This window comes from Saccharibacillus endophyticus (assembly GCF_013185185.1).
Lineage (GTDB): Bacteria > Bacillota > Bacilli > Paenibacillales > Paenibacillaceae > Saccharibacillus > Saccharibacillus endophyticus.
On record NZ_JAAZWE010000004.1, the window covers coordinates 57672 to 115342 of the forward strand.

A 57671-nucleotide genomic window follows, 5' to 3' on the forward strand; every position below is an offset into this window, starting at 1 on the left:
GCTGCTTCCGCTGTTGGATCCGCCGCCCATAAGCTTGAACGTCATACCTCTACAGCCGCTTTCGAATCTTTCGATTCGCTCTTTTTCGCAAAGTCGATCCGTACTTCCGTGCCTTCGCCCACCGTCGATTCAATGGACAAACTGCCTCCGTGCCGCTCTGCTATGCCTGAACAAAGCACCAATCCAAGCCCGGTTCCGGTTTTTTTCGTAGTGAAAAAGGGTTGTTTGATGCGTTCGAGCGTCTCTTCCGGAATGCCTGGGCCGTTGTCTTTTACCCGCAGCCGCAAACGGTCTTCCAATTCCTCGATCGCGATCACGAGTTCTCCCTTGTCGTCCATCGCTTCCAGCCCGTTGCGGGCCAGGTTCAATACGAGCTGCTTGATTTCTCCGGGGTGCATCGAAATTTCTTCGCCGTCCGCTCCCTCCTCGAGCCGGATCGTCTGACCGCGAAGATTGGCATCCGCCTGAAGCAGCGGCCACAAATCTTCCACGACCGAACGCAGCCTGCGTTTTTCGGTCATCTGCTGCTTGGTTCGGGCCAACGCCAGAAAGTCGTCGATGATTCCTCCGGCCCGGTCAAGCTCTTCCAGCACGATTTTATAATAATGATCGTATTCGTCCGGCGTTTTCTTCTGCAAAATTTGCAAATATCCGCGCACGACGGCCATCGGGTTGCGTACCTCGTGCGTGACTCCCGCCGCCATTTGCCCAATCAGATTCAAACGGTTCATGTCTTCCAGCTCGGCTCTCATCCGTTCGACTTCCGTGACGTCGTAGATGCTGCATACCGCCCCGAACACTTCGCCTTGATCCGTATGCGCCGGGGACAAATAAATGCTGAACTTCCGGCCGCCGAACTCCATCGTCCGCTCGGCCGTCCGGTTCTCGCGAATGCTCATGTCCAGCGCCTGCAAGAACACGGGATCCGCTTGCATGCCGATCGAGTTCATCAGCTCCGCAAAGCTTTTGCCGGCAACCATATCGCGCGTAGCCGTCGGAACGCGGCTGCTGATAGCGCCGAACGCCCGATCGTTCACGCCCGTTACGCGGCCCAGACGGTCCACCGTCAGCGCGAAGCCGGGCAGCGTCCGCATGAAGGCCTGAAGCTTCGTTTCTTCTTCGATAACCCGTTCGCGCATCGCGCCCGCTTGTTCGTTCAAAAGATGCCGATCCTGCGCGTCCCTGCGCGAATAGAGCAGCAGCAGACCGGCGGCAAGGCCCCCCAGCAGCTCGATCACTACTCTCGGAACGGCCGCCCAGGCATTGCCTTCGGCTACAGACTCTTGAATATGAAAAACGGCATGAGGAAAATACGCGACGAGCAGCCAACAGGTAAGAACGACTCTGCGCCGCCACGTTTGCATCCGAAGCATCCGCGAACGGCTCAACGCAAGCAGCAAAAGCGCCGCCGCTTCGATCCAGACATAAGGCAATTCCCTCGATTCGGCAAACAAGCTGCCCACCAACGCGTACAGGCCGACAAGCGGAAATACGCCTTTCGGCACGCCGTACAAAATCCCCATTCCGGTCGGAAGCAGCGCCAAATGTCCGTCGATTCTCGTGCTTCCGGCATCCAGAAACCAACACATCAACAGCGACACCGAGCTCGCGCACGTGAAAGCGATGCCGACGGAGTCCCCTCCGTGCCTGGCGAGCAGCCGATTCGCGCGCGTGCGGACAAAGCTTTCGAACGAAGGTACCAGCAAAACGGGAAGCGAAGCGAATAACACCTGGATGATAAATACTTTGAGCAGCTCCACTTTTACCGTACCTCCTTTTGGCATAGGCGAAATCCAAAATATATAACTGGTAACTATATTTATTTTTCCATATTAAAGAAAATACCTTCTCTTTGATTAAAACATACCCGTTCTTCCGATACAATATACTTAGTAGCTTGAACGCATTCAATCTAAGGTTTGCGTCTATCGGAAACACGCACGGTTCAAGCGTATTTCCGATGGACGTAACCTAACATCTTAAGCGGTCATGGTACCAGTAGCTTGTTCGGAATAAAATGCAGGATTACGTTTTGGGCGGACGAAACCGAAGACCCATGCACTGAACAATCCGTACGAAAACGACAGGCTTCGCGAAGCATTCGCCGCGGTTTGTGCTATGATATATGGAAGAAATCGATCAATGTGAAAAGGAAGATGCATCTTGGATTATGACGTAATCGTCGTGGGCGGCGGTTCGGCAGGATTGATGGCAGCGGTGGCGGCCGGCGAAGGCGGCGCGCGCGTGCTGCTTGTCGACAAGGGAGACAAGTTGGGGCGCAAGCTCGGCATTTCTGGCGGCGGACGCTGCAATGTCACCAACAACAAGGAATTCGACGACCTCATCAAGTGGATTCCCGGCAACGGCCGGTTTTTGTACAGCGCGCTGTCGCAGTTCGGCAGTCGCGATATTATCGCCTTTTTCGAAGGCTTGGGCATTGCGCTCAAGGAAGAAGACAACGGGCGCATGTTCCCGGTCAGCGATCGGGCCAAGACGGTAGTCGATGCGCTGGTCGGACGGGTGCGCTCGCTCGGCGTCGAAGTGCGGATCAATACGCCGGTGGAGCGCATTTTATATACGGGCGGGCAAGTCGCGGGCGTTCGGCTAAAAGGAGGGAAAGAAGTTTCCGCCTCCTGCGTGATCGCGGCGGTCGGCGGCAAATCCGTACCCAAAACCGGATCGACCGGAGACGGTTATCCTTGGGCGGAAGCTGCGGGACACACGATCACGAAGCTTTTTCCGACCGAAGTTCCGATCACGTCCGGCGCGGCTTTTATCCAAAGCAAAGAATTGCAGGGCTTGTCGCTGCGCGATATCGAGCTGACCGTCTGGAACGCCAAAGGCAAAAAGCTCGTGACGCATGCGGGCGACATGCTGTTTACGCACTTCGGACTGTCAGGCCCGGCGGCGCTGCGCTGCAGCCAGTACGTGGTCAAAGAACTGGATAAACAGGCCGGCGGCGGCACGGTGCGCGTGACGGTTGACCTGATGCCAGACCGCAGCGCCGACGACGTGTACCGTGAGACGCTCAACCTGACGGCGGCCGATCCGAAAAAAGCGATCAAGAACGTGCTGAAAACGGCCGTGCCGGAAAAGCTGATCCCGCTGCTTCTGGTGCGCGCGGAGCTGGACGAGATGCTGACCCACGACAATATTCCCAAAGCCAAATGGACGGAGCTGGCGAAGCTGATCAAAGCGTTCCCGATTCCGGTCAACGGCACGCTTTCGATCGAGGATGCTTTCGTCACCGGCGGCGGCGTGCATCTGAAAGAAGTCGACCCGCATTCGATGGAATCGAAGTTCACGGCCGGACTGTACTTCTGCGGGGAACTGCTGGATATTCACGGCTATACCGGCGGATATAATATCACGGCGGCGTTTTCGACCGGACATGCGGCGGGAAGCAGCGCGGCGGCGAGGGCGGCGGAGCTGCGGGCTTAAACGGACATACGGTTCGAAGACCGGAGCTTGACCGCATCAAAAAACGAACAAATTAAAAGCCGTACCCGTCGTCATGACCGGGTACGGCTTTTCGGCGAAGACGGACGGCTTCGAAAGCGAAGTCTCGTACGCGGCGGCGCGATTGCCGCAAGCGCAGAACGCAATCGCCGCCGTTCGTGCCCGACGCTTCAGCGGAGCACGGCCGTTCGCCTCATTACTCTTTCTTCTGCCAAAATGCGGCCAGCATATAAGCCAGCAGCATGCCGACGGCGGCTCCCGGCAGTCCCAGCGCGAAAGCGCCCCACCATGCCGCGAATACTTTGACGCCCAGGCAGGCGTTCAAAGCAAAAGCCAGAGGCAGCATCTGGACGCCGACCGCGGGTCCGCAAGCGGAGTCCAGAAGTCCGCGGTCGATCGACGCGACCGGCGGAAACGCATGGTCGGCGAATTGAATCCACAGCCCGCGCAGCCACATCGAGAACAGCAGCAGCATCAGCGGCATGACGATCCAGCCGACCCAAGCCGGCCCGAACGCGATCACCGCCAAGCTGATACCGGAAAATTGCACGTACATGCCCGCGTATCCCCGCTCGCGCAGCGCGCTTTTGAGCGCGGCATCCGCGATTTGCCGAATCTGCCAGCTTCCCGCGAAGCTCGGAAGCAAAGGACCGGAACGGCGCAGCAGCCGGACTTTGCGCTTTGGCGGCTGCGGCTTCTCGACCGCGCGCGACAGCAGCAGCGCGGCGAACCGAAAGCGCGCGGCCCCGTCGGCCGCCGCGCTTTCTTCGAAATGATGCGCAAGCGCCGTTCGCTTGCGCATCAAGAAGACGGCTGCCGCGCCGAGCAGCGCGGCGCATGCCGAGCTTGCGGCAGCGCCCCAAGCGGCAGACGCAAGGAAAACGACCGAAACGATCAGCAAACCGGCCAATGCCGCATTTGCTTTCCGCTTTTCGCGACGAAAAACGACCGAAAAATGTCCCAGCAGGCCCGCCGACAGATGCAGCGTCCAAATCGACAGATACAAGGCGCCGACCGCCGTCCAGGAAAGCTGATACAGCTCCCTCAGAAAAGGCAGAAGCAATGCGGCAAGCGCCAAGGCTTTGAGTGCCTGGAAGACGGCAAACAGCACGATCGCTCGGCTTGTCACGCCTTGAAGCCAACCGGGCCGCTGCCGCAAAAAGACGACGTCCGCCTGCTCCAAAAACAACAAAGGCTTCGACGCCAGAGCCGTCAGCAGCGGTACAAGCAAAAGAACCGCAAGCGGCAGCCCGTGCATCGCCGAAGGAATCTCCCCGTTCCAAAATCCGTAATAATAACGGGCGCCGAGCAGCCCGAACGGAATGATGATATACAAAGCCACGACCCAATCGACGACCAATCTCAAATTTTTTCTTTCCCACTCCACATGGTCGCGCAAACGCCGCCAAAACAAAGCTTCAGGCTGCGCGAAACCCGTAAAACCGGTCGTGCCCTTCTTTGTGCCGCTCATACGGTAAGCGCCTCGAAGCAATCGAACAAGTCGCCCCGAGGCAGGTCGCAGGCCCGGCGGATGTCTTCGATATTGCCCTGAGCGGCCGTCTTGCCGTCGGAAAGCAGAACGAAATAATCGCAAATTTTCTCGGCCGTGTCCAACACGTGGGTGCACATCAGCACGCCGGCTCCGCGCTGACGTTCTTCTTCCAGCAGCCGCAGGAAATCTTTGGTCGCGCGCGGGTCCAAGCCGATAAACGGCTCGTCGACGATATAAATATCCGGCTTCAGCAAAAAACCGATCATGAGCATCATTTTCTGCTTCATGCCTTTCGACATGCCGCCCGGCAGCTTGTCTCGGGCGTCTTTCATGCGAAACCGCTCCAGCAGCTCGTTCGCGTTTTTTTCGAAATCCCGCTCTTCCATTCCGTAAGCGGCTCCGGCCAACGACAGATGCTCCCACAGCGTCAGCGTATCATAATAAAGGGGCTGCTCGGGAACATAGGCGTAAGTCCCGGAACCGCCCAGCAAAATCTCGCCTTTCACATGGGGAATCAATTTCAGGATCGCTTTGATCGTCGTGCTTTTTCCCGCTCCGTTCGGTCCGATCAGCCCTACCAGCTCTCCGCTGCCCACTTTGAACGACACGCTGCGCACGCAGGCATCGCCCGGCGAGTAACCTGCTTCGTCGAGAGCGACCTCCAGCGCGTATTCCGTTTTCTTTTGCTCAGACTCCGTCGGCACTTCCATCCACCCTTTCCTCGCGCTCGTTTGCCGGAACCGCTCAGGCGCGTTCTCGATGTTCGTGCCGGGTAAAACGAGCTTCTATCGTCCTCTTTACGCGTCATTCGCCGTTTTGTTTCTTTTCTCGCCAAATATCTCCTGTGCGCGCCGTCACTTCAAATTTGAAGCTTCCGTGAAAAAGAAAAAATTTAAATTATTAAAAATGAAAAACTGTGACAAATGACATGTCGTTAAACATTAGCTCTGAACTAAGATAAACATAATTCATCTACCAAAATTTGAAAGGCGGAGGCGCAATGATTCATGCTCAGGCACGCGATACCGAACTGTCGCTGCATCTGTACCGGGTGTTCGCCAAATCGTTCAAAAGCGTTAACGAACATGCCGTAAGCGGCAGCAAAATTCAAGGATTCAATCCTACGGCGTTTGCCGTTCTCGAAGTTCTCTATTTCAAAGGCCAACAGCCTATTCAACAAATCGGAGCCAAGCTTCTGCTGCAAAGCGGCAACGTCACTTACGTGATCGACAAGCTGGAGCGTCACGGCATGCTGGTTCGTCACCCTTGCCCGACCGACCGTCGCGTGATTTATGCCGATCTGACGGAAAAAGGACGTGCCTTGATGGACGAAGCTTATCCGAACTATGCCGAACGTCTCACGAACGCGCTCAGCGGCCTGGAAGAAGAAGAAAAGCTTCAACTGATCTCGCTGCTTAAAAAAATGGGCATGGAAGCGGAAAGATTGTCTCCGTCGGCACGCAAGTAACGCGGCGTCCCGGCGGCGGGAATTTTTCAACGTTCGTTATGATCTGATAAGTGAAATTTTTCTCAATGTTTTCGAGCGATAAAAAGACGATTTTCCGTGTCCGAGTCGCAGCCTCAACTCTGTTTCTTTCAGGATTGAGACTACGCATCGGACCGAAAAATCGTCTTTTCATGCCGTTATTTTCTATTCGCGCGGTGCAGGAGGACGCTTGCTCAGCGGAATTACGGCCAGCAGGCCCAGAGCCGTCAAGACCAGCATCACGATGAACAGTTGATGCAGTCCGCCTTCCAGCACGCCGGACAAGCTGGCCAGTTTGTCGGCAGGCAGTTCGGCGCGTCCATGCTCGGACAACAATTGATTGATGTCCGCTTCCGTAGCTCCCGAGGCTCCCCGATCCGACAGAAGCGAAGCGTTCAGGAAAGTCCCGAAGAAGGCTACGCCGAGCGTCTGCCCCAACGTACGCAGGAACGTATTCAGCGCCGTCGAAGCCCCGCGCAGCGAGTGCCCGACCGAGGATTGGGCGATGATCGTGAATACGGTCAGCGACATGCCGAAGCCCAAGCCGAGTACGAGCATCAGCAGCGGAAGAACGTAAGCCGGCGCGCTGCCGCCGAGCAACGCTACTCCGCCGCTTCCCAGTACCAATGCGGACAAGCCGATGACGGCCGCGCCGCGCGCGCCGCTTTTGGCGATCATTTTACCGCCTATGAACGATCCGGCGATCCAAGTGAACGACATCGGAGCCAACAGCATGCCGGACAATACCGCGCTCCCCAGCTGTACGCCTTGAACCCATAACGGGATATACGTGGTCAGACCGATCAATAAGGTACTCACGAAGATCGCCGCGATACTGGAAAAGGTGATATCCCGAATAAGGAACAGCTTCAGCGGTACCATCGGTTCGGCGGCGCGGCTTTCGATCCATACGAATGCGACCAGCATCAGCACCGCTCCGGCCAATAGTCCGATCATGAGCGGCGAATTCCAGGATGCGGACTGTCCGCCGGAAGTCAGCGCAAGCAGCAGGGCCGTCATCCCGATGGTGAACGTCGCGGCTCCGGCCCAGTCGATCTGCGCTTTTTTCCGCGTGCGCTCTTCTTTCAAGAACAGCATAATGAACAGTACGGCCAACAACCCGAACGGAACGTTAATCCCGAAGATCCAGCGCCAGGAGAACGTATCGACGAGGTATCCGCCGAGCAGAGGGCCGACCAGCGATGCGATGCCCCAGACTGAACTAATCATTCCCTGGACTTTGCCGCGTTCCTCCATCTTGTACAGATCGCCGACGATCGTGTAAGTCACCGGAATTACGGCGCCTGCCCCGATCCCTTGCAGGGCGCGGAAAGCGATTAACTGTTCCATGCCTCCGGCAAATCCGCACAACGCCGAGCCGACGATAAAGAGCAAACAGCCCAACAGGAAAATCGGTTTTCGTCCGAATAAATCGCTGAGTTTGCCGAAGATCGGCGTGGTGACAGCCATCGTCAGCAGATAAGCGGCAAATACCCAGCTCATCAGCGAAGCGGCCTCGAATTCGCCCACGATCGACGGCGTGGCCGGACTGATCACCGTACCTTCTACCGCCGCCAAAAAAGTGGAGAGCATCAGCCCCGCCAGCACGTATTTGCGTTTGTCTTGCAGTTGTTCCACAGCTTCAAAAGCCTCCCGTTCAAAAGTCTTCGTCTTCACGCGATCCCGATCCTATCCCTACCGAAAGCGCCATGACGCGTCCTTCCATTCTACCACGTAATCCATCATAAAAATCCCCGAATTCGCTCCTTGGAGACGAACTCGGGGATTCGACCGCTTCAAAAGCATAGGCTCTGAGCGGCTTGCTTCATCGCGTATAGAGCAGATCGTTCGCTCCGATTCAGGCTCCTGCCGCTTTGGCGGTCGGACGTTCGGTCAGCACTTCCGAACACATGCTGCCGAGCGAATTGCGAACTTTGCGAAGCTCGGTAATCCCGGCTCCGGTCAGCGTGTATTCCTCGCCGTGGGCGGTAAGCAGATTCTCCGTCGCCAGATTCTCCAGCTCCTGCTTAACCTCCCGGTCTGCGACCCGGTAACCGGCACGCTCCAGTTTGGGCAGCGCTTCGCGGATGGAGATATCCTGCTCTTCCGCATAATGCAGCAGATGAATCCTTATGAATAAATTCTGAGTTGCAGCCTGCATATCGCCTTTCCTCCATTCTGTGAACGACTGTCGCATCCTTTAATGTTCGATTGCAGCGGCATATCCGGTTGATCTACCTGCATTCGGCAAAATACGCAGCGTTTGAGTTACCCACTACTTACCCGCCCGTTTCCTATAGGAAACACCCGGCTTTGCAACTTTCTCCGTCGTAAAACAACTCCGCATTCCATGGACCGATTCGGCTGCATCGTCGAATCCGCCGAGAAAATCGGGCCTCTGCCGAGGATTTCATTCCTGCCTTATCCATTGACATTTATACCGGAAAAGGCCTTAATTAAGAATACTGGATACGTCGTATTCGGCCTGATCGCTTGTTTGAAGCAGGTAGAATCCGCCCGGTCGACATTTTTCGAAATTGTATGCGAATAAGGAGGCTCACGCCCATGTTTGAAACGAAAATTTACGCCGGTTCGCGTGAAGAAAACTACGCGACCGCGCTGTCCCAATTGAAAGCCCTGATCGACGGCGAGCCCGATCGCATCGCGAATCTCGCGAATGCTTCGGCCCTGCTTGCCCAGTGCCTGCCCGATACCAACTGGTCCGGCTTCTATCTGTATGACGGAAAAGAACTCGTACTCGGCCCGTTCCAGGGTCTGCCGGCTTGCATCCGTATCCCGATGGGCAAAGGCGTCTGCGGAACCGCCGCACAGACGCGCCAGACGCAGCTCGTCGAGGACGTGCACGCATTCCCGGGACATATCGCCTGCGATTCGGCCACGAACAGCGAGATCGTCGTGCCGTTGATTGCGGAGAATGGCGATCTGATCGGCGTGTTGGACATCGACAGTCCGGAACATGCGCGGTTTGACGAGACGGATAAGGAATTCGTCGAAACATTCGCGAAGATTCTCGTCGCGCAGCTGTAACTTCTATTCGCCGGAGGAAGCTTGGGTCGGCCAAGGAAGAAATTCATTCAAGACGCTGTCTCGCCTAATAAAGCCTTCGGCTTTATTGGCTCAAAGGCGTCTTTCATTGAATTTCTTCCTTGGCCTCTTGCTTCGGTTTTTATAAAAAAGACAACGTTCTCTCTGGGGAGAATGTTGTCCTTTTTTTGAATCAAGGCAAGAAAATAGCTTGAATGCTTATCGTTTGATGACTCTAAAAGGCTTCGCCTACGACAATATTCCGTCGCCGCGCATGTTTTCTTGTCGTTCGGCTTCGCTGCGGCCGCCGAGGCGGCGCTGCTTGCGGTGGCGCCAGTATTCGAACACGCCGATGGTCAGGGCCAGCCAAGCGCCGCTGGCGACGTAGCCGCCGATAACGTCGCTCGGGTAATGCACGCCGAGGTAGATGCGGCTGAGACCGATGGTCAAGGTCAGCAGAATGCACAGAACGAGCGCGACGATGCGCATCGTACGCGGACGAATCATGCGCCAGAGAAGATAAGCGAGAATGCCGTAAAGCGCGAACGCGCCCATGGAATGGCCGCTGGGAAAGCTGAACGAATATTCTTGAGCCAGACGGTTGATGTCCGGACGTTCGCGTTGGAACAGGTTTTTGAGCAAAATATTGATCAGCGCGCTTCCTCCGGTGGCGACCAGCACCAGCAGCGGTTCCCAGCGAAGCCGGGGCACGACCAGCAGGAACAACAGCAGGATCAGCTCCAACACGATAACCACTTTGGTCGACCCGATCCAGGACAGCGTCTCCGCCGTAGCCGTCCATCCCGGAGATTCCTGCGCCTGAATCCGCCCGATCCATTTATGGTCGAAATCCATGACGCTTTGATGCCCCGAAGCAACCAACATCGCGATCAGCACAAAAGTCACCGCCAACACGCCGAAGCCTACAAAACAAAGAGCCGTATGCCTCATCGAGGCTTTTGTTTTCCATCTTTCCATTCCTATTCCTCCGAGTTCATCTTGAAGTAAGCGTGCCTTAAAAAGTCAAACGGAGTCTCTTCCGCATCGCTTGACGGCATCGAATCCCCATCATACCATCGCGCCGACTTTACATTCAATTTACGTTCTTCTCGACATATCTAAACACTTCCCGCCGAATCAATCCCTAAATCCCTTATCCAGAACTCCTTGCATCCCCTTGACTAGCCCTTCCCCACACACAAAAAAACCTCCCCAGCCGAAGCGAAAAAGGTTTCATGCATCGCCGTATGGATTAAACGAACAACATCCCAGATCGCCTATAATGCGAAGTTCAGACTTTCCAAGTCCCTACCCAAGCTTCTCTACCAAGCGAAGCAAGCCTTTCCCTTACAGCTATCCCAAAGCTGAAGCTCTTTTTGAAAATCCTACCCGGGAAGCCCCAGCGGAGGGAGAAATTCAGTGAAGGACGCCTTTGAGCTCGTAAAGTCGGAGACTTTACGAGCGAGACAGCGTCCTGAACGAATTTCTCCCGCAGCGCCCTGGCTTCCCCGAACAGGACTTTCAACCCCAGGTTCAGAAACTCTCCACCACCAAAAACACGTTCAGCGCAATCACCAGCGCCGCGATCGCCCAGCCCAGAATCTTCGTGATCGGACGATTCACGAGCCCGCCCATCAGCTTGCGGTCGCCCGTGAACATCATCAGCGGAACAAGCGCGAACGCGATCCCGAACGATAGAATCACCTGACTCGTAACGAGCGCCTGCGTCGCATTGATTCCCGAAATGATCAGTACGAGCGGCGGCGTCATCGTGATCGCCCGGCGCAGATACAAGTTGATCCGTTTATTGATAAAGCCCTGCATCACCACGTCCCCCGACATCGTACCCACCGAGGAACTCGACAGACCGGCAATCAGCAGCCCCAGACCGAACGAGATCGCAGTCGCGGGACCGGCCAATTCCCTGAAGTGAATAAAAGCCTGATCCAATTCTTCGACGACAAGACCGTTTTTGAAAAACAGCGCAGCGGCAATAATGAGCATCGCCATATTCACCGCTCCGGCTACGACCATCGCGAACACGATGTCGAAAAACTCAAGCCGGAAAATCTTTTTCTTCTCTTCCTCGTTACGGCCGACGATCCGATTTTGCGTCAGCGACGAGTGCAGGTAGATGGCGTGCGGCATCACCGTCGCGCCCAGAATGCCCGCTGCGAGCATGATGCTCTCCGTACCCTGGAACTGCGGCGTGAAGATGCCCATCGCTACGGCGCCCATATCCGGCTTCGCCATGAATACCTGAAAAGCGAAAGCCAATACGACAGCGACGACCATGCCCGCGATCCCCGTCTCAAGCGCTCGGTAGCCTCGGCGTTGAAGCTCCAAAATAGCGAACGACGCGACGGCCGTGATCAACGCGGCAGGCAGCATCGGAATCCCGAAGATCAGGTACAGACCGAGTGCCGCCCCGATAAATTCGGCCAAATCCGTCGCGATAATGACCAATTCACTCTGAATCCACAGGAAGATCGAGACGCCTTTCGGGAAACGATCGCGCGCGACCTCCGGCAAGTTGCGTCCCGTCGCGATCCCGAGCTTCGCCGATAAGGCTTGAATCAACACGGCCATCAGGTTCGAGCCGAAGATTACCCACAGCAGCATATAGCCGTACTGCGATCCCGCCGTAATATTGGTAGCAAAGTTGCCCGGATCGATATATGCAACAGCGGCGATAAAGGCCGGGCCGAGAAACGGCAGCAGCCGCTTGATTCCTTTGGTTTCTCCGTTCAATACCGCCTGTGCGGCCAACTCGGTACGGGTTCTCGCTTCAGCCTGCCCGCCGGCCGGCTCGTTGATTGCTTTTTCTCTCTGGCGCTCGGCTTTTCTTTCGATGTCTCTCTCCATGAATCCTCACCTCTTCGTCTCTATCTCTATCGATTTGTCTCAACTTATTGTTTGATTTTGTATTTGTATTTCCTTGATCCGCATTTGTTCCCCTGGCGCACGATTGTTTCCCATGCGCAACTTTTGAGTTGATTATAGTCCTTTTCTTTCTATATGTAAACACTGCAATAAACAATTGTTTCATAAAAGCGAAATTTTTTTTCATCTTTTTTCATTCCGCATAACGGAAAGCATAAAAAAACGACGAAGCCTCAGGCTTGCGTCGCTTCATTACATAATCAATCGGACACTAAGAGTGCTTCTGCTTCGACGTACTGGCTGCAATCCGCGCGATTTCGTCTGCCAAACTCCCGTCAAAAGGAAATACGTTCTGCCGTATCCGCTCCTGCAAATCGCTCAAAGCTTGCCGCGCATACGCCGCCAAATCGTTCGGGTAGTTCAGCCTGATCCGATTCTCCTCGAATTCTTCTTCGTCCACCACATGCCAGCCTAACTCCTTATTCCACAACAAGTCCAGGTCCAAATCAATAAACGAGACATCCGCTCCATCGCGTACGCAAGGCTCCGAAACATTGCAATAGACCGAGATCACTTCACCGTCCAAAATATCAAAGCTGACCGTGAATCCCTCTTGCAGCGCGTACACCTCCAGAGAAGCATGAGGAATAATAAAAGTCTGTCCTTTCGTATGATGCTTAAGCGATCGACCCGCTTTTCCCTCCGCGATCAGAAAACCTTCCCGTTCTTCAAGCAACGTCATTTCCCAATCGTAATGCGCAATATTCCCGTATTTCATCGAATGCAGAAACAGATTCATGTTACGACTCCTTTTCAAAAACGAAATAACGCCTAATACTCGCGCGTTCCGCCGTTTTTCACCTTTTCCCAATCCGGTTCGACGTTGGCCCGCACCTTTTGCAGCAGCCGAAGCAGCGTTTCTTCTTCCTCGGCACTCAGTCCTTTGACCGCGGCGGCGTTGGAGTAATCGTCCTCTTTGCGCAGAAACGCGTACATCTCTTTCCCTTTTTCCGTCGGGTACAACGCTTTGTTCTTCCGGTTGTCGGATTCCTGTTCTTTCTGAATAAAACCGTCGCGCTCCAGCTTCTCGATCGCGCGCGAGGCCGTCGAACGGTCCACTTTCACCATATAGACGATCTCTTCCTGAATGATTCCCGGGTTTTCGCAGATGCGCACCAGATAGATATATTGATTTTTGGAAAGGCCGTATGGCTTGAATTCGATGTTGGAAATCGATTCGAAGCATCTCGCGATTGCCCCGACCTCCCGTAAAATGTTGCCCATGACGCCCTCCTTTTGTTGCAAACGCAATAAAATTATTGTATGCTTCCTTCAGCGTATTTACACTAAATTATACACAGGGGGCGGCGGACATGCAGTGGCATTTGAAATCTTTTGAACAACTTAGCGGAGACGAGCTTTACCGGATTCTTCGGGAACGGGTAGGCGTCTTTATGCTGGAACAGAACTGCTTATACCCCGAGATCGACGGCAAAGACCCGCAGTGCCATCATCTTTTTGCGGAAAAAGACGGACAAATCGCGGCCTATTGCCGATTGCTTCCTCCGGGCGTGGCGTACACGCAGTGTTCGATCGGCCGCGTGCTGGTGAACGACGCCTTCCGCGGTCAGGGACTGGCTCAAGAGATGATGTCGCGCGCGATCGCTTTCCTCAAGGAAGAATCGGGCGAAAAGGAAATCAAGATTCAAGCCCAGCATTACCTTGAAAAATTCTACGGCTCGTTCGGCTTCCGTCCGATTTCAGAAGTATATCCGGAGGACGGAATTCCGCACGTAGACATGTTGAGAGGGGGAAACGTGTAACTCGTTTCGGGAATCCTGTTCGTTGGGGAGGCGCGGGGCGCTGCGGGAGAAATTCGTTCAAGACGCTGTCTCGCCCAATAAAGCCTTCGGCTTTATTGGCTCAAAGGCGTCTTTCACTGAATTTCTCCCTTCGCTCTCGCTTCCCAAATGAACGGGGATTGCCCGATGTGCTACGCTGTCGGGAAGAGAGAAGAAAAAAGAATTCAAAAAAATTCAAAGTCAAAATCGGAGTCAGGACCAGATCAAGTTCGGATCAGAAGCGAATCAAGATCATGTACAGGATCGTGCCTGCGGCGATGGATAAGAACATGTTCTTTTTCCACAAATGAAGCCATACGACCACGGCTACCGAAACCAGCTCGGGCAAGCCGTGGGTCGAAGACAGCAGATTGATGTCTTTCAGGCTGTAAATGACCAATAGGCCGATGGCGGCGGCAGGCAGGACGCGGCCGAGATATTTCACGTATCGAGGCGTCGGGCGGCCGGGCGGGAAGATCAAGAACGGCAGGAACCGCGTCGCCATCGTGCCGAGCACGACGACGGCGATCATTACTATTTGTTGGCTGACGGTCATCATTATGCGGTACCTCCTTCTTCGGCTTCCGCCGTTTTGCGTTCCAATGCTTTGCGCGTCAAGGTCAGTACGGCTAAGATCGCGATCATCGAAGGAATGATAAAGCGGTCCGGACCGAACAGGATCAGGCCCAGTACCGAGATCGCGATGCCGATCACGGCGCTGTCGTGGATTTTTTGCTTCATCCACTGTTCCACGAAGATCACGACGAACAGCGCGGTCATGACGAACTCCAGACCTTTCAGATCAAAGTTCACGAACGAACCGAGCATGCCTCCGATCGTCGCTCCGGCTACCCAGTACGCATGATTGAGCAGCGTCACGAAGAACATGAACCAGCCCCGATCCACGCCTTCCGGAATTTTGGCCGAGTAGTTGATCGAGAACGATTCGTCGCACATGCCGAAGATCAGATACGGCTTTTTCCAACCCGTTCCTTTATATTTTTCCAACATCGAGATTCCGTAAAATAAATGCCGCGCGTTGACCATCAACGTCAGCAGCAGCGCTCCAAACGGATTGAAGGCTCCGAGCAGCAACCCGACCGCCACGAATTCCATCGAACCGGCAAAGATCAGAAGGCTCATCAAGAACGTCCAACCCGCGCCGAAGCCGGATACGTTCATGAATACGCCGTAGGCGACTCCGAGGAACATGAATCCGGCCAGGATCGGCAGCGTCACGGGAAATGCGGCGCGGAATGCTTTCGAGATTGTTGCGTTTTCGTTCATATCGTACATTCCTCTCTTCGCGTGTAAACTTATAATGTTCATATTAGGCTCGTAAATCCATACAATCAATCATATAATTGTATGGATTACAATTTTGCGAGGAGTGAACGGCCGATGCCTATCAATTCGTTTGTCGATTATCACATGTCTTGGCGTCCCGAGCGGCGCGAGCTGACCCGTCCGATCTACCTGTCGCTGGCCCGGATGCTGGAGCGCGATATTACGGAGGGCTTTCTGCCGCCGGGAACCAAGCTTCCGCCGCAGCGGGAATTGGCCGATTTTCTGGATATCAACTTCACGACCGTCACCCGCGCCTACAAGACCTGCGAGTTGAAAGGACTGCTGCACGCCGTGACCGGAAGCGGAACGTTCGTCTCGGCCAACGCCGTTCGTTCCGTTACCATCTCGCGGGACCGCGTGCCGGTGGAATGCATCGATTTCGGCTTGGTGGCCTCGTTCGAGCAAAGCAACTTCATGATTGCCGAAGCGGTGAAAAAGGTAGCGGAAAAAGCAGGCGTCGAGCGCTTGCTCAACTACGACGACCCCGCCGGCATTCCTCATCAAAAAGAAGCCGCCCTCCGTTGGATGCGGCCGCTGGGCATAGAGGCCGCAACCGATCAGGTCGCCATCGTATCGGGTGCGCAAAATGCGTTGACCATAACGCTGCTGGCGCTGTTCGAACCCGGCAGCCGAATCGCCGTGGACGAATATACGTATTCCAACTTTATCGAACTGGCGAGATCGCTGCGCATCAAGCTGATTCCGATTCCCGGCGATGACTCCGGCATGCTCCCGGAAGAGCTGGATAACAGCTGTCGTAATGCGGAGCTGCAAGGCGTTTTCCTCATGCCGTCTTGCTGCAATCCCACCGCGATCTTCATCCCCAACCCACGCCGGAAAGCGCTGGCCGAGGTGATCGAAAAACACGGCCTTATCGTCATCGAAGACGATATTCACGCAGCCCTGCTGCATGGGACAATGCCGGAAAACGGCATTCCTCTCCGTCAGATGCTGCCCGAACAGACCGTCTATATTTGCAGTACCAGCAAATCGATCTGCTCCGGCCTGCGCGTCGCTTATATCGTCTTCAGCGACGCCATGCGAGAGCGAATGCTGCGGGCCATCTACCATGTCAACGTCAAAACCTCTTCGCTCGACGCCGAGATCATCACCGAAATTATCACGTCCGGGCGCGGAACCGACATTGTCGCATACAAAAAATCGCTGGCGAAATCCGCCAACGATTTATTTGCCGACTATTTTCCCCAACCGGACGATCCCGGTCATCCGCTTAGCTTTTTCCGCTGGCTGCGTCTGCCGAATCCGGTCCATGCTTCGCGTTTCGAGAGCGATCTGCTGGCAAAAGGCGTGCGCGTTTTCCACTCGGAGCGCTTTCTGGCGGGAACGGCGTCTCGCGACCATCATGTGCGCGTCGCCTTATCGTCGACCGAGTCGCGCGAGGAACTGCGGAAAGGACTTGAAATTTTACGCAGCCATCTTTAGCGTAATCCGTTCATTCACTCAACGTTTTCGATTCGTTCCACCTGCGAGCCTTTGGGCACTTTGCCGTTTTGAAGTTGGCGCAGCGTATAGCCGAAATCCATTTGGAAATGCGGGTAATCGGGAAAACGATCCCAGTCCCCGCCCCAGTCAAAGCCCAACGCTTTCGCCAATTCGACGACTTCCATCCAATCGGAGCGGCCGTTGCCGTTGCGATCGACTTCCATGTCCCAGACTACGCCGCCGTTTCCGTCGCGCAGGGCAAAGTCGATGGCTAAGCCATAGTTATGGTAAGACTGGCCGCCGCGGGCGTTGGTGACAATATTGCCGGAGTCTTCGCGTCCTTGGTGGAACAAACGGTCCTGCTCCTCGCTGCTGCGGAAATCCGACGTGATCGCGATCTCGATCCCCCGGTCGGCGGCTCGGGCGATTAGCGTATCGGTTTTGGCCCGAACCTCCGGATGAATGCCGATAATACGGCCTTCTTCTTCGCGCGGAACGTCCGGCACATAGCCGAAATACGCCAGCCCTTTCCAAGCCGCGACCAGAAGGATCAGCAAAAAGACGATGGAAATCAATGTCGTCTTTCCTCTTTTCTTTTTGCGTGCCGCTCTACGAACCTTCGGCTTTGGCGCTGCCCCCGACATCGGTATGCCCCTTTCTTTTTTCCCGCTTGTTTATCTTGAATTTATAACATTGCGGCAGGATAGAGGGCAAGTCGCGCTGTTGCCTCCGAGGAGCGAGCCGGACATGAAGCCTGCCTCATACCTTTCAATTTCCGCAAAAAAAACGCCGATCGATTCTCTGATGCTGCATCAGGAGTTCGATCGGCGTTTTTTTTGTTTTGATTGATTTCTTTTACTTGCGAGAAATCGTATAACCTTTGTCCTCAAGCAGCTTGAGCACGCCTTCGTTGCCCAGATAATGCGCCGCGCCTACGACGATGAAATACTCTTCGGCTTTGCCGCTTTTCAGGTAGCCGTCGATCTTGTCCGCCATGCCGACGTTGCGATCAACCAGCAGGGCTTTGTAGTATTCCGGATCCGCCGCGATGGCCGTGGTCATCTCGAGCAGAGCCTTTTCGTCGCCGCTTTTCCACATTTCGGCCATCTCGTCCGTGCTGTCCACGACGGTATCGAAGCCTTCGATCGCCGCTTTCAGATTACGTTCCTGAAGTTCGTCCGACAACCCGTTGAACATGCCGAGCTGGGATTCGTAAGTTTCCAGTTCCAGCACCGGAATTTTGTTTTTGACCGCTTGTTGGATGAAGTGCAGATCGATGCCCGCTTCGGCTTCGTAACCGGCTTCGCTCGTTTGCAGGCTGCCGATCGTCGTTTCGACGACCCATGGCTTGAATTGATCGAAAGCGTCGGCTTTGAGCCCGTTGGCTTTCAGCAGTTCGCCTAGTTCTTTGTACGTTTGTGCCGAGATATGGTCTTTCAACGTTGTTCCGTCCGTGTACGATCCCATCTCGAGCACCATTTTTTGCTGCGCTTCGTCGGCCGCTTTGCTCACGTCGATCTCGACGCCCAAATAATCGGCTTCAGCAAACGCTTTTTCAAACTCGTCGCGCAGCGGATAGAAGCTATCGTCCGCAATATGCATCGAGCCGACCAAGTATACGGTTGTCGGTCCGTTTTTCACTTCCCATAGGAAACCGCGCGCCGCCTCGCCCGTCGCTTTCGAGACCAGCAGAACGGTGTGGGTCTGACGGTCCCAACGAACGTCGTAGCCCGCCGTTTCGGCCAGGGAACGTACCGGGATAAACGAGACGCCGCCGATCAGCTGCGCTTTTTCTTTGAGCGTAACGGTCTTGCCGTTCACGACGATGCGCACCGTTCCGTTTTTGACGTCTTGCAGCTTGCCGCCCAGCGCTTCGACCGTCAGACGGACAGGCACGAGCGTGGTTCCTTTTTTGACGATCGCTTCGCCGTGCGAATAATCGATCGCTTTGCCGTTCACTTGGATACTCGTATCCGGAGCGGACGCCGCAGGCGTAGCCGCCAAGGCAGGAACCGAAGACGCGAACAAGCCGACGGAGACGGTCAGGGACAAGAGCATGTTTTTCCATGGTTTCATGTAGGTAGGTTCTCCTTAAAAGTGGGATATGAACAAACAGTTGTATTGCCTACTCTTTACCTTTTACCCAGATTCGCACAAAAAGTCGCATGCTTTTTCATGCAAGAAGGTGCGAGCATTTACAAAAAAGCCTTCGACCGCGTAGACTGATTCAAAAGCACTTGCTTCACCGAACGAAACGCTTCACTCTATTCGACGGATAACGGAGGTCATACGAGTATGAGCACGGATGAACAATTCATGAAAAAAGCGATCGAGGTCGCGCTGCAAGCCCGTCAAGAAGGCAACGAACCTTTCGGAGCGGTACTGGTCAAAAACGGCGAGATCTTGATGATCGGGGAAAATCGAATCCATACCTTTAACGATCCGACGCATCATGCGGAACTCGGGCTGATCCGGCAGTATTGCACGGAGCAGCAGATTTTCGATCTGAGCGAATACACGTTGTACACCAGCTGCGAACCGTGCGTGATGTGCTCGGGCGCCATGGTCTGGTCGAATCTGGGACGAATGGTCTACAGCGTCTCCCACGACCAACTTGCGGAGATCGCGGGCGGCAATATCATGATCGCATCCCAAGAAGTGTTCGAGAAAAGCCCGCAGCGACCGGAACTGACGGAGAAAATATTGAACGAAGAAGGCTTGAAGGTGTTCGAAGGGTACAGCTTTTCGCCTTGAGCTTTGCAATGCGACTTGATATAATCTTCCCAAATCGATCAACGCGACAAATTGCATACATGTATAACTCCGTAGATCAGGTACGGGGGTCTCTACCGGAAACCGTAAAGTTCCGATTACAAACAAATGCACGCCGGGCAGGCGTGTTTCGAGCGGTTTAAATCCGTTCGCATTTGCTTTGTAATCGGATTTTTTTATTTTTCAACCTATACCGGATCATGCCAAAAAGGAGCCTGTCCATGTCAACGAACTTTTCAGCTTTAAGCAAACGAATCGAGGTCGCGGCCAAACGTGCTCCTGCTGACCTTGTAGTCAAAAACGGAACCATCGTCAATGTATTTACCGGCGAAATGATGCAGGGCGATATTGCCATTGTCGACGGAATCATTGCGGGCATCGGCTCGTACGAAGGACGCGAATCGATCGACGCGAACGGCCGCATTGTCGTGCCGGGCTTTATCGACGGTCACGTCCATATCGAGAGCACGATGCTGCTGCCTTCGGAATTCGCCAAAGTCTCGCTGCGCCACGGCGTGACGGCCGTCGTCACCGATCCGCACGAGATCGCCAACGTCGCGGGCACGGACGGCATTCAATATCTGCTCGACGACGCCGAAGAGGTTCCGTTGGACCTGTTCGTCATGCTTCCTTCCTGCGTACCCGCAACCCCGACCGAAAACAACGGCGCGGTGCTGGATGCGGATAAGCTCGCGCCTTTCCTGTCGGACCCTCGCGTGCTGGGACTGGCCGAAGTGATGGACTTCCCCTCGGTCGCAAACGGCAGTCCGGGCATGCTAGCCAAACTGGACGCGATCCGCTCGGGCGGAGGGCTGATCGACGGCCATGCCGCAGGAATCGGGCGCGAGGATTTGAACATTTATAGGGCTGCGGATATCCGTACCGATCACGAAGCGGTGAATGTCGAGGAAGCGCGGGATCGTCTGGAACTGGGCATGTATCTCATGATCCGCGAAGGCACCGTGGCAAAAGACTTGAAGGCGCTGCTGCCTGCGATCACGCCTCGCAATTCGCGCCGCTGTCTGTTCGTGACCGACGACGTGCTGCTGGATGATCTAATCGAGATCGGCAGCATCGACCATTGCGTTCGGTTGGCGATCGCGGAAGGACTCGATCCGGTCACGGCCGTGCAGATGGCGACATTGAACGCTGCCGAATGCTTCGGTCTGCGTCATCTCGGGGCAGTCGCTCCGGGGTATCAGGCGGATTTCCTGCTGCTTGACGATCTGAACGACGTGAAAATTCATCAAGTGTATAAAAAAGGCCTTTGCGTGTTCGATCAAAAAAGAGATCCGAAGTTGGTTCCCGAACTGGACGAGAATGGCGAAGATACGACGGTTCCTTGGTGGCTTCAGTCGCGGCAGCCTATCGCTGCCCCCGATCCCGAACCGCGCATCGAGCTTCCTTCTCTGAATGCCAAATCGGTTACGCTCGAAGATATCGCGATTGCGCTGCCTTCTGGATCTCCGCAATGTCATGTTATCGAAGTCGTGCCGGGCAGCTTGATCACGGAGCGGAGCATTCAGGTTGTGGATGAGCAGGATGGGCTTTTCCAACCTTCCATCGAACAGGATCTGCTTAAAATGGTAGTCGTCGAGCGGCATCGGGCGACCGGAAATGTCGGGGCTGCGATCGTGCGCGGCTTCGGGTTGAAACGCGGGGCAATTGCGACGACCGTAGCGCATGATTCGCATAATATCGTGGCAGTCGGGGCGTCGGATGCGGATATCGTTGCGGCGATCGAGCATGTTGTCGCGTTAAACGGCGGGCTGGCGGTTGTGGAAGACGGGAAGTTAATCGCTTCGCTGGCGCTGCCCGTGGGTGGGTTAATGTCGGACAAGCCTTATGAAGATGTGTATGCGACGATGCGAGAAGTGAATCGTGCATTGCCTCGGTTGGGTGCTTCGGAGGAATTTAATTTGTTTTTGATGTTGTCGTTTTTGACGCTGACGGTGATTCCGGAGTTGAAAGTGACGGATCAGGGGTTGTATGAGTTTTCGTCAAACTCTTATATTAACGTAGTAGTGTAAAATGAGGCGCTGCGGGAGGGATTCGTTTCGATCGCGTGTTGACTTTGGGAAGCTGATTGAATTTTATAAGGAAGCTTCCCAAAGTCAAAGGCGAACGCTAACGCTTCTACACTGAATCCCTCCCTCCGCTGGGTTTGACGACAATGTGGTGGGTAGGAAAAGGCCGTTCCCGGTGTTTCGGGAACGGCCTTTTTGCGGTGCAAGTTCTACTTGCTCTACTTGCTCTACTTGCTCTACTTGCTCTACTTGCTCTACTTGCTCTACTTGCTCTACTTGCTCTACTTGNNNGCTCTACTTGCTCTACTTGCTCTACTTGCTCTACTTGCTCTACTTGCTCTACTTGCTCTACTTGCTCTACTTGCTCTACAAAAGTTTAAGCGAAATGCGCGTTTGCAACGCTGTTTTTAACTTTAGTGGATGTCTTTTTTCTTGAAATTGCCGCCTCGGACTTCGGCGACGTCGTAGACGACGACGAAGGCGTTGGGGTCGATTTCGTGGATGATTTCTTTGATTTTGCTTTCTTCCATCCGGTTGATGACGCAGGTGATTTCTTTGAATTGTTCGTTGCTGTAACCGCCGTAAGCGTCGGAGTACGTCGCGCCGCGGCCGAGGCGGTCGCGGATCGTTTCGACCATGATCTCCGGTTGGTTCGTGATGATCTTGAACGTTTTCGAGCCGCTGAGACCTTCTTCGACGATATGAATAACCTTGGAAGCGATAAAGTAAGCAAGAGCGGACAGGATCGCGCCTTGCAGGCCGAAGACGAAGGAGACGACGACGAACACGAACGTGTTCAAGAACAGGATCAGGTCGCTTGTGCCGAAAGGCAGCTTGCGGGACAGCAGCACGGCCAGCATGTCGATGCCGTCGAGCGCGCCGCCGTTACGCAGGGCCAGACCCATGCCGGTACCGATGATGATACCGCCGACGACCGTAACGAGCAGCGTATCGCCGTCGATGATCGTCGGGACATGGTGCATCAAGCTTGCGCTGATCGCGAGTGCCGCGATGCCGACGATGGAGTACAAAGCGAAGCTTTTACCGATCTGCTTGTAACCGAGCCACACGAACGGGATATTGATGATACCGATCAGAAGGCCGAGCGGCAGGCCGAACAACTGGGAACCCACGATGCTCAGGCCGGTCACGCCGCCATCCGACACTCGGTTGGGAATAAGTACGGCTTCAAGGCCATACGCGGTAATAACGGCACCGATCACGATCAACAACACTCTGGAAAAAATCTTCAACAGCTTGTTTTTCTTTGACGTTTTCTCTTGCCCCATGCTGGTTTCCCCCTTCGAAAAAAAACACTAACATCTAGTTTATACCAACAGCTGCCTTCCGGGCAAACCAAAACGGGACTTCCTGCCGATCCGACAAGCCGCCCCGCCTCCTTTTTCCCATTAATAAAAACGCTCCATGACCACGTACTGCTGGCCGCCTTTGTTGAACACGACCTGCGTCTGTTCCAGTCCGAATTTCTCGTAAAACGACACTTTATTGCTTCGGGCATTACAGCAGATATGCTTGACGCCTTTGCGCTTCGCTTCATTAAGGACATGGTTCAGCAGCTTGCTGCCGCAGCCCTCGCCCTGGCGGTCCGCCAGTGTGGCAAGTTTGCGGAACTGGGCGTCATTCCCCTGCACGAACAGCGATACGACCGAGATCACTTCTTTTCCGTCGAACAATCCGTAATGAATCCCTTCGTCGTCGTCCGGAAGCTTGATGTAATCGAACTCTTCCTGCGGCCACATGACCTGATGACGCAATTCCCATGCTTGTTCTTTGGTTATTACCTTGACTCCCACTTTCAATCAAACCTCGCATTCGAAATAATAGACTTGTTTAAAATAAAAAAGGACGCAACTTGCTTACCCTACTTTTACGGATAAGAAGGCGGCCGGTTTCGGTTTCATCCTGCATTGTACCATTTGTAAGGAAAATGTGAGAGGGGTGAAATGTAAAATTTTGAACGTTAGGCTTGGTATGAGCGACTATTTGAAAAAAAGAGACTGATCGGATAGTTTAACTCCACAGCCTCTTAAACGTTTTAAGTTGTTTTGTACGCTCTCGGAATGATTTCTTCTTTGCTGATTTTCCACCAAGACCTATTGGCGGAATACATTTCATACGCCCAAAATTCCGGAGTTTCGTGATAGATAAGACTCGTATCATCAGTCAGATCTTTACGGCTCCAAAAATCGTTGATTCGATCTACGGCTTCTTTTTCCGAAATCCCGAAATGTTTCTGCATTTCTTCAGCGATCTTACCCCTGCTCTCAATCAGCTATGATCTTCTCACTCCAACTCTTCCTCATGAGTGAATACCGTTTCCCCTTGCCCATTGACGCCGTAAGTGATTTGCCGCACCGCCTGCGAACGAATCACTGCCTGCCCCTGTTCGTCTACGTAGAATCGATATTGCTGTATAGGCGCACCCGATGCATCTGTCTCTTCGGTTACAATCTCGATTGCAACATCGTCCCAATCTCGTTCCTGCTGATGTTCTGCATCTTCCAAAGCCTGTACGGCATCGTCAACTCCTAGATAATCTCGGAATCGCTGCTGAATCGCTCTGGATGCTTTCTCTTCATAAGCGTCTCGATGCTCGAATAGCTGAATCCGAATCGCTCCTCCCGGCAGTTCCCGGATCTCGAACGCTTGATCGAAGGACACAAATCGTTCTTTGGGGATCATACGGAAGTAGTCCTTTCCATACCACATCATCCAGGTTGATCCGAACCAAATTTCGTTGAAGTAATTCGAGTAGCCTGGCAGGCTTTTTACATCAATTGTTGATAAATAAGCATTGTGATGGATAACTGTGACCCCTTCCAAAGAACGACCATGAAACTCATATTGGGCTGGATCCGGATTTTGCTGCCAAAACCCATCATTCTCAGGGTAGAGACAGGCGCAGATAGCGACCGAATCCTTTTCAAGAAGAGCGTCCGTAAACTGAATCCAATTCTCTAAATGCTCCTCAGCTTCTTTTACAATATCAATTGTGATAAATGAAGTCGTTTTTTGTTTATAGAAAAAAATTTCGTTGCCTAAATCATCATGCAAAGTAATAGCAAATGCATGTTTAAAAGCTTTCTCTTCTTTCTCTACATGCTTTGCGAAGTTGCTCTCACTAAACTGGGACTCTTTAAACTTATTAGCTCGATCTGTCTCATAACGTACCGTTTTAAAAAACGCTGCTTTTTTTAGGAAATCCAACATAAATGGAATCGTGAAGTTTTCGCTGCTGACATAGATTCTGATCTCTGCTGTTTTGGCTTTCATATTGTCATTGGTTCCTCCGATCTTTTCACTGAAGGGTTAATACAAAAAAAGGAACTGCTATGACTAGTAGTTACGAACAGTCCCTAATATTCATCCAATATTGATTAGAAGTAAAATAGTCTAACTCGATTGCTCAGACGCTATCAAAAAAGCATGTGCAAGTTGCAAGGGTTCTTGTTCATGGGGTGGGATAATGCAAGCTAGATGCTTTTGGTGAACAAAGCCTCGTCTTGGTATTTTTCGAGTCGGAGTAATTTCATATCCGTCTTCTGGAGTCCAACGGCAACTCACTAATTTTCTTCCTTTTACGGCTTGATTGTAGCTTTTGACCTTTAAATACTTTTCGATCGCCGATTGTTCAGGAAATTCCGCTTCAACCTTTTGAGAATAACAGCTACCGAATCCTTTTTTCAAACCTTCTTCAAGCTCTTCTTTCTTATAAGGAAACTTCAGCTCAAAAATGCTGTCAATATCAATCACTGCACCACGTGGTACCCAAATTCCGGTAGGTACAATAATCAAGTTTTCTTTTTTGTCTACATAGACACTTATTGTTTTGGACGTATAGTACAGATCGTTAAGCATAGTTTTCCCATCCTTGAAATAATGAAAGCATGGTCTTGTCGAAATTCCCTTCGATATAAGAACTGCACAGATTGAAGATCACCGTCGGAGGTTGCAGAGAACCGCCTTTGAACCCTGCGATCACAGCCTTATGAAAATAGACATCGGACTTCGGTTTGCTGACCAGAATCCAATGCAGATCGGGATATTTCGTCAGAAAGACTTCAGCAAAATACAAAGAGGCATCGACAATCAGAGTCAACGTGGCCGCCTCAAATTTCCACGTTTGCAGATCCGATCGTATCCATTCCGGTAATCCCTCTTTGGCGCGTTCCAATTCTTCATCTGATTTACGAATCGTTTGCAGCCGCGGTTTAATCCATTCCCATAGAACAACCAAAGATTGCGGCGTCTTGTCGAACAGCTCCAGCTTCGCAGTCTCGGAATATTCGATCGCTCTCAGCAATAATCGAATTCGATTCGGAACTTCCCCAACGAACCAATCAAAGTGTTGTTTAGCCTCCTTAGGAGTCATGATCGAATAATCCTTGACTTCAAAAGGCGGGACCATCATCGGGTAATCGTATCTCAACACTCCGCCTCCTGTTGTTCATCTTTTATTTCTTACGATCGAACAGCTTTTTTTGAAGTTCTTCAAGCCCAATCACAAATCTTGTATGCCATTCGTTGCCGGGACTCACAGTAGAATGTTTCAACATATATCTGACTTTTAACTTTCTGATGTCGCTTTGCAGCAGAGAATCGCTCTCGGTAGCATACTTGCTATCATCAAATCTATGTATAATCTTTCTCTCATGATCTTGGTAGATTAGACACTCCGAGAATATCTTACGATAAATATTCAGCACGAACCTTTTCCGAATAGTCTTTATGCATTTTCACACCTGCCTTCTTAACGAACTTTCTATGCAGAAAAGAGACCGTCGTGACCGATGACCACCAACAGTCTCCTGCTTTTTGTTTACGTAGTTTCGTGCTTTTATAGAAGGCTTTCTGACTTTAACTTAGTCTCATATGAATAAACTTCTTCTCTGGAATCTCAAGAATTTAATCATCAAATTCCTTTATCAAATCATCAAGAAAGTCAGCTCTTAAAACTTCCTTTTCCGCCCTAAGTTTGTTTAGAAGCAGATGTGCCGACACTGCATTTGTATTTACTTTCAAGTAACACATTACATTGTCAGTATTAAATGCGGTCCCTTTTTCACAACTCTTTATTTCTGCTTGGATTGACTGACTGAGTCAGTTCTCGCGCTTCCGCCATCGTAATATTTTCTTTATACCATATGTTTATTTCGTATCCTCGAAAATCCCCTTGGAAAAACCAACAAAATAATACCAACAAACATATTAACGTTGCGAAGAATAAGTTTTTTTGTTTTCTAAAGTCCATCTACTCCCTATTTTTCAGTGTAATAATATTACGACTTATTTACTTTTATTTCGAAACAAAAGTCCATTAATCGTCTGATGGTTTTTTCAACATGCAATGAACCATCGTAAACGATTTGCACATCAAACTCTATCACCGTCCGGCAACGTAAAAATAACATCCAGCGGATCTTTTCCTTCGAAAAGAGTTTCATACAACCTCAAGACTTGGTCAGATAGCAAATCTATACTTTCGTCATGAATTAACCTGGCTAACTCTTCGAAAATATGTCCTTCTCGATCATTGATGATGCCTCTTTCTATCCAAAGCAATGAACTACCTTCTTCAGCAAATGGCCAATCAATATGTGCACCTTCATAATCAAACACGAAATCAATTGAACTTACTTTTTCATATTTTGCGATAAGGGGGCTTAAAATCAATAGAAATTGAGCAAATATATATGTACGCTCCCTGATTTCTCTAGCTGCTTTCACTTCGGATTGAAGGTCTTCCGGTAAAATTCCCCACGAAGCAGCATTTAAATAGGCTAACAAAGCAATTGCGTATTTTGGGTCTTTCAACTTGCCAACGTTAATGGATATTTCAGAAACATCAATCCCAGATGCAATAAATCCGTTTAAACATCTCGCAGCATTATCCAAGACTGTAGCGTACTGATCGATCAAAAGAACGTATTCATCAAAAAGCTCGTGTAGCATTTCTTTATTCGCATTTCCATAAGTCGCTTCGACCAGTGTTTCGATAATAGCAGCTTTATTATGTGGGTCATTTGTTTTCGGTAGAACTTCTTCCCAAAGCAATTCAATGAAATCTTCTCCGTAATGATCCAATAAGCTCGAATAGTCTTTCAACCCACGCAGTAAAGCCATGAATGTTTCGAATTCTGGAGAACCTTCGTCACTCTGGACCAAATACTGAAAGACAACATTTATGTTTTGCTCGTTATTTGTCACGCGATTCTCCTTTTAATTGATCTGAGTTAAGTCATAATATTTAAGTTCGTACTTCTCTATTAACTTAAAAATAAGATCTGCGGTTTCAGGTTTTTCGGAATTCATAAACAGTCTCAAGTTATAGTCCTCCGCGGTTTCGTAACAATCAAATGCGCAAACAAAACTGGCGAACTCATACTTCTTGGATAGAACCACTCCTTTAAATAGCGGGTCTTCTTTTAAAGCAAGTTCCGTTTCATTGCGATTCTCCGACGAGTACCACCAAGTTGTAAAACGTTCATCTTCCGACAGCCATTAAGCTTCAGTGATCTGGACGGACAAAAAGTTTGTGCAAATGGTATTTTCAACAATAAAATCCGGTGCAGACTCTGCTAATTCGCTGACCACGGCGTCATAAATGCAATGTTTGATAGAATCGATCAATGCTGCCTCGAACACCTCAGGAGCATTCAGAAACCTTTGGTATAACTGTTCGGTATCCTCCATCGTCTGTTTGACTGTGTGTTCCGACAATAACTTCTTTATATTCGCTTCTGTTTCTGCATGTTTATAGGATTCTTTAAAACCCAAGTAACCTTCTATAAAAGCTTCTAACAGAAATTCCAGATCCTCTGATGTTCCAGATCCATGATTCGCAGTAAGATGTTGAAATAAAATGATGTTGCCAGGATCAAACTTCAACAATTCTATCATTCCCAGCATTTTTGAATCCTGAAAAGCTCCTATATTTTCAATCTCGTAAAGTTGTTGATTTATTTTGCTCAGCAGTTGAATGTCTCCTTTTTGCTCAATACGCAATGCCCACACGAGCATGAATATACTGCCGATCCTTAATCTGACCATACACAAACTCCGCCGTATCCCCCACCGTGATCCGTTCACCGCCTTCCGGCAGTTTATCCCGCTCCATCCGATATCCGCCTACTGCTTCCCCGTCCGGCAAATACGTCGGGCAGCCGATCGTCCAGTCCAGTTCCGATGCTTGCAATAGCTCGTACACGCGGCGGTGCTCCTCGGCCGCGCGCGTCGATTTGCGTTTGGAATCGCTCGATTGATACCGCAGCAGCTCCGGCTCGGTCCGGCTTTGCAAAATCCCGGCGGTGCCGACCGTCACGATCCGCCGAATGCCGAACTCCCGCATGGCGTCGATGATGATCGGCATACTGTCGCTGAGCGTCGTTGTTCCGTCCGTGTTCAACGCGCTGATTACAGCCTGTTGCCCTTCCATGACGCGCCGAATATCTGCAGCGTTGCAGGCATTTCCCTTATTGACTGTCAGCCCTTCGCGGGCTCGAACCTTGCCTGGATCGCGCACGAGCGCCGTCACTTCATGTCCGTCGCGTAAAGCATGCTCAACGATCAAACTGCCGACTCGCCCGGTTGCGCCTAATATAAGAATACGCATACGTTCATTCCCTTCTATAACTACTCCAATACGAAATAATCGTCTTCAACCGTACCGTCAAAAGCCAACCACAATTCGTAATAGCCGATTTTTTTATCCTGATATCGAATAGGCATGTAGACTCTCACATGATTATAATTCAAATCCGGATAGTTCAAGTAACTGATGGAAACGGATTCGACCTTTAACAGGAGCTTGGACGGATCAAAATTCGAAAAGTACTCCTGATATTCGTCCGGCTCCTCCGTTTTATAATTGTTCAGACTTAACCAAAAACTGTCATGACATCGTTTTTCCGCATCGTGTTTGACCAACCACTCTTTAAGATCGTCTGCGCTGAACAGCACGCTCACTCCTTTCTCAACCGTTCATTTAATTTCCCGCATAAAAAGAGACCCTTCATCGAAATGAATGATCTCTTTTTATGCACTCTTCTCATACTCTATGTTAAGCCAAATCGAGACCAGACCCAAGCCTCATTTATTCTTAGGCAAGCCGCACTGCGGAACCGGTCATCATTCCGGCAGCGGGAAAACGAGTGTCCTTTTTTTGATGCGATGTCCTGTCCGCTCAATTCGAACGTCGCGGCATGAACGCCGCGATGCCCTGCTCGCGAAGCGTATGCAGCAGCGGGTCCCAGCCGTTCGTATGCAGCTTGACCGGCTTGCCTTGCGCGATGCGCTTCATCTGCTGCTCGTAATAACTTAATCCGATCATCGCGCCGAGCCGGCGATCCAATGACGGGAAGCCCGTCGTCAGCCGCTGCGTGTTGACCGTGTCGTAACGGCCTTCCAGTATGCGGTTCGGGATATCCGGCACCAGAGCCAAAGGGCGCGCGATGCCGATCATGGTGGTATTGTCCGCAGTCAACGCTTCCTCCATGCCCGCCTGCGAGCGGAATCCGCCCGTGACGACGATCGGCACGTCGACCAGGGAACGAATCCGCTCCGCATACTTCAGGAAAAACACTTCGCTGTCGTCATCGGCAGACATTTTCGGATTTTCGTAGTTGCCGCCGGAAATCTCGATCAAGTCGATTCCGCGCTTCGCCATTTTTTCCACGACCGCCAGCGAATCTTGCTCGGTAAATCCGCCTTCCTTGAAGTCGGACGAATTGAGCTTCAATCCGATCGGAAAATCAGCCCCCAACGCTCCGCGCATCCCGTCATAAATTTCGATCAGGAAACGCATGCGGTTTTCCCGGCTGCCGCCGTATTCGTCCGTTCTGCGGTTGTCCGCGGGCGACAGGAACTGATTGACCAGATAACCGTGCGCGCCGTGGATTTGAACGCCGGTGAATCCTGCTTCCTTCGCGATCCGAGCGGTGGTGACGAAACGCTTCACGATCGCTTTCACCTCCGCGTTCGCCAATTCGCGCGGAGCCTTGAACGCACGTCCGTAACTTCCCCCCATCGGAATCGCGCTCGGCGCGACGGGCTGCTTGGACATCGTTCGCGGCGACTGCTTGCCCGGGTGGTTGATCTGCATCCACAGATGGGTGCCGAACTGCGTTCCCGCCTGCGCCCATTGCTGAAGTTGCTCCATGTTCCGTCGATCCTCGATCGCGACGTTACCCGGTTCTCCAAGCGCGCCTCGGTCTACCATGACGTTCCCCGTGACGACGATCCCGGTACCGCCTTCCGCCCACTTTCGATACAGTTCGATATGCAAATGATTAGGCGAGTTGGATCGATCCGCCATCGCCTCGCTCATTGCCGATTTGAAAAACCGATTTTTAATTACCGCGCCGCCCGGCAAGGTTAGCGGCTGCGCCACTTTTAACAGGGTATTCATTGTCTCTGCTCCTTTTAAACAAACGTAAATATTTGGACACTTGTCAAGATCTCAAACTCATGATAAGCTTGCTCCCGACCTTCGGCAAGATTCAAATTCGGGCAAATGTCCGGTTTTGGACAGATTGCGAAATGTGTAAAAAAGGAGCATGCCCCATGAAGCGAGATTGGACGAAAAAAACGACCCGCGGCGCGCAGCGGACGCTGGATGCTTTTACCGCCGCCATGCTGAATGCACTCACCGGCAAACCGTTCGAACAAATTACCGTGAACGAGTTGTGCGAGAAAAGCAATTATCCGCGCGCTACCTTTTATAACTACTTCGACGATAAATACGATCTGCTGCATTACATCTGGCACTGCCTGAATCGGCAGATCCGTTTAGAACAGTATGAAGAAACAGAACCGGAGCAGCGGTTGTTCGTCTTATTCGACCGGGCTTACGATTTCATCGAAGCTCATCAAGGCACGCTGAACCGGATCATCAAGCATAATGCCAAGGAGAGCTTTTTATTGTTCCATTTCCGCGTTCAGTTGGGCGACCGGGTACGCGAAATGTTCGATCCGAATATTTGCCGCTACCGCGATCAAGTTCCGCACGAAATCATTGCCGACCATTATTGCAATACCGTGCTTTTGGTGCTCGAATGGCGATTTTTGCACGGCAATGACGGCTCCAAAGAAGATACGCTGCGTTACCTTGAACATCTGCTCGGCGCTTTGAACGCGAAGTCCTTGCATGAATTCTAAGCGTATGGCCGACAAAAAGGGACGCTTCCTGAACAAACGGAAACGTCCCTTTTAAAAATCTGCTTGCACTTTTGAGAACGATGATTCTACTATGCTCAAAAAAATCCGGCTTACTTCGTCAGAAATCGAGTCGCGCTGTTCATCACGCGAACCAACTTCTCTTTGTCGATCGCGGTTCGTCCCATCGCTCTGATGCCGACGGACAAAGCTTGCAAATACTCGGCCGTTTCTTTGGGCTCGCAGTCGGACGAAAATTCGCCTTCTCGCTGCCCCCAAACGATAATCCGTTCAAATAGCTCCTCCGTCGACGCAACGGAACAAAGGGATTTGACGTTGATTTCGGCATCGCGCGCGGCCAGTTCCGTCATCGCGTTCACGATCATGCAGCCGGACGGCGAATGTTCGGATTCGGCGATCATGAATCCAAATACGGATCGCAGCGCTTCGGTTGCCGTCCGGGCCTGCTTCGCTTGGCTATTCAGCGTCGTTTCGACTTTGCCGATATACCGGTCCATCGCTTGCAGGAACAACGAATGTTTGTCGCCGAACGTGTCGTATAAGCTTCTGCGATGAATCCCCATATGTTCGACGAGATCGTTCATTGACGTCTTCTCGTATCCCTGTTTCCAAAAAAGCATCATTGCTTTCTCCAATACTTCGTTGATCTCGAATTCCCTGCTCCTAGCCATAACGATCCCTCCCAAAATCAATGTATCATGTCGGGATCGATAAGTGAAGAATGAGCCGGTTCTGCCTATACGGCTTTGCGGAGCTGATCCGACCGATGCTTTTTTTACGCCAAATCCGGATACAGCGCGGCTACGCCTCCGGCCAAACCCTGTTGAACCTGACGGCTTATGTCGTCCGCCACGATCTCGTAAAGCCCGGCGTCGATGCCGTCGATCGCGATGCGCGCAATATCCGCAGGCGAGGACTTCGGCGCTTGAAGCCCTGCGGTCATGTCCGTGTCCATGAATCCCACGTGCAGGCCGGCTACCCGGATATTTTTGGGCGCCAATTCCAAGCGCAGCGCGTTCGTGATTGCCCATTGCGCAGATTTGGCGGCCGAGTAAGCGCCTTCCGCGCCGATGTTGACCCATGACAATACGGACAAAATATTCAGGATCGAACCGCCGCCGTTTTGCTCGATAACCGGCGCGAAGGCTCGCATCATCGATAGCGTTCCGAACGCATGCGTATTAAATTCTACATGAATGTCTTCCCATTTGCCCGTGAGCAGTGAAGCTCCCGTCGACGATCCCGCGTTATTGATCAATACTGTGGCGTCGCTGGCAATCCCGGCCGCAGCCGCCACCGATTCCGGATTCGTGATATCGAGCCGAAGCGGAATCGCTCCCGGCAGGTCGACCGACTCCGGGTTTCTTGCGCCCGCATAGACTTTCGCTCCTCTGGCCAAAAGCTCGAGCGCCAATTGTTTGCCCAGTCCCCGATTCGCGCCGCTTACGATTGCTACTTGTTTAGAAATATCCATTTTCTGTTCTCCTTTTTAGAACGTTTGTTCTCAAAATGTCAAAAAAATAAGCATTTACTTCTGACGCAGCAGTTTCATCTATCGGCAACTGCGGCGTTACGGCTTGCAGGTGTGTCTTTTCGTACGTAGTATATTCCTTTTGAGAACGATCGGTCAACTATTATTTCTCTCTTCTTTTCCCGACAAAAAATCGCAAGCCGGCTATAGATAGCTATAGCCGCTTGCGGTCGAAGTGAACGATCTTTTAAATTTTATACGCCTTCATCGCTTTGCGCAGCTCTTTCATCGAAGGACGCTTGCCATACATCAGCACGCCCGTCCGGTAGATCTTGGCCGACAGCCAGCCGAAGAAGAAGATCGAAGCGATCAGCAGCACGAGCGACAGCAGGATCTCCCAGAACGCGATCTCGCCCAGGCCGATCCGCGCGATCATGGTCGTCGGCGACGTGAACGGCACGAACGACGAAATTTTCATCAGCAGCGAATTCGTGCTGTTCAAGCTGAAAATCCCGATATAGAACGCGGCCAGCGACAGCATGGTCAGCGGCGTGACCGCTTGGCCCAAGTCTTCTGTGCGGCTGACGATCGATCCGACAGCGGCATACAGCAGCGCGTACAGGAAGTAGCCCAGGATGTAGAAGATCAGGCCGTAGCCGAGCACGTCCAGCGGCATTTGCGAAAAGTCGAGATCGAAACCGGCCAGCACGTTGCGGTTATGCGGCAGCATCAGATTGATCGCGATCGTGACGCCGAACACCCCGATTTGCAGCAATCCGACCAGGAACACCCCGATGACTTTGCCGAACATTTGCGTCAGCGGCGATACGCTCGTGATCAGGATCTCCATGACGCGCGAGCTTTTCTCCGACGTGACTTCCGACGCGATCATGTTGCCCGTCAGCATCGCCGAGAAGAAGAACAGCGTCATTAGCACGTACACGGTGATAAAGTTCATCGGATTGAACTTGTCGCTTTCCGGTCCGTCGGTCGGCGGCGTTTCCGTTCCTGCCGATTGGTCGTAGCTGGTCGCGCCGAGCCGAACCGGCGTGGTGAGCTGCGCGATCTGATCGTCGCTCAGCGCGCCTGCCGTGATGAAGCGCGTTTTGGCGCTTTCCAAGGCGGGCTGCAGGACAGCCTGCACGTCGGCCGGCACGGAGCCGCTCTCGGAGACGAACTCCACGGCCGGGAACGCTCCGCCTTCGCTCGGGGCGATGGTCAGGTAGCCTTTCAGCTCCTGCTCTTTCGCTTCCGCGTTCAACGCGGCCGTATCCGCGCCTTGCAGAGCGACGAATTCAATCTCGTTATCCGGCAGCGCCGACACGTACTCTTCGATCTGCTGCGTGATTTCCGTCTGTCCGCCGTCCGCAATCCCGATCTTGTTGCCTGCGGCGTCGTCCCCGCCCGTAAAGAGCTGGATAAAGAACGGCACATGAATCCCGATGGTCATCAACAGAGCCAACAGCAGCGTCGTGATCACAAAGGACTTGGTGCGCACCTTATTTTTAAACGTAAAGCCGATCACCGTTCCCAGTCTATTCATTGCGCTCACCTACCGATCGAATGAAGATTTGGTTCAGCGTGGGTTCTTTCACTTCGAAATGCCGGACCTCGCTTTGGCTCATCGCTGCCGTCAATACGGGCACCGCGGCCGATTCGTCCGAAATCCGCAGCAGGTAGCCGTTCGGATCGCCTTCGATCCCCGTTACGCCGGGAATGGCATCCAGCCCTTCAACAGCCGATGCGGTCTTCAAAAGAATCTGCTCGCGCGGGAAGCCGTTTTTGATTTCGCGGATATCGCCTTGCAGCACGGTCTTGGAACGATCCAGAATCGTAATGTTCCGGCATAGCTCCTCGACATGCTCCATCCGGTGCGTCGAGAACAGAATGCTCGCGCCCTCGTCCCGCAGTTCTTTTACCGCCAGCTTCAGCAGCTCGACGTTGACCGGGTCAAGGCCGCTGAAGGCTTCGTCGAGAATCAGGATTTGCGGGCGATGCACGACTGCCGCGATAAAACCCATTTTCTGCTGATTGCCCTTGGACAGTTCTTCGATCCGTTTGTCGTAATACTCTTCGGCTTCGAACTTTTTCATCCAATAACGAAGGTTCTTGTCCGCTTCCGCTCCGTCCATGCCGCGCAGCTTCGCCAAATACACGATCTGCTCGCTTACCTTGACCTTCGGATAAAGTCCCCGTTCTTCCGGCAGATAGCCGACCATACGCTGCACGTCGCCGCCGTACGGACGTCCTCCGTATGTAATCGTCCCGTCGTCGGGATAAATCAGTCCCAGCACCATGCGCATCGTCGTCGTTTTGCCCGCGCCGTTGGCTCCGAGCAATCCGTAAATTTCGCCTTCCTTCACCCCGAGCGAGATTCGATCCACCGCCGTCTTATCGCCGTAGCGCTTTACTACATTCTGCAAAATCAGTCGATCCGTCATCTTCATCCTCCCTCTCCGTTTTCGCGGATTCGTGGATGTCCGCAAAGCGTTATGCCGTCGTATCTGGCTGCTACTTCTACAAGGTGTCTACGGAAATGCCTCCGTTCATCCAATGCTCCATCATCTCGTCCAATTCCAGTGCGCGTACCCGAATCGGTTTGGTGCCGGCTTCTTCGAGCAGCGCCGCCGCGCCTGCATAATCCAGCGTAACGAAGCGCACCATGCCCTCCGACTCGATCGCGGATTCGACGACGGCCGGCATCTCTTCCAGCAGTTCGTCGTCGCGGGCAATCCAGATTTCCCGGCCGCGATCCAGCAAAGAATCTTTTTCGAGCATACCGAGCGAAAGCCCCTTTTCAACCAAAATCAGATAATCCGCCATCCGCCGTACTTCCTCCACGATATGCGTAGACATCAGCACGGTCGCGCCGTCTTCGTCCACGCAGCGGCGAATTTCGTTCATCATCGTTTTCCAGGCAAAAGGGTCAAGGCCCGAAGAAGGCTCGTCGAGCAGAAGCAGCTTCGGCCTTGTCGCCAGCGCAACGGAAATTTCGAATTTGCGGCGCTGCCCCTTGGACAGTTTGTTCAACTTTTTGCCCCCCGGTACGTCAAAGCGATGCAGCAGTTCCTCGTACCGCTGCCAATCCCATTCGGGATACCAAGATGCTCGAAACTCCGCGACCTCGTCCATCTTGAGACCGTCTTCTTCAGCGATGAAGTTCTCCGGCACATAAGCGATCCGGGATCGAACCTCAACAGGCAATTCACCCGAATGCGTCTCTCCGAACCAGGCCATCTCGCCCGAATCCGGGCGAATCAACTGAGCGGCCAGCTTCATCAACGTCGACTTGCCGGAACCGTTGCGTCCGATCAGCGCCGTTACATAGTTTTCGTACAGTTTGAGATCAACGGGTCCCAGTGTCATCCGATCTCGCTTTTTTACGACGTTCCGCCATTCAAGCACCGCATTTTCCATCGCTTCCCACTTCTCCTTCATCCTCTGGCGTATGCTTCTTTGCCCGGATCGGGAAGCTCCTGTATTACAGTCCTTTGCCACATTGATGCGAAAAGGGCTTTTTGGCAGGATTCCCGTTTATTTACGCTCCGCTTCGCGAAGCGTTTCATCCAATAGCTGACGAAGCTCCCCCGGCGTATAGCCGACCGACCTCGCCGTATCCATCAGCTCGCGCACCGCTTCCAGCACGATCTGCTTTTTATAAGCCTCGCGATCATCCGTATCCACCTTCGTCACGAAGGTTCCGGTTCCTTGACGCGTGCGCAGCAGTCCTTCGTTCTCCAGATCCTGATACACGCGCCGAATGGTGATGACGCTGCATTTCAGGTCTGCGGAGAATTCGCGGATGGACGGCAGCAGCGTACCTTCGGCGATCTGCCCGGTCACGATAAGCGAGCGCAATTGCGTCTCTATCTGATGATATAAGGGCTCCGCGCTGCTTTCGTTGATTTGAACGGGTATCCGCATGACTTCACTCCTTTATGTCCCATGATGCTTATGCCAGGTTTCGTTTGGGCAATTTGATGACGAGGGCGCGGTACGATACATAGATCGACAAGACTCCCGCCGCGAAAAACGACCATGCAATAGGAGAAAAGACGCCATGTTCCTTACTGATTCGCATAGTGCCTTCTACGATATGCACGCCCGAAAAATGCAGGATCAGCACAAGCAGCGTCAAGGCAATGACCAACACCAGGCTGTACCAGAAATAAGCTTTCCCGCGTACCGACAACTCAAGCACGATGTAGGCGCTGTTGCTGATCAGACCAAAACCTGTCCATAGTAACGCAAAAGCAACAAAAGCGCCCGGGTTCAACTGTTCGCGAATCCCTGAATGCAAGACATACATCAATCCGAACAACAAAATACCGTTAAATACCGTGGCCAATGCTAACTGCTGGCAGCGAGCCAATGCAATGACCTTCGGCGAGATCGGCAGCACGCGGTAATAAGCCAGCATCTGCGTATACGAATCTTCCGCAATAAATTTCATCATGCGTCTGGAAAAATAATATCCGGTCATCGACGCGACGGCCCAAAAAAACAAATCGGCGACAAGCGAAAATCTCGGTTCCTCGGATATCATCGAAACCATAAGTCCGCTGAAAAAGGCCATGTACGCAATAAACAAAGTCGAAGCGATCAGATAATACCGATCGATCTTCAATTCCCGACCCACGATTCGCCAAGCGTGATTCCAGATTCTGTCCACCCCTTACCTCCGTTCTGCTCTACGCTGCACAGTAATGCGATAAGTCCCGTAGTCTGTGCTCCTGTATATATCAACAAGCACAATTTAACCGAATTATTTCTTTTCGTCAAGCCACCCTTTCGGCAGCCAAAAAAACCGTCCTCCCGGCATAAAGCCGAAAAGGACGGTCGAGATTGTTCGCTAACAGGTACTTCGCATATTGCCGATTTTGATCGTTTTGCCCGCGTTGGGTCGCAAAGCAAAGGCATCTTCACGATAAATCCGGTTACGGCCTAAGCCGCCTGAAACTTTTCTTAGGAAGCGGACGAGTTGAGCTTGCCCATCTCGTTCTCCACCACCAGCGTCAATTCTTCCTCGTAGCCGCCCATAATGTGATACTTCCGAACGTATTCTTTTACGAATTTCTTCGGATCACTCGGACGGAAAATACGAGTCATTTCCCGCAGACTTTCCTTGACTTCGTTATGACCTTTGGTCGCCATCATAATTCCCTCCCGGAACGTATTTCGTTATCGAGAATGTCAAAAAAATCTGCTGCCGACAGACGCCCCTTAAGGTTATCGCCTTGTCCGCCGCGCTCCGTTGCCTTGACTACCGGCCAACGACGGTGTCGCCGCGAAGCTAAACATCCACCTAATTTCTTAAATACCCGACGAAATGCTTACTGAATCACTTCCGGTTTGCCCTTTCTTCTCTCTCTTTGGCCGGATGCGACTCTCCTCCAAACGAAAAACGAAGCTAATGAACAGATTTTAAGAAGATGCTTACTTACGAGTATAACATTTTTCGACGAAATTGGATATGAAACGCGAGCAACGGTCACATTTCTATTTTCCTTTTTCAAGTTTCAAGTTCTTTACGAACTTATACATATAGACGCGGAATGTTCGGGAAAGTTGCTGGGGGGAGTGGGAGCGAGTCCGTTTCGACCTTCGCTTGGTTCGTTTTCCTCCCCCTCTGATTGGAATAAAGGATTTAGAGGAAGGGGAGGAAAGCCAAAGGCGCTACGGTTCGAAACGGACTCGCTCCCCGGGGTGTAGTGGGGAGAGGGGATTAAAGAGTAAAACCTTAAGGGATTAACAGCTTGAGAGATTGAGACATTGAAATTTTGGGCGGTTTGTCTTTCGGATCGAGAAACTCCAAACGTAACTGGAAGCAAGAAGACGGAGAGAGAAATTCAGTGAAAGACGCCTTTGAACTCGGAAAACTCCTTATTCAAATCCCATCCATTTTCCGAGTGAGACAGCGAATTGAACGAATTTCTCTCGCAGTCTTCTCGCTTCCCCCGCCTACGTAACTTTCGTGGGCGGTCTGAAGACGCTCTATCACGCAAATTGTGAATGTAAAGAAAAAGTTGATATGATAGGATCATCTCGCAATTCCCAGGGAGGAAACTATGCAAGCGCAGGAACCTAACGTGCTGATCCTGTATGCCAGTTACGGCGACGGGCATTATCAGGCGACCAAAGCACTCGAGAAAAGTCTCAATGAACGCGGTATTCATCGCGTGAAAATGCTGGATCTGATGGCCGAGGCGCATCCGAAGCTTAACGATCTGACCCGATTCGTCTATATGCAAAGTTATCGAACGATTCCGGCCCTCTACGGCCTTGTCTATAATATGACCAAAGACATGAAAGCGGATAAGCCTTTTGCCCATATTCTTCATGCTTTCGGCACGCGCAGGCTGGAAGAGTATCTGAAGACCGAGCGGCCGGGAGTCGTGATCCATACGTTCCCGCAGATGGTCATGCCGAAGCTTCGACGCAAGATCGGGATGGATATTCCGATCGTCAATGTCGTGACCGACTTTGATTTGCACGGCCGTTGGCTGCATCCGGACGTGGACAGGTTCTATGTCGCGACGGAAGAAATGCGCCAGGAAGCGGCCGCGATCGGGATCGATCCGGAACGGATTACCGTCAGCGGGATTCCGATCAAAGAAGGCTTCGGATTCGGCGCGGCAAAAAGCGCTTCTGCGTCCGACGCAGAAGTTACGGGTGCAAGAGCCGATTCGGGCGAAAAGGAAAGCGAAGCGTCGACAGCGCTGCCGACGCTGTCCGGTTCTGTTCAACCCGCGCCTTTTGCGGAATCGCACGCACACGAATTTGCCGCGGCCCGCGCGCTGCGCAGGAGCGAATCGCCCGTGCCGGGCATTTCGCTTGATCCCGCGCGCAAAACGGTGCTGCTTATGGCCGGCGCTTACGGCGTGATGCTGGGCTTGCGCCGCGTCTGCGACCTGCTGCTGGAACAAAACGATATCCAGATCATCGTCGTTTGCGGCCGCAACGAAGAAATGCGCACCGGCCTTGCGCAGCAATACGCAAACAGCGAACGCATTCAGGTGCTCGGCTTCACCGACCGCGTCGCCTCGCTCATGCGGATGAGCGATTGCATCGTGACCAAGCCCGGCGGCATTACGCTCGCCGAATCGCTCGCCTGCCGGCTCCCGATCTTTCTGTTCCGCCCCGTTCCGGGGCAGGAACGCAATAACGCCGTCTATCTGGAAGCGCAAGGCGCTGCCTTCGTCTCCCGTACCGCCGACGAGTTGGCTGCTCAGATCGCCTCTCTGCTAGGCGACCCGATCAAACTTCAAGCCGCCCGCGACCGCGCCGCCGCCTTGGGCCATCCGCACGCGGCCGACGAAATCGCCGACGACCTGATCGCTCGCTACCTGAGCGATCAGCCTGCGGAGGTTACCAGCTAATCAGGCCTTATTCGGAATACAGACTCCAAAAAGAACCGAACCTCTATACTTGCTCGGGTTAAGCTTTGCCTTATGTCACGTCAATAGTCGGTCTTTTTCACTCCATTCTCCACTCCAGTTCGGTCGTGCCGACATCTGCCGAACTGGAACTTTACTTCTCTCTACACTCCTTTCTTCTATTCCATTCTTCCCTTCCCCCAAAAAAGAACCTCTCCCCTTTTTCCGTAAAGGCTCCCGCACTTTTTGCCGTTTCGCCAAGGAGAGGTGCAGCCCGCGGAGGGAGAGTGTCGCGAAGGTCGCCTTTGAGATCGAAGATCGAGACAGCGACCGCAGCGATACTCCCCCGCAGCATCCCGGGCGCAGCCGCTCCCCCCGAGAAACGAACCGGCAAAAAGTCAAAGCCTTCCCGAAAACAACCGGGAAGGCCCTCTTTTAACTCAACTTATACACCCGTGCCTCGTAAGGCCGCAGATTCAGGCTGTACAGCTCCTCGCCGTCGATCGGCTCGTAATTGGAAATCAGCAGCTCTTCCTTCATGCCCTGCAAATCTTCCGGCCACTCGAACGTCGGCGCGCCGCTGAAGAAGTTCAGAATGACGAGCAGCTTCTCATCCTCCCAATTTCGTACGAACGCGTAAATCTCCTCATGCACCGGCAGCAGCAGACGATAATCGCCGTAGACGATAACCTCGTGCTTTTTGCGCAGCTCGATCAGTTTGCGGTAATGGTGGAAGATCGAATCCGGGTCGCGGCGAGCCGCTTCCACGTTGATTTTGGGGTAATTCGGATTGACGTCCATCCAGGGTTGGCCATCCGTAAAGCCCGCGTGCTCCTCGAAGTTCCACTGCATCGGCGTACGGGCGTTGTCGCGGCTTTTTTTCCAGATCCGCTGCATGACTTCTTTCTCGTCCATGCCGCGTTTTATGCACTGATTATAATAGTTCAACGTTTCCACGTCGCGATATTGGTCGATCGACGGGAACTGTACGTTGGTCATGCCGATCTCTTCGCCTTGATAGATGTACGGCGTTCCCTGAAGGGTATGCAGGAACGTCGCGAGCATTTTGGCCGAACGCACCCGATAATCGCCGTCGTTGCCGAAACGCGAGACCTGGCGGGGTTGGTCATGGTTGCTCATGTAGTTGGCGTTCCAGCCTTTTTTGTGCAAAACGGTCTGCCAGCGGCTCATGATCTTTTTCAGGTCGATCAGCGTCCACGGCTTGATGTCCCATTTGCCCGTACCGCCCGATTTCGCGTCCAGGAACATGTGCTCGAACTGGAAGATCATGTCCAGCTCATTACGGCCTTCCCCGACGTAATCAAGCGCCTGCTCGGGACCGAGACCGGATACTTCGCCCACGTTCATGATGTCGTAAAAGTCCAGCACGTCTTCGTTCAGCGTCCGTAGGAAATAATGCACCTTGTCCAGATTGGAGAAAAAGTGGTACGCCTGCACGACCGGAAGGTTTTGCGGGTTGTCCGCGTCCGGAAGGCCTTCGGCTTTGACGATATGCGAGATAGCGTCGAAACGGAAGCCGTCCACGCCTTTTTCCAGCCACCATTTCACCATGTCGTGCAGCTCGCGGACCACCTCGGGATTTTCCCAATTGAGATCCGGCTGTTCCTTCGCGTAAAGGTGCATGTAATATTCCTGCGTCCGTTCGTCGAATTCCCATACGGAGCCGCTGAAATACGATTCCCAGTTGTTCGGGTAACCGCCGTTTTCTTTCGGTTCGCGCCAGATGTAGTAATCCCGCTTCGGGTTGTCTTTGGAGGCGGAGGACTCGATGAACCATTCGTGCTCGTGCGAGCTGTGGTTCAGCACCAGGTCCATAATGATGCGGATGTTGCGGGCGTGCGCTTTTTGCAGCAGTTCGTCGAAATCTTCCATCGTGCCGTATTTGCGGTCGATGCCGTAGTAGTCGCTGATATCGTAGCCGTTATCGTAGTCCGGAGACGCGTAGATCGGACAGATCCAGATCGCGTCGACGCCGAGCTCCTGCAAATAATCCAATTTCTCGATGATGCCGCGCAGATCGCCTTTACCGTCACCCGTCGTGTCTTTGAAACTGATAGGATAGATTTGGTAAATGACGCTTTCTTTCCACCATTTTTTATTCATGAATTCACCCCGACGCGAATAGTAGTACCTTGTCAACACCAAAGATAAGGTTACGTTCCCCCGAGATTTCGTACCTAAGCCGTGCACGAAGTCTCCGACGGAATTGTTATTTCAGGAAAACGTAATCCTCTGATTAAGAGTTGAAAGGGTAGTCGTGCAGCCGAACCGTGCGTTTTTGTTTGTCGTCTATCCTTATTGTAACCATGTTAAGGGCAGGTTCTTTCAAAAATTCAGGAAGTGAGCAGAAAATGACGGGGTAAATCGCGCAGAAGTGTCAGAACTTTCATAATAATGGACGCGTTCATTTTTGAAAGAGGAGGTGCTTGGATGGGAATGGCAAAAAAAAGCCGGCGACGAATCGGAGCATTTTCAGGGATATTCATTCTGTTAGCAGTCGCTTGGTTATTGTGGCACAATCATACCTCCTACACGCCCGACCCCGAACTTTATCGCTTGGGACAGAGCTTGCCGACGGAAGAAGGAAGCTATTTTTTGCAAACGGACGGGGAGCGAACATTTTTTATCGATCAGCAGGCGGGGCGGCGCATTTATGCCATGAACGCGCAGGGAAATGAGGTTGAATTGATATCGGATCGGCCGGCTCTACAGATTCTTTTGCATGCAGATTGGCTTTATTATACGAATCGCGACAAGGACGGCGGCATTTATCGGATAGACAAAAACGGACATAATCGCGAAAAGCTCGTAGCTTCCTCCTTTTCCAGTCTGATCGGGATTGCAAACGGACAGCTTTATTATCTGGACAGCGACGAGAATTATGCGCTTAAGCATGTGGATCTCCGGTCGGGAAACATCGGAACCTTAACCGCGGATTGGATCGGTCCTGCCGCAATTCATGCCGGGAGATTGTATGTGGTGAACCACTCCGAAGATCGGAACCTATACGTGATGAATCCGGACGGAAGTCAGGCACGGGAATTGATTGCGCAAAGCGTATACAAATTCTTTTTCACTTCAAAAGGAATCGTGACGCAGACGGAACGAGGCGAGATTGATCTGCATCGGCGCCAAGCGAACGGGGAATACCATACGGTTCGGCTGCTCGATTACGCGGCAAAAGTCTCGATCGTCAAAGATCGCCTACTATACAGTCTCGATAACGGGATCATGTACCAAGCGGCCCTCCCCGATAAAAACCAGAAAGCTCCGCCCTCGACAAACGATGCGCCCGAGCCGCTGCTCCAGCCTGATCCTCCTGTGTTTGGAGAGTTTTTCGTCGTTGGCGATTGGCTGTATTACTATGATTCGATGAACACATCCGCCAAGCTGCATCGTATCGGTTTGCCGAAATGATCCTGTTTTTCAAGTCAAAAAGGACCGGATTCCCTCTTCATAAGAGAAATCCGGTCCTTCCGATTGAACGGCACGATTTAAACCGCGCTGCCTACGCTATTTTTCGAAGCGTCCGCCGAGGAAGTTTCCTGCGCCGCAGCTTCTTCCGCACCGCCGAATACATCGTCGTCCGGCGTGACTTTGAGATGACCGTTCTTTTCGCCCAATCCGTTAAAGAGCAGGTTCATGATAATCGCCGTGAAGCTGCCGGCGATGATGCCGTTGTCCACCAGGATGCGAAGCTCTTCCGGCAGCCCCGCGAACAGTCCCGGTACGACAGAGACGCCGAGTCCCATGCCGACGGAGCAAGCGATGATGAACAGGTTCTCGTGGCGGGACAGGTCGACCTGATCGCCCAGTACGCGTACGCCGGACGACAGGACGAGGCCGAACAATGCGACCATTGCGCCGCCGAGTACCGAAGACGGGATCAGCTGCGCCGTAGCCGCGATCTTCGGGATAAAGCCGACGATGACGAGCAAAATACCGGCAACGGCAACGACGTCGCGCGTTTTCACGCGGCTCATTTGCACGAGGCCGACGTTTTGCGAATAGGTCGTGTACGGGAACGAGTTGAAGATACCGCCCAGCATGATCGCCAGACCTTCCGCACGGTAGCCTCGCGCAAGCTCTTTGGAGCCGATGTCCCGGCCGACGATGCGTCCCAGCACCATGAAGACGCCCGTGGACTCGACCACGCTGACGATGGCGACGAGGATCATGGTCAGGATCGCGCTGAGGTTAAAGACCGGAGCCGCGAAATGGAACGGCGTGATCGCGTGGAACCAGCTGGCGTTCGCAACCGGGGAGAAGTCTACTTTGCCCAGGAATGCCGCGACGACCGTACCGACCACAAGGCCGATCAGGATCGAGATCGAACGGATAAATCCCGTCGAGACACGGTTGAGAATCACGATAAAGACCAGGACGCCGAAGCCGAGCGCGATGTTCGACAAGCTGCCGAAATCTTCCGCGCCTTGACCGCCGCCCAGATTCGTCATGGCCGTCGGGATCAACGTCACGCCGATGATCGTCACGACGGAACCCGTCACGATCGGCGGGAACAGACGAATCAACTGGCCGAACAGGCCGGAGAAAATGAAGATGAACAAACCGGAAGCGATAATCGCCCCGTAAATGGCCCCGATGCCCATGCCCGGCGCGTTGCCGATCATGATCATCGGCGACACCGCCTGGAACGCGCAGCCGAGCACGACCGGAAGCTTGATGCCGAACAGCCGGTTGCCCCATACCTGCATCAGCGTCGCGACGCCGCACGCCAGCAGGTCGATCGCGATCAGGTAGGTGAGCTGCTCCTGGGTCATGCCGATCGCGTTGCCGACGATCATCGGCACGACGATGGCGCCCGCGTACATCGCGAGAACATGCTGCAAGCCGAGCGAGAAAGTTTTCGCCGGATGGCGGTGTTTTTGGAAAATGCGGTCCGAACTCATAAAACGTGATTCCCCCTAGAATGATTGAAGTCGAAGTGCATGATGCCTATAAAGCGAGCTGCGTTTAAAAGGTACTAGTGTACGGTTTCTTCCGTTGCGAACGTCACTTTTCCGTCTGCGAGCGAAGCGATACGAACCAGCGATTCCACGCGGTAACCGGCTTCTTTAATACGTTGAGCGCCGCTTTGGAACGACTTTTCGATCACGATCCCGATTCCGGCCACCGTCGCTCCGGCTTGCTCCGCGATGCGGGCAAGGCCCAGCGCCGCTTCGCCGTGGGCGAGGAAGTCGTCGATGATCAGCACCCGATCGTTCGGGAACAGGAATTTTTTCGATACGGTCACGTCGTTGCTTTGCTCTTTGGTGAACGAGTAAACCTTTTCCACGTAAATGTCTTCCCGCAGCGTCAGCGACTTCTGCTTGCGCGCGAAGATCATCGGCACTTCAAGCTCCAATGCGGCCATGATCGCCGGAGCGATGCCGGACGATTCGATCGTCAGCACTTTGGTGATGCCTTCGGCTTCGAACAAGCGTGCGAACTCTTTGCCCACTTCCTTCATCAGCACAGGGTCCATCTGGTGGTTCAGAAACGAATCCACTTTCAATACCTTTTCGCTCAACACGATGCCTTCGCTCAATACTTTGTCCTGCAATAATTTCATCATTAGTTCCCCCCGGATGTCTGGTATAAGGCGATTGCCCAAAGCGGAAACGCAAAAAAGCCCGCCTCTCTCCCGGTGCGGAAGAAAAACGGACGATGGAAAGAACGACTGCGGATCTCGGGAAAAGGTCCAGCCCGGCAAAGGCGAAAGCGTCCGTTCGAGCGGCGGGTACATCCTGCGCGAGTTCCGAAGAAGCACTGCGCAAGGCCTGCTGCCGGGGTCGAATCGGTTAAAGCTGTTCGCAAAACGCCGGTAAACCGAAGCGACGAACGCTCCGGGCAGTCGTTTTCCGTAGTCCGATCGTTCCGGCGACCGGGTAGAGACATGCGGGCCGATTCCCGCACCTATACGAAAAACAGAATAATGGTTGAAGTATACTCCGAATCGGTAAAAATGAAAAGTGAAAATTACATGAAAGGTGAGTTTTCATTTTGACGATTTGATGTACAATGGAAAAAACGTATTACATCATTCAAGCGGCTTCAAACGACCCTTTCAAGTAACAAGGAGGAATTTTCATGGGAATCGTCAAGGAATTCAAAGAGTTTGCGATGCGCGGCAACGTTATCGACCTGGCGGTCGGCGTGATTATCGGGGCGGCGTTCGGCAAGATCGTGACGTCTCTCGTCAATGACATCATCATGCCTCCGCTCGGAAAAGTGATGGGCGGGATCGATTTCGGCAGTCGGTTTTGGAATCTCGATCCGGACATCACGATGGCGGACGGTTCGCCGATCCGCACGCTGGCTCAAGCCCAGGAAGCCGGAGCTTCGGTTATCGCGTACGGACAGTTTATCAACAACATCATCGACTTTTTGATCGTGGCTTTCTGTATTTTCATTCTCGTGAAGGGCATTAATATGCTCAAGCGGAAAGAACATGAGAAGCCGGCGCCGGAAAAAACGACGCGCGAGTGCCCGCGCTGCCTGAGCGAAATTTCCGCCAAGGCCAGCCGCTGCCCGCAATGCACGTCGGAACTGGAACCGGAAAAGGTCGGGGCTTGACTTGCGCACGAACTGCTTGGCCGGATTAGATTCGCAGGTTTAGCACGGCCCATGCACCAATATCCGTTCAACATCGGTTCGTTCCAACTGATCGGGCAAGCGCAATCCGGAGAAAACAAGGTGTAACGGATCGACATGACGCTTAGAAGCCCGAATCGGGGAATTGAGATTTGTAACGGAACGAGATGACGCTTAGCGGCGAAAAGCTGATTTTCGTGCCGATTTCATCCGTTTTTCCGGTTTAAGCGCCCCCTAAAATCCGTTACGGATTGCGGATCGCAAAAATGAGCATTCTAACGGACATGCGATCCTTTAGCCGCGGATCATGGATTAAGGCGAGCGAGGTTCAGGCGATAAAGAGCCGTTCGTTTCGCGCTGCAACCTCTAATGCTACAGGTTCAAGATACTCGGATGTTCGGATTCCAAAAGAAAAGCTCAAGGCATCTTCTTTCGCGGAAGATACCCTGAGCTTTTTTGTTTGCAGGTATGCAGGGGATGACTCGCTACGTAAAAAGGAGCTTTTGAAAGTTGTCAGACATCGAAATACCTGCAAATATCCAGTTAATTCACAACAGATCGTGACATAGTTGAAAATAAGCGCATATATACAGTTATATTAGGCAAAAGACTCTGATAGCTTGCCAATAGCGAAAATTAACTGGATATATGCAGGTATTGATTTGAAATTTCGACATGCGAGAAAATTAACTGGATATATGTTGTTATTTTTGGTTAGAGCGAGAGCAGGTCGCCGAAAAAAAGAAAAGGCCGGCCTGGCGGCTTTAGGGGAACCCTTCTTGAAGCGTGAAGGGTTCCCGCGTGGAGCTCCTCCTTCCTAAATACGAAGGAGGAGCTCCACGCTAAATCGGTCTGTTGCGATCCGGAAGCAGATTGGCTACGATCGAATTCAAATCATGATCGTCTTTCGTCTTCTCCTGGCCCGAGTCCACTTCGCGGATGCGGATCCAGCGGTAATCCGCGGACGGGTCGAGAGGTTTGAAGATCAGCTGCTCGGCGTCGTCCAAGCGGACCTTATAGCCCATGCGGGCAAACATTTGCACGAATTTCTCTTCGCCGGGCTGTTCGCCTTTGCCGACTATGATCAAGCCTCTGAGCTGCTTGGGCTCGTCTCCGTGCATGATTTCAAAATGTACGATACATTCCATGATCCTTCATCCTTTCCGAGCTGAGCGTTTACACCGACTTTGAAACATTTTTCACATCTATACTTATTTATACGTCTTATCCTGCAAAACGTTGCAAAAAGCAGAAAATCGGCGCTAAAACGTCAAACTTCTACCCGCACGGCAGAAGTTTGACGGGGCAATAACGCCAATTCCGAACCTATTCGATTAAATCTGTTCCGATGCGCAATGCGGACACCACTTGGAGCCTTTCGGCAGTCCGCTTCCGCAGACCTGGCAGCGCACGACTTCGCCGACGGGACGACGGACGATTCGTTCATCATCATCATCATCTTGTCGGTCAACTCCGCGATCCCAGGAAGCGATCAGGCGATCCAGTTCGTCCTGGCGCTCCTTTTCGCGTTCTTCCCGCTCGCGCTGGCGCCGCTCATGCTCCGGATCCACGGTAGGCTCCGGATTTTCTTCATAAGAATCCAGATCCGGTTGCGGCTCGACCGCAGTTGCGCTTTCACGATCTTCTTTCATTTTTCGACGCTCGCGGATGCGAATTTCGCGCAGTTCGCGACGTTGACGCTCTTCGCGTTGTTCACGCGTCTCCTCAGCCTCTTCGTAGCCGTCGGCTCGATCCTGCGGAGTCGACATATACGAATCCGATTCATCGGCCTGGCCCAGTTCGAAGCGCTTCGTTTCAAACTGCTCATCTTCGTCTTCTTCGCCGAACGATCGCGCGGCCGGCACGCGCTCTTGCACCGGTTTCTCCGAATAAGCCTCTGCATTTGCGTGATACGCATACCCGCTGTCAGGGCCTGCATCATCGGAGCGATAGGTCTTAACCTCTTCTGTATCATGGGCTGAATCGCGGAACGGTTCAGCCTCGCGGTCCTCTTCGAGTTCAAAGTCCGGATCTTCAACCAGATCGTGAACGGCTTCCGCTTCGACATGAGGTTCATCGGAAGCTTTGCGCAGTTCTACATGCCCTGCTGTATCAGCAACTGATTCTTCGGCAGCGGCTCCCCATTGCCGTCCGCAATGAGGGCAGGACACGGCATCGGCATCCAGACGCGCTCCGCATTCGCACAGTTGTTCGTTACGCAGATCCGCAATCCGCGACCGCAGTTCTGCAATTTCCTCGGTCAACAGATCACAGGCGGTGCACAATTCCAGAATCTCTTCTTCCGCAGGCGCTGTATTTCGTTTGCTATAATTTTCGTAAAAGACCTGCCCCATGCGCAAATAATGCACTTCGATCTCACGCTGAATGTCCGAGATATGGCTGTTCAGTTTGCCGATCTCCACCGCGCTCTGGGCACGTTCGGAAGCACGTCCGGCTCCGTCCCTGATCCGCTGTAAAAAGTTCAATGTCGTCTCCTCCTCTATGCCGGCCTCTCGCAGCCTTCCGCGGCCGGAAAAGCCGGCGCCGCACGTTCCCCGTCTTCACGCTCATGACGGCGGATTCGTTCCCCCGCTTATCCGGTTACATGAATAAGACAGGTATTCGCGGTGGAATGCCGAATGTTCGAAAGCGCAAAGGCTTTTCGGCGCATGGCCGCTTTCGGCAATGTAATCCCCTATGCTTGTCAGTTTACAATAGATGCGCCGTTCCTACAATCCAACACCATTTCAGGAGAAGATCAATTTGCATAGACAGCTTAAAGATTTAACAACTTCCGTGTCAGACAGAATCCAGCCAGACCGAACATCGCACCCCGAACAGACAGAAGCTTTTTTACAGCAGGATACGCCGGAAAAATCCGAACGCGAGGCTTTGGTCCGGTCCGCTTGCGATCCCGAAGACGGCAGCCTGTTCCCCGACGGAGACTGGGTGCAGCCTCCCCTGCTTTACCGACATGCCCTCGAAAAGCTTGAAGAAGAGATCGAAAGCATCCGTCGGGAGTGGAAAAGCGCGGAAGGCTTTAGTCCGATCGAACATATCAAGACGCGAATCAAGGAGCCCGCCAGTATTTTAAACAAGCTTGAGCGTCTTGGCGTCGAAGCGTCCGCCGAACGGCTGGCGGATCAGATTCACGATATTGCGGGCATGCGCATCGTGTTTCCTTTTGTAACGGATGTCTATCTGCTCCTGGAACGAATCTGGCAGAGTCCCGATCTGCATGTTCTATGGATTCGCGATTATATTATGGAGCCCAAGCCTAACGGCTATCGCAGCCTTCATGTGCTCGTATCCGTTCCGGTCACGCTGGAAGGCGTGGACTGCCGGGTTCGCGTCGAAGTGCAGATGCGGACGTTGGCTATGGACTTCTGGGCCAGCCTGGAGCATATTTTGCTCTACAAATACGACCGCAGAGTACCGGAGCATCTGGAACAGGAGCTCGCTTCCGCCGCCGGAGCCGCCGGAGAACTGGATCACAAAATGCTGGCGCTGCGCAGCGAAGTGCTGTCCCTGAGCGATGAAGACGAACGTTCAGGCAAGTGAAGAAGCTCCGTCGAAGCTGCCGGATGCTGCGGCCTTGCCTAATCGTCAATAGCGAAAAGATAGAAAATGACCTCGAAATCCATGCACGCATGGAGATCAAGGTCATTTTGTCGTGCCGAAATTTCATTATTGCCTTAGGACGCGTACGCAAAGTCATGCTTATCCCGGCAGCAATCTCGACTCACTTGCCGCTGTTCAGGTTGCTCTCGTCGAGATACTCTTCCAACGACAATCCGCTGGCATGCACGGCTTCGGCCAGTTCTTTACCCACATAACGGATATGCCAAGGCTCGTACGAGTAACCGGTCTGCTCTTCTTTCCCCTTCAGATAATGCACGATGAAGCCGTATTCCTGCGCATGGTCAGCCAACCAACGGCCTTCCTCCGTATCGCCGAAGGTCTGCTCCAGATCGTTGTTCACGCTGAGCGCGGACACGTCCATGGCAAGTCCCGTCTGATGCTCGCTCGTACCGGGAAAAGCGCTGACTTTGGCCGCTTCTTCTTCGCCCTTGATCGAGACATTACGGTCATAAATATTCTTTTGCCGCGCATACGAACGGTAGCCGGATACGGCATACAGCTCGATATCCGCCGCCTTTGCTCCTTCGAACAACCGCTCCAGCGCTTCTGCGGCTTCCTTGCGCAGATGGCTCTTCTCCTGCGCTTCTGCGTCCCCATACGAAAACGGGACGTCCGGGATGACCAGATCGGAAGGCTCATAACCATCCGGTAAATAACGCTCTTTATTCACGACGACGCGCATCGAAGTTGAATTGGTGACTACATCTTTGCCGTCCTTTTGTTCAAGCGTAGCCTGAAGCGAATCCGCCGCGAACGGGCTCGGCGTACTTGTCTCTTCCGCGTTGGCTTGTTCGCCGGACGGCTGCTGCGCTTCCTGATCCGGCTTATTCGTTGCTCCTGCATCTCCGCAAGCGCTAAGTAATCCGGCTGCCAGTGCCGTTCCCATTGCAACGGCTGCCCACCTGGACACCTTATGTGTAGTCATGTTGGTTCCTCCCTGCTGTCTTGCTCTGCTCCGCTGCTTCTGGTCTCGTCTCATTCAATTCGGGTTCCCCATGCGCGCACGCATGGCCCGGCGCAGCTCCGCAAGCGCCGCTTGAGCCGGAGCCTCATCCGGCAGCAGCGACAGATCGCAGGGCTCCTGCGATGCGTCTTCCCTGCCGGATTCAGGCGCTTCCGGCAATCGGCCGTGCTCGTGCAGCACGCCCTTCTCCGCCGCCGAGGCGATCCACTCGGCGATCTCCCGGCCGCCGCCTTCGGAGGCGGCTCGGGGCGCGGCCTTCGGCGCCTCGTCCGGGGCGACTGCCCAGCCGTCGCCCCACGCGGCCAAAGCCGCGCCGGCCAGCTCGCCGGGATCGATGCCGGCGAGCGTCAGCCCGAACGCCAGATGCGTTCGGGCTGCTTCGGCCGCCGCTTGAAGGGCGGCCGTCACTTCCGGGCCGCCGCCCGCTTCCGCGACGGCCAGCTCCCAGGCGGCATCGCCGCCGTCGAACGGCAGCTCCGTTCGGACGAACGACATGCCTGCGTCGTTCGTTTCCACGGCAGCGCTTATGCCGATCGACTCGTCCTCTTCGGCATCCAGTTCGCGATCCTTGGATGCTGCCGCAAGACGAGACGACCCGGCTTCTGCCGAAGCCGGCTTTCGCTTGCTTGCGGACCGGCCGGGAAGCCGTATGATCTGCTCGCCGCATTGGCCGAGCAGATCATACAGGCCGACTGCCGAGCGCCCGGCCTGGCGCTGCCAATCCGCCCGCTGCTTCGCCGTGGCGGCATGCAGCGGAATCTCGACTTGGCGAGAATCCCGGCCTTCCTCGATCACGGCGACCAGCAATCCGGGTTTCGCCTCTAATTGTACTACGTGCAGGCTGTTCATCTCTATATAACCCCTCTTCGCCGGGCGCGCATCCGTCATTTTACCGTCTATGCCCCCGGACGCCTCTACGGCGCTTACTGGATCTGCTCGCCTTGCAAAGACACAAGCGTACGCAGCTCTTCGTTGGACATCTCCGTCAACCAGCGTTCTCCGGTTCCCGTGACGCGTTCGGCCAGCGTTCTTTTATTTTCGATCATCTCGTCGATCCGTTCCTCGAGAGTCCCCTGGCAAATCAGCTTGTGTACCTGTACCCCGCGCTGCTGCCCGATTCGGAACACGCGGTCCGTCGCCTGATTCTCGACGGCCGGGTTCCACCAGCGGTCAAAGTGCACCACATGGTTCGCGCGCGTCAGATTGAGTCCGAGCCCGCCCGCTTTCAGCGACAAGATAAACGCATTGGCGCCTTCGCCTTCCTGGAAGCTTGCAATCATGCGGTCCCGTTCTTCCTTTTTGACGGCCCCGTGCAGGAACATCGGCTCTTCGCCGTACCGTCGATTCAGCTCCTCGGCCAACAATTTGCCCATTCGCACATATTGAGTGAAGATCAGCACAGATTCACCGTTTTCCCGAATGCGATCGAGCAGCTCGACCAACTGCATCAGCTTGCCCGACTTTTCGGCTTTGAAGCCGCCCGTATGCTCACGAATCAACGCCGGATGGTCGCAGATCTGCTTGAGCCGGGTAAGTGCCGACAATACGATGCCCTGACGAACGGTACGGCTTGAAGCTTCGGTGCTTTCCACCTTGTTCATCAGCTCGCCGACCACGGATTGATACATGCCCGCCTGCTCGATCGTCAATTCGCAATACGACTTCAGTTCGATTTTCTCCGGCAGGTCCTTGCGGATATCCGGGTCGCTTTTCAGGCGTCTGAGCATGAAAGGCGCCACCATCGTCCGCAGCTTGTCGCTCTCTTCGGAAATCTGCGGCGCATTGGCGCCGAAGCGTCTGCGGAACGAAGCGGCAGAGCCCAAATAGCCCGGATTCATGAATTGGAAAATGGACCACAGCTCGGCGAGGCGATTCTCGACCGGCGTCCCGGTTACGGCAATCCGGTGCGGCGAATTGAGCTTCATTACGTTCTGTGCCTGCTTCGTCCCATAGTTCTTGATCGACTGCGCTTCGTCGAGCACCACCGATGTCCAGACGAGGCCGCGGAATTCTTCGACGTCGCGCCCGATCAACGGATACGTGGTCAAAATGATATCGTGCTCGCGAACACAGCGCTCGAACGCTTCGCCGCGCAACCGCTGGGTGCCGTGGTGAACATGCATCGTGAAGTTCGGCGCAAAACGCTGAATCTCCCGCTGCCAGTTGCCGAGCAGCGACGTCGGACAGACAATCAGCTTCGGCCCCGGAGACGGATGGTCGAGCAGGCAAGCGATCACCTGTACCGTTTTGCCCAGACCCATATCATCGGCCAGGCAGGCTCCGAAGCCCATCTCGCGCATCGAGGAAAGCCAACGATAACCTCGCTCCTGATAAGGCCGCAGCGTGCCGTTGAGCGCGTCAGGTACCGAATGCTTCGAACCGGTCCGCCCCCCGCCTCGCAGAAGATCATACAGAAGTCCGTAAGTTTCGATCCCCGAAACGCTGACGCCGTTCCAGATCGTATCCTCCTCGGACGCCGACAGCTTGAGCAGCTCGCCGAAAGTCATCTCGTGCACGGTCTGTTTTTTGAGCAGGCGCAGCACTTGACGCACTTCCTTCACGTCCACTTCGATCCACTCCCCGTTCAGGAACACCAAAGGCACGCCGTCCTCGGCAATCCGTCGCAGTTCGTCCAGACCGATCGACGCGTCGCCGATCGTCGCCTCCAAATCGAATTCCACCAATTGCTTGATCCCCAGCGACGCTTCGCCTTCTCCGCTTCGGCTCGGTTCCAACCTGGCCTTGAGCTTCACTCCCGCCGCCCGGCGGCCGCGCTTGGTGAAGCGCGAAGGCATTTCGATCCGAACGCCGGATGCGCGCAGAGCCGATACGCCGGACATCAGGAATTCGAACATCTCCTGCGCGCCCAACCAGGCTTCTTCCGGGTGAGGACGGCGAAGTGCCGTTTGCAGCTGCGGCGCTTGCTGCGCCGCGCGTCCGAGCAGCATTAATAACTGACGCTTAGGCTCTGCATAATGACGACCCCGAAGGACCAGTTCATCGCTTTGCAGCCGCCAAATCTCGGAAGCCGGCAGCGAAGCCCCCGTCTCCACTTCGTCTTCGGCACGAAAAGCCAGGCGCCATCGATCTTCTTCCGTACTGTCCGGATCCGAAATTCGCGGCTCCAATCGCAGCCCCAGGCGAAGCTGCGAACTTGCCTCTTCTCCGGGATCGGCACTCTCGGGCACCGCTCCGCCCAACGTCCCGATCCGTTCGGACAGCTCTTCGATATCCTCTGCTCCGCCCTGCACTTTGGTTTCGCGCTGCGGGTCGATCAGACTGTTCCACCACAGCGAAGCCAGCGGCGAATAACCGCGGCGATAAGGCAGCCGCATTTGCGGGAGCGCGCTGCGCATCGTGCCCAGCATCATTCGCATCTGCCCGTCGATCATTGCCGACAGGAACGAATGCAGCACCAGCTCGCGCGCTCTTCCCAGCGGAGGCGACTCTTCTTCCGCCGAGACCGCTCCCGGCGCCGTCAAGCCGACAGGCGGCATCGCGGCGGCCAACGCGGAAAATCGTTCCCGATCCTCAGGTCTTTCAAGCAGCGGTTTCCATGTGCCCGTGAACGTTAGCTCGGATGCCCGGCGCGCGCTTACTCGTGCCGCCGGATCAGCTCCCGGCGCAAAGCAGCCGGCCGCCAACAACTCGCGGGCGAAGCTGACTGCCGCGCTCCAGTAGCGCATCTCCGCCCCGGGCGCAAAGCCCTGCGCGGCAAACTGCTGCTCGTTCAGATCCGCCAAAAGCATAAAAGCTTCCGAAGCGGGCAAAGCCAATCCTTCCAGTGTACGGCCCCCGAAGCCTCTCCCGCGCCCGCGACGCGACGAAGCTCCCGGCCAACGCAGCTCGGCCAATCTCAGCGCCGCCTGCCTAAGCGGCTTATGACCGCGAATATCCAGTTTTCTTGCCTGCCGGGTCCAGGCGTCCACCTTCGGCTCCGACGTTTCGCCGGAAAAGCAGAAGAAGACGTCTCCCAGCCATATTCCATAAAGCGGTTGATTCATGATTGTCCCCCGTCTTGTCCGCTTTTTTCGAGTCCATGATTAAACAAGCCAAAATTGCCCTTCTCCCCATTCTAAACGATATTCGGCAATTTTTCGACCGGTTACGCAATGTCTGTGCAAGCAAGCATCAGCAAGCGGGCAAAAAGACTTGACGGAGCCGGAGGCCGGCATCACGATAAAAGAAACGACAAGCAGGCCGCATGCAAAAGACCTTGCACGATCCGCGCTCTTGCTGCAAGGCATTCCTCGATCTGCCGCGATAGACTGTATTTGAGAGGGAACGAAGATTCATGATCATAATCGAACCTGCTTGCAGCGGGTGAGCGAAGGAGCTTTTTATCATGGATTGGATGACGCGAATGAATGCGGCACTCGACTATATCGAGTCCCGTTTGACGGAAGAGATTTCTTATGCGGAGGCTGCGAAGAAAGCTTGCTGCCCCGCGCAGCATTTTCAACGGATGTTCGCCTTGGTGACGGATATTCCCTTGTCGGAGTACATCCGCCGCAGAAGGCTCACGCTGGCTGCCTTCGAGCTGCAGCACAGCCCGTCCAAAGTCGTCGATATCGCGCTCAAGTTCGGTTACGAATCGCCCGAAGCGTTCGCCCGAGCCTTCCAGCAGCTGCACGGCACGACGCCGACCCAAGCCCGAAGCATGGGGACGACGCTCAAAGCCTATCCCCGACTCACCTTTCAATTCATTTTAAAAGGAGCTACGGAAATGAACTATCGGATAGAAAAAGCAGGCGCATTTCGAACGGTAGGCGAGATGTTGACGGTAGACACGGAGCGCGCTTTTGAACAAATCCCGCTTCGCTGGTCCGAAGCCGCAGAAGACGGTTTGTTCGGAAGATTATTCGAAATCGGACGCTTCGACGCGCCGATCCGAGGACTTTTGGGCGTGCTGGCCGAAGGGAAATGGGGCCAAGCCGAGACCTTCGACTATCATTTGGCGATTGCCTCGGATGCGCCGCTGCCGGAAGGAATGGCCGAGCTGGTTTTTCCCGAAGCGCTTTGGGCGGTATTCAGCGTGCCGGGTTCGCCGAACGGTCTTCAGGAAGCCTGGAAAAGGCTCTACACCGAATGGCTGCCGTCTTCCCCTTACGAGTTGGCGAATCTGCCTGCGGTGGAAGCCTATCTTCCGCCCGAGGAGAAGCGCAATGAATTATGGATTCCGGTAATTTCGAAAAGTTGAGCGCCGGAACTCGACGCAGAGTGTCGAGAAGATCTAACGTAGCTGGAAGCGAGAAGACGGAGAGAGAAATTCAGTGAAAGACGCCTTTGAACTCGGAAAATTCCTTATTTAAATCTAATCCCTTTTCCGAGTGAGACAGCGAATTGAACGAATTTCTCTCGCACTCTTCTCGCTTCCCCCGCCGAAGTAACTTTCTCGACACTCTGGCTGAGCGCTATCGTTCAGCTTTTTTTGCAGTAAAAAGGACGTGTATAATGGATGCCGAGGAGGTGCTTGGCATGAATGAAATTCATAAAGGCAGCATCGAATTCGACGAAGAACCGCTTCCCGCCGAGGCGGTGACGGATCGCGAACTGCTTCGCAGCGCTTTGGAGACGTATAAGATTACGTATGACGCGCTGGAGCGCCTGACGG

General features: G+C 53.4%; 54 protein-coding genes and 2 riboswitches (1 of these 56 only partly in view). Of the genes, 15 read left to right on the forward strand and 39 right to left on the reverse strand.

Annotated elements, in window-relative coordinates; genetic code table 11:
- Positions 1-41 precede the first annotated feature (41 nt).
- Complete coding sequence (locus HRQ63_RS14985) at positions 42-1760, reverse strand: ATP-binding protein (RefSeq protein ID WP_172245210.1); 1719 nt, start codon at positions 1758-1760, stop codon at positions 42-44.
- A 403-nt stretch (positions 1761-2163) separates the two neighbouring features.
- On the opposite strand from HRQ63_RS14985, the gene HRQ63_RS14990 reads away from it, so the two are divergent.
- Entirely contained in the window at positions 2164-3441 is a 1278-nt protein-coding gene (locus HRQ63_RS14990; RefSeq protein ID WP_172245212.1) for a BaiN/RdsA family NAD(P)/FAD-dependent oxidoreductase, read from the forward strand.
- Positions 3442-3655: 214 nt separating this feature from the next.
- Here HRQ63_RS14990 and HRQ63_RS14995 read toward each other — a convergent pair whose 3' ends face one another.
- Together HRQ63_RS14995 and HRQ63_RS15000 are read right to left on the reverse strand one after the other, a co-directional pair.
- The gene (locus HRQ63_RS14995; RefSeq protein WP_172245213.1) at positions 3656-4930 is read right to left on the reverse strand and encodes an ABC transporter permease; all 1275 of its coding nucleotides are present in this window, start codon (positions 4928-4930) and stop codon (positions 3656-3658) included.
- Positions 4927-5661 (reverse strand): ABC transporter ATP-binding protein, encoded by a 735-nt coding sequence (locus HRQ63_RS15000; protein WP_172245214.1) that lies wholly within the window; start codon positions 5659-5661, stop codon positions 4927-4929. Before HRQ63_RS15000 ends, HRQ63_RS14995 begins: the two co-directional genes overlap by 4 nt.
- Positions 5662-5951: 290 nt before the next feature.
- Here HRQ63_RS15000 and HRQ63_RS15005 point away from each other — a divergent pair, with 290 nt between their 5' ends.
- Positions 5952-6419 (forward strand): MarR family winged helix-turn-helix transcriptional regulator, encoded by a 468-nt coding sequence (locus HRQ63_RS15005; RefSeq protein ID WP_172245215.1) that lies wholly within the window; start codon positions 5952-5954, stop codon positions 6417-6419.
- A 183-nt stretch (positions 6420-6602) separates the two neighbouring features.
- On the opposite strand, the gene HRQ63_RS15010 is transcribed toward HRQ63_RS15005, so the two are convergent.
- Complete coding sequence (locus HRQ63_RS15010; protein ID WP_229714249.1) at positions 6603-8030, reverse strand: MDR family MFS transporter; 1428 nt, start codon at positions 8028-8030, stop codon at positions 6603-6605.
- Positions 8031-8295: 265 nt separating this feature from the next.
- A complete protein-coding gene (locus tag HRQ63_RS15015; protein WP_172245216.1) occupies positions 8296-8598 on the reverse strand; it encodes a hypothetical protein in 303 nt (100 codons plus the stop codon).
- 404 nt (positions 8599-9002) lie between these two features.
- On the opposite strand from HRQ63_RS15015, the gene HRQ63_RS15020 reads away from it, so the two are divergent.
- Entirely contained in the window at positions 9003-9485 is a 483-nt protein-coding gene (locus HRQ63_RS15020; RefSeq protein ID WP_172245217.1) for a GAF domain-containing protein, read from the forward strand.
- A 246-nt stretch (positions 9486-9731) separates the two neighbouring features.
- On the opposite strand, the gene HRQ63_RS15025 is transcribed toward HRQ63_RS15020, so the two are convergent.
- The 4 genes from HRQ63_RS15025 to HRQ63_RS15040 all read right to left on the reverse strand — a co-directional run bounded on the left by HRQ63_RS15025 (position 9732) and on the right by HRQ63_RS15040 (position 13649).
- Positions 9732-10460 carry a phosphatase PAP2 family protein gene (locus HRQ63_RS15025; protein WP_172245218.1) on the reverse strand — a complete coding sequence of 243 codons (729 nt, stop codon included), beginning with the start codon at positions 10458-10460 and terminating at the stop codon, positions 9732-9734.
- Positions 10461-11015: 555 nt separating this feature from the next.
- Entirely contained in the window at positions 11016-12347 is a 1332-nt protein-coding gene (locus tag HRQ63_RS15030; RefSeq protein WP_172245219.1) for an Nramp family divalent metal transporter, read from the reverse strand.
- A 289-nt stretch (positions 12348-12636) separates the two neighbouring features.
- Entirely contained in the window at positions 12637-13164 is a 528-nt protein-coding gene (locus tag HRQ63_RS15035) for a DUF402 domain-containing protein (RefSeq protein WP_172245220.1), read from the reverse strand.
- Positions 13165-13196: 32 nt separating this feature from the next.
- Positions 13197-13649 carry a MarR family winged helix-turn-helix transcriptional regulator gene (locus HRQ63_RS15040; RefSeq protein WP_172245221.1) on the reverse strand — a complete coding sequence of 151 codons (453 nt, stop codon included), beginning with the start codon at positions 13647-13649 and terminating at the stop codon, positions 13197-13199.
- Between the two features lie 89 nt (positions 13650-13738).
- Between HRQ63_RS15040 and HRQ63_RS15045 the strand changes: the two genes are divergently transcribed.
- Complete coding sequence (locus HRQ63_RS15045) at positions 13739-14188, forward strand: GNAT family N-acetyltransferase (protein WP_172245222.1); 450 nt, start codon at positions 13739-13741, stop codon at positions 14186-14188.
- A 253-nt stretch (positions 14189-14441) separates the two neighbouring features.
- Here HRQ63_RS15045 and HRQ63_RS15050 read toward each other — a convergent pair whose 3' ends face one another.
- Positions 14442-14762, reverse strand: a complete 321-nt coding sequence (locus tag HRQ63_RS15050; protein WP_172246101.1) for a branched-chain amino acid transporter permease — start codon at positions 14760-14762, stop codon at positions 14442-14444.
- Positions 14763-14764: 2 nt separating this feature from the next.
- Positions 14765-15493 carry an azaleucine resistance protein AzlC gene (azlC, locus tag HRQ63_RS15055; protein ID WP_172245223.1) on the reverse strand — a complete coding sequence of 243 codons (729 nt, stop codon included), beginning with the start codon at positions 15491-15493 and terminating at the stop codon, positions 14765-14767.
- A 114-nt stretch (positions 15494-15607) separates the two neighbouring features.
- Here azlC and HRQ63_RS15060 point away from each other — a divergent pair, with 114 nt between their 5' ends.
- Positions 15608-16996 (forward strand): aminotransferase-like domain-containing protein, encoded by a 1389-nt coding sequence (locus tag HRQ63_RS15060; protein WP_172245224.1) that lies wholly within the window; start codon positions 15608-15610, stop codon positions 16994-16996.
- 14 nt (positions 16997-17010) lie between these two features.
- Here HRQ63_RS15060 and HRQ63_RS15065 read toward each other — a convergent pair whose 3' ends face one another.
- Positions 17011-17571 carry a M15 family metallopeptidase gene (locus HRQ63_RS15065; protein WP_229714210.1) on the reverse strand — a complete coding sequence of 187 codons (561 nt, stop codon included), beginning with the start codon at positions 17569-17571 and terminating at the stop codon, positions 17011-17013.
- On the opposite strand from HRQ63_RS15065, the gene HRQ63_RS15070 reads away from it, so the two are divergent.
- On the forward strand, positions 17561-17845 hold the full coding sequence (locus HRQ63_RS15070; protein ID WP_172245114.1) for a hypothetical protein: 285 nt from the start codon (positions 17561-17563) through the stop codon (positions 17843-17845). The genes HRQ63_RS15065 and HRQ63_RS15070 overlap by 11 nt on opposite strands.
- Positions 17846-17851: 6 nt before the next feature.
- Here the strand turns inward: HRQ63_RS15070 and HRQ63_RS15075 are convergent, their stop codons facing one another.
- Entirely contained in the window at positions 17852-19072 is a 1221-nt protein-coding gene (locus HRQ63_RS15075; RefSeq protein WP_172245226.1) for a TraB/GumN family protein, read from the reverse strand.
- A 219-nt stretch (positions 19073-19291) separates the two neighbouring features.
- Here HRQ63_RS15075 and HRQ63_RS15080 point away from each other — a divergent pair, with 219 nt between their 5' ends.
- Together HRQ63_RS15080 and ade are read left to right on the forward strand one after the other, a co-directional pair.
- The gene (locus HRQ63_RS15080; protein WP_172245227.1) at positions 19292-19750 is read left to right on the forward strand and encodes a nucleoside deaminase; all 459 of its coding nucleotides are present in this window, start codon (positions 19292-19294) and stop codon (positions 19748-19750) included.
- A 39-nt stretch (positions 19751-19789) separates the two neighbouring features.
- Positions 19790-19889, forward strand: a riboswitch (purine riboswitch).
- A 100-nt stretch (positions 19890-19989) separates the two neighbouring features.
- Positions 19990-21798 carry an adenine deaminase gene (gene ade, locus HRQ63_RS15085; RefSeq protein ID WP_172245228.1) on the forward strand — a complete coding sequence of 603 codons (1809 nt, stop codon included), beginning with the start codon at positions 19990-19992 and terminating at the stop codon, positions 21796-21798.
- Positions 21799-22208: 410 nt separating this feature from the next.
- Here ade and HRQ63_RS15090 read toward each other — a convergent pair whose 3' ends face one another.
- From HRQ63_RS15090 to HRQ63_RS15135, 10 genes are all read right to left on the reverse strand, one after another.
- Positions 22209-23084, reverse strand: coding sequence for a YitT family protein (locus HRQ63_RS15090; RefSeq protein WP_172245229.1), 876 nt, complete (start codon positions 23082-23084; stop codon positions 22209-22211).
- Between the two features lie 120 nt (positions 23085-23204).
- On the reverse strand, positions 23205-23609 hold the full coding sequence (locus HRQ63_RS15095; protein WP_229714211.1) for a GNAT family N-acetyltransferase: 405 nt from the start codon (positions 23607-23609) through the stop codon (positions 23205-23207).
- Between the two features lie 490 nt (positions 23610-24099).
- Positions 24100-25089 (reverse strand): hypothetical protein, encoded by a 990-nt coding sequence (locus HRQ63_RS15100; RefSeq protein WP_172245230.1) that lies wholly within the window; start codon positions 25087-25089, stop codon positions 24100-24102.
- 120 nt (positions 25090-25209) lie between these two features.
- Positions 25210-25674 (reverse strand): hypothetical protein, encoded by a 465-nt coding sequence (locus tag HRQ63_RS15105; protein ID WP_172245231.1) that lies wholly within the window; start codon positions 25672-25674, stop codon positions 25210-25212.
- The gene (locus tag HRQ63_RS15110; RefSeq protein ID WP_172245232.1) at positions 25667-26245 is read right to left on the reverse strand and encodes a hypothetical protein; all 579 of its coding nucleotides are present in this window, start codon (positions 26243-26245) and stop codon (positions 25667-25669) included. Before HRQ63_RS15110 ends, HRQ63_RS15105 begins: the two co-directional genes overlap by 8 nt.
- A gap of 944 nt (positions 26246-27189) precedes the next feature.
- Positions 27190-28023 (reverse strand): hypothetical protein, encoded by an 834-nt coding sequence (locus HRQ63_RS15115; RefSeq protein ID WP_172245233.1) that lies wholly within the window; start codon positions 28021-28023, stop codon positions 27190-27192.
- 294 nt (positions 28024-28317) lie between these two features.
- A complete protein-coding gene (locus HRQ63_RS15120) occupies positions 28318-28836 on the reverse strand; it encodes a hypothetical protein (RefSeq protein ID WP_172245234.1) in 519 nt (172 codons plus the stop codon).
- Positions 28811-29428, reverse strand: a complete 618-nt coding sequence (locus HRQ63_RS15125; RefSeq protein WP_172245235.1) for an NAD(P)-dependent oxidoreductase — start codon at positions 29426-29428, stop codon at positions 28811-28813. Before HRQ63_RS15125 ends, HRQ63_RS15120 begins: the two co-directional genes overlap by 26 nt.
- 20 nt (positions 29429-29448) lie before the next feature.
- A complete protein-coding gene (locus tag HRQ63_RS15130) occupies positions 29449-29775 on the reverse strand; it encodes a hypothetical protein (protein WP_172245237.1) in 327 nt (108 codons plus the stop codon).
- A gap of 223 nt (positions 29776-29998) precedes the next feature.
- A complete protein-coding gene (locus tag HRQ63_RS15135) occupies positions 29999-31222 on the reverse strand; it encodes an NADH:flavin oxidoreductase/NADH oxidase family protein (RefSeq protein ID WP_172245239.1) in 1224 nt (407 codons plus the stop codon).
- Positions 31223-31377: 155 nt separating this feature from the next.
- Between HRQ63_RS15135 and HRQ63_RS15140 the strand changes: the two genes are divergently transcribed.
- Complete coding sequence (locus HRQ63_RS15140) at positions 31378-31971, forward strand: TetR/AcrR family transcriptional regulator (protein WP_172245241.1); 594 nt, start codon at positions 31378-31380, stop codon at positions 31969-31971.
- 110 nt (positions 31972-32081) lie between these two features.
- Here HRQ63_RS15140 and HRQ63_RS15145 read toward each other — a convergent pair whose 3' ends face one another.
- The 8 genes from HRQ63_RS15145 to HRQ63_RS15180 form a co-directional block, all read right to left on the reverse strand.
- On the reverse strand, positions 32082-32660 hold the full coding sequence (locus tag HRQ63_RS15145; RefSeq protein ID WP_172245243.1) for a TetR/AcrR family transcriptional regulator: 579 nt from the start codon (positions 32658-32660) through the stop codon (positions 32082-32084).
- A gap of 104 nt (positions 32661-32764) precedes the next feature.
- Positions 32765-33463, reverse strand: coding sequence for an SDR family oxidoreductase (locus HRQ63_RS15150; RefSeq protein WP_172245245.1), 699 nt, complete (start codon positions 33461-33463; stop codon positions 32765-32767).
- Between the two features lie 244 nt (positions 33464-33707).
- Positions 33708-35003: an ABC transporter permease gene (locus HRQ63_RS15155; protein WP_172245247.1), complete on the reverse strand. Its 1296-nt coding sequence runs from the start codon at positions 35001-35003 to the stop codon at positions 33708-33710.
- Positions 34996-35901: an ABC transporter ATP-binding protein gene (locus HRQ63_RS15160; RefSeq protein ID WP_172245249.1), complete on the reverse strand. Its 906-nt coding sequence runs from the start codon at positions 35899-35901 to the stop codon at positions 34996-34998. Before HRQ63_RS15160 ends, HRQ63_RS15155 begins: the two co-directional genes overlap by 8 nt.
- A 76-nt stretch (positions 35902-35977) precedes the next feature.
- A complete protein-coding gene (locus HRQ63_RS15165; RefSeq protein WP_172245251.1) occupies positions 35978-36877 on the reverse strand; it encodes an ATP-binding cassette domain-containing protein in 900 nt (299 codons plus the stop codon).
- 117 nt (positions 36878-36994) lie between these two features.
- The gene (locus HRQ63_RS15170) at positions 36995-37384 is read right to left on the reverse strand and encodes a GntR family transcriptional regulator (RefSeq protein WP_172245253.1); all 390 of its coding nucleotides are present in this window, start codon (positions 37382-37384) and stop codon (positions 36995-36997) included.
- A 28-nt stretch (positions 37385-37412) separates the two neighbouring features.
- On the reverse strand, positions 37413-38132 hold the full coding sequence (locus HRQ63_RS15175; RefSeq protein WP_172245255.1) for a hypothetical protein: 720 nt from the start codon (positions 38130-38132) through the stop codon (positions 37413-37415).
- Positions 38133-38425: 293 nt separating this feature from the next.
- Positions 38426-38614 (reverse strand): hypothetical protein, encoded by a 189-nt coding sequence (locus tag HRQ63_RS15180; RefSeq protein ID WP_018977850.1) that lies wholly within the window; start codon positions 38612-38614, stop codon positions 38426-38428.
- Between the two features lie 914 nt (positions 38615-39528).
- Between HRQ63_RS15180 and HRQ63_RS25950 the strand changes: the two genes are divergently transcribed.
- Entirely contained in the window at positions 39529-40839 is a 1311-nt protein-coding gene (locus tag HRQ63_RS25950) for an MGDG synthase family glycosyltransferase (RefSeq protein WP_229714212.1), read from the forward strand.
- Between the two features lie 432 nt (positions 40840-41271).
- On the opposite strand, the gene HRQ63_RS15195 is transcribed toward HRQ63_RS25950, so the two are convergent.
- On the reverse strand, positions 41272-42960 hold the full coding sequence (locus HRQ63_RS15195; RefSeq protein ID WP_172245257.1) for a glycoside hydrolase family 13 protein: 1689 nt from the start codon (positions 42958-42960) through the stop codon (positions 41272-41274).
- Positions 42961-43287: 327 nt separating this feature from the next.
- Here HRQ63_RS15195 and HRQ63_RS15200 point away from each other — a divergent pair, with 327 nt between their 5' ends.
- Entirely contained in the window at positions 43288-44274 is a 987-nt protein-coding gene (locus tag HRQ63_RS15200; protein WP_172245259.1) for a DUF5050 domain-containing protein, read from the forward strand.
- A gap of 77 nt (positions 44275-44351) precedes the next feature.
- Here HRQ63_RS15200 and HRQ63_RS15205 read toward each other — a convergent pair whose 3' ends face one another.
- Complete coding sequence (locus HRQ63_RS15205) at positions 44352-45767, reverse strand: nucleobase:cation symporter-2 family protein (RefSeq protein WP_172245261.1); 1416 nt, start codon at positions 45765-45767, stop codon at positions 44352-44354.
- Between the two features lie 74 nt (positions 45768-45841).
- Positions 45842-46429, reverse strand: coding sequence for a xanthine phosphoribosyltransferase (locus HRQ63_RS15210; protein WP_037284970.1), 588 nt, complete (start codon positions 46427-46429; stop codon positions 45842-45844).
- A 272-nt stretch (positions 46430-46701) separates the two neighbouring features.
- Positions 46702-46801, reverse strand: a riboswitch (purine riboswitch).
- 146 nt (positions 46802-46947) lie between these two features.
- Between HRQ63_RS15210 and mscL the strand changes: the two genes are divergently transcribed.
- On the forward strand, positions 46948-47433 hold the full coding sequence (mscL, locus tag HRQ63_RS15215) for a large conductance mechanosensitive channel protein MscL (RefSeq protein WP_216673962.1): 486 nt from the start codon (positions 46948-46950) through the stop codon (positions 47431-47433).
- Between the two features lie 860 nt (positions 47434-48293).
- On the opposite strand, the gene HRQ63_RS15220 is transcribed toward mscL, so the two are convergent.
- A complete protein-coding gene (locus HRQ63_RS15220) occupies positions 48294-48599 on the reverse strand; it encodes a hypothetical protein (protein ID WP_172245263.1) in 306 nt (101 codons plus the stop codon).
- A gap of 186 nt (positions 48600-48785) precedes the next feature.
- Positions 48786-49937 carry a hypothetical protein gene (locus tag HRQ63_RS15225; RefSeq protein WP_172245264.1) on the reverse strand — a complete coding sequence of 384 codons (1152 nt, stop codon included), beginning with the start codon at positions 49935-49937 and terminating at the stop codon, positions 48786-48788.
- Between the two features lie 310 nt (positions 49938-50247).
- Here HRQ63_RS15225 and HRQ63_RS15230 point away from each other — a divergent pair, with 310 nt between their 5' ends.
- A complete protein-coding gene (locus tag HRQ63_RS15230; protein WP_229714213.1) occupies positions 50248-51012 on the forward strand; it encodes a GTP pyrophosphokinase in 765 nt (254 codons plus the stop codon).
- A 181-nt stretch (positions 51013-51193) separates the two neighbouring features.
- On the opposite strand, the gene HRQ63_RS15235 is transcribed toward HRQ63_RS15230, so the two are convergent.
- From HRQ63_RS15235 to HRQ63_RS15245, 3 genes are all read right to left on the reverse strand, one after another.
- Positions 51194-52018 carry a M15 family metallopeptidase gene (locus tag HRQ63_RS15235; RefSeq protein ID WP_229714214.1) on the reverse strand — a complete coding sequence of 275 codons (825 nt, stop codon included), beginning with the start codon at positions 52016-52018 and terminating at the stop codon, positions 51194-51196.
- A gap of 54 nt (positions 52019-52072) precedes the next feature.
- Positions 52073-52906: a hypothetical protein gene (locus tag HRQ63_RS15240; protein ID WP_172245270.1), complete on the reverse strand. Its 834-nt coding sequence runs from the start codon at positions 52904-52906 to the stop codon at positions 52073-52075.
- Positions 52907-52980: 74 nt separating this feature from the next.
- Positions 52981-56061, reverse strand: coding sequence for a DEAD/DEAH box helicase (locus HRQ63_RS15245; protein WP_172245272.1), 3081 nt, complete (start codon positions 56059-56061; stop codon positions 52981-52983).
- A 341-nt stretch (positions 56062-56402) separates the two neighbouring features.
- Here HRQ63_RS15245 and HRQ63_RS15250 point away from each other — a divergent pair, with 341 nt between their 5' ends.
- Together HRQ63_RS15250 and HRQ63_RS15255 are read left to right on the forward strand one after the other, a co-directional pair.
- Positions 56403-57257, forward strand: coding sequence for an AraC family transcriptional regulator (locus tag HRQ63_RS15250; RefSeq protein WP_172245274.1), 855 nt, complete (start codon positions 56403-56405; stop codon positions 57255-57257).
- Between the two features lie 278 nt (positions 57258-57535).
- Positions 57536-57671 carry the 5' portion of an HTH domain-containing protein gene (locus HRQ63_RS15255; protein ID WP_172245276.1) on the forward strand. Its footprint extends 338 nt past the window's final position, so only the first 136 of its 474 coding nucleotides appear in the window; its start codon is at positions 57536-57538; the stop codon falls past the right edge of the window.

Excerpts from the sequence above, each read along its gene's own strand:
- HRQ63_RS14995 (WP_172245213.1), bottom strand. The coding sequence starts at position 4,930 with ATGAGCGGCACAAAGAAGGGCACGACCGGTTTTACGGGTTTCGCGCAG.
- HRQ63_RS15000 (WP_172245214.1), bottom strand. The coding sequence starts at position 5,661 with ATGGAAGTGCCGACGGAGTCTGAGCAAAAGAAAACGGAATACGCGCTG.
- HRQ63_RS15005 (WP_172245215.1), top strand. The coding sequence starts at position 5,952 with ATGATTCATGCTCAGGCACGCGATACCGAACTGTCGCTGCATCTGTAC.
- HRQ63_RS15010 (WP_229714249.1), bottom strand. The coding sequence starts at position 8,030 with ATGCTCTCCACTTTTTTGGCGGCGGTAGAAGGTACGGTGATCAGTCCG.
- HRQ63_RS15015 (WP_172245216.1), bottom strand. The coding sequence starts at position 8,598 with ATGCAGGCTGCAACTCAGAATTTATTCATAAGGATTCATCTGCTGCAT.
- HRQ63_RS15020 (WP_172245217.1), top strand. The coding sequence starts at position 9,003 with ATGTTTGAAACGAAAATTTACGCCGGTTCGCGTGAAGAAAACTACGCG.
- HRQ63_RS15025 (WP_172245218.1), bottom strand. The coding sequence starts at position 10,460 with ATGGAAAGATGGAAAACAAAAGCCTCGATGAGGCATACGGCTCTTTGT.
- HRQ63_RS15030 (WP_172245219.1), bottom strand. The coding sequence starts at position 12,347 with ATGGAGAGAGACATCGAAAGAAAAGCCGAGCGCCAGAGAGAAAAAGCA.
- HRQ63_RS15035 (WP_172245220.1), bottom strand. The coding sequence starts at position 13,164 with ATGAATCTGTTTCTGCATTCGATGAAATACGGGAATATTGCGCATTAC.
- HRQ63_RS15040 (WP_172245221.1), bottom strand. The coding sequence starts at position 13,649 with ATGGGCAACATTTTACGGGAGGTCGGGGCAATCGCGAGATGCTTCGAA.
- HRQ63_RS15045 (WP_172245222.1), top strand. The coding sequence starts at position 13,739 with ATGCAGTGGCATTTGAAATCTTTTGAACAACTTAGCGGAGACGAGCTT.
- HRQ63_RS15050 (WP_172246101.1), bottom strand. The coding sequence starts at position 14,762 with ATGACCGTCAGCCAACAAATAGTAATGATCGCCGTCGTCGTGCTCGGC.
- azlC (WP_172245223.1), bottom strand. The coding sequence starts at position 15,493 with ATGAACGAAAACGCAACAATCTCGAAAGCATTCCGCGCCGCATTTCCC.
- HRQ63_RS15060 (WP_172245224.1), top strand. The coding sequence starts at position 15,608 with ATGCCTATCAATTCGTTTGTCGATTATCACATGTCTTGGCGTCCCGAG.
- HRQ63_RS15070 (WP_172245114.1), top strand. The coding sequence starts at position 17,561 with ATGGAAATCAATGTCGTCTTTCCTCTTTTCTTTTTGCGTGCCGCTCTA.
- HRQ63_RS15075 (WP_172245226.1), bottom strand. The coding sequence starts at position 19,072 with ATGAAACCATGGAAAAACATGCTCTTGTCCCTGACCGTCTCCGTCGGC.
- HRQ63_RS15080 (WP_172245227.1), top strand. The coding sequence starts at position 19,292 with ATGAGCACGGATGAACAATTCATGAAAAAAGCGATCGAGGTCGCGCTG.
- ade (WP_172245228.1), top strand. The coding sequence starts at position 19,990 with ATGTCAACGAACTTTTCAGCTTTAAGCAAACGAATCGAGGTCGCGGCC.
- HRQ63_RS15090 (WP_172245229.1), bottom strand. The coding sequence starts at position 23,084 with ATGGGGCAAGAGAAAACGTCAAAGAAAAACAAGCTGTTGAAGATTTTT.
- HRQ63_RS15100 (WP_172245230.1), bottom strand. The coding sequence starts at position 25,089 with ATGAAAGCCAAAACAGCAGAGATCAGAATCTATGTCAGCAGCGAAAAC.
- HRQ63_RS15105 (WP_172245231.1), bottom strand. The coding sequence starts at position 25,674 with ATGCTTAACGATCTGTACTATACGTCCAAAACAATAAGTGTCTATGTA.
- HRQ63_RS15120 (WP_172245234.1), bottom strand. The coding sequence starts at position 28,836 with ATGCTCGTGTGGGCATTGCGTATTGAGCAAAAAGGAGACATTCAACTG.
- HRQ63_RS15125 (WP_172245235.1), bottom strand. The coding sequence starts at position 29,428 with ATGCGTATTCTTATATTAGGCGCAACCGGGCGAGTCGGCAGTTTGATC.
- HRQ63_RS15135 (WP_172245239.1), bottom strand. The coding sequence starts at position 31,222 with ATGAATACCCTGTTAAAAGTGGCGCAGCCGCTAACCTTGCCGGGCGGC.
- HRQ63_RS15140 (WP_172245241.1), top strand. The coding sequence starts at position 31,378 with ATGAAGCGAGATTGGACGAAAAAAACGACCCGCGGCGCGCAGCGGACG.
- HRQ63_RS15145 (WP_172245243.1), bottom strand. The coding sequence starts at position 32,660 with ATGGCTAGGAGCAGGGAATTCGAGATCAACGAAGTATTGGAGAAAGCA.
- HRQ63_RS15150 (WP_172245245.1), bottom strand. The coding sequence starts at position 33,463 with ATGGATATTTCTAAACAAGTAGCAATCGTAAGCGGCGCGAATCGGGGA.
- HRQ63_RS15155 (WP_172245247.1), bottom strand. The coding sequence starts at position 35,003 with ATGAATAGACTGGGAACGGTGATCGGCTTTACGTTTAAAAATAAGGTG.
- HRQ63_RS15160 (WP_172245249.1), bottom strand. The coding sequence starts at position 35,901 with ATGACGGATCGACTGATTTTGCAGAATGTAGTAAAGCGCTACGGCGAT.
- HRQ63_RS15165 (WP_172245251.1), bottom strand. The coding sequence starts at position 36,877 with ATGGAAAATGCGGTGCTTGAATGGCGGAACGTCGTAAAAAAGCGAGAT.
- HRQ63_RS15170 (WP_172245253.1), bottom strand. The coding sequence starts at position 37,384 with ATGCGGATACCCGTTCAAATCAACGAAAGCAGCGCGGAGCCCTTATAT.
- HRQ63_RS15180 (WP_018977850.1), bottom strand. The coding sequence starts at position 38,614 with ATGGCGACCAAAGGTCATAACGAAGTCAAGGAAAGTCTGCGGGAAATG.
- HRQ63_RS25950 (WP_229714212.1), top strand. The coding sequence starts at position 39,529 with ATGCAAGCGCAGGAACCTAACGTGCTGATCCTGTATGCCAGTTACGGC.
- HRQ63_RS15195 (WP_172245257.1), bottom strand. The coding sequence starts at position 42,960 with ATGAATAAAAAATGGTGGAAAGAAAGCGTCATTTACCAAATCTATCCT.
- HRQ63_RS15200 (WP_172245259.1), top strand. The coding sequence starts at position 43,288 with ATGGGAATGGCAAAAAAAAGCCGGCGACGAATCGGAGCATTTTCAGGG.
- HRQ63_RS15205 (WP_172245261.1), bottom strand. The coding sequence starts at position 45,767 with ATGAGTTCGGACCGCATTTTCCAAAAACACCGCCATCCGGCGAAAACT.
- HRQ63_RS15210 (WP_037284970.1), bottom strand. The coding sequence starts at position 46,429 with ATGAAATTATTGCAGGACAAAGTATTGAGCGAAGGCATCGTGTTGAGC.
- mscL (WP_216673962.1), top strand. The coding sequence starts at position 46,948 with ATGGGAATCGTCAAGGAATTCAAAGAGTTTGCGATGCGCGGCAACGTT.
- HRQ63_RS15220 (WP_172245263.1), bottom strand. The coding sequence starts at position 48,599 with ATGGAATGTATCGTACATTTTGAAATCATGCACGGAGACGAGCCCAAG.
- HRQ63_RS15235 (WP_229714214.1), bottom strand. The coding sequence starts at position 52,018 with ATGACTACACATAAGGTGTCCAGGTGGGCAGCCGTTGCAATGGGAACG.
- HRQ63_RS15240 (WP_172245270.1), bottom strand. The coding sequence starts at position 52,906 with ATGAACAGCCTGCACGTAGTACAATTAGAGGCGAAACCCGGATTGCTG.
- HRQ63_RS15245 (WP_172245272.1), bottom strand. The coding sequence starts at position 56,061 with ATGAATCAACCGCTTTATGGAATATGGCTGGGAGACGTCTTCTTCTGC.
- HRQ63_RS15250 (WP_172245274.1), top strand. The coding sequence starts at position 56,403 with ATGGATTGGATGACGCGAATGAATGCGGCACTCGACTATATCGAGTCC.